General features: G+C 72.3%; 54 protein-coding genes and 3 tRNA genes (1 of these 57 only partly in view). 46 read left to right on the plus strand and 11 right to left on the minus strand.

Going from position 1 to position 56,502, the window contains the following annotated elements; all coding sequences use genetic code 11:
* Positions 1-163: 163 nt before the first annotated feature.
* The 6 genes from gltX (at position 164) to ACIPEQ_RS00030 (ending at position 3,891) form a co-directional block, all read left to right on the plus strand.
* Positions 164-1,651: a glutamate--tRNA ligase gene (gltX, locus tag ACIPEQ_RS00005; RefSeq protein WP_402713291.1), complete on the plus strand. Its 1,488-nt coding sequence runs from the start codon at positions 164-166 to the stop codon at positions 1,649-1,651.
* 10 nt (positions 1,652-1,661) lie between these two features.
* The gene (locus tag ACIPEQ_RS00010) at positions 1,662-2,624 is read left to right on the plus strand and encodes an NAD(P)/FAD-dependent oxidoreductase (protein ID WP_402713293.1); all 963 of its coding nucleotides are present in this window, start codon (positions 1,662-1,664) and stop codon (positions 2,622-2,624) included.
* 46 nt (positions 2,625-2,670) lie between these two features.
* Positions 2,671-2,742 (plus strand) — tRNA-Gln (locus ACIPEQ_RS00015).
* Between the two features lie 208 nt (positions 2,743-2,950).
* Entirely contained in the window at positions 2,951-3,583 is a 633-nt protein-coding gene (locus tag ACIPEQ_RS00020) for an MBL fold metallo-hydrolase (RefSeq protein ID WP_402713295.1), read from the plus strand.
* Positions 3,584-3,681: 98 nt separating this feature from the next.
* Positions 3,682-3,757, plus strand: a tRNA-Glu gene (locus ACIPEQ_RS00025).
* A 58-nt stretch (positions 3,758-3,815) separates the two neighbouring features.
* Positions 3,816-3,891, plus strand: a tRNA-Glu gene (locus tag ACIPEQ_RS00030).
* 59 nt (positions 3,892-3,950) lie between these two features.
* Here ACIPEQ_RS00030 and ACIPEQ_RS00035 read toward each other — a convergent pair.
* On the minus strand, positions 3,951-4,460 hold the full coding sequence (locus ACIPEQ_RS00035) for a MarR family winged helix-turn-helix transcriptional regulator (RefSeq protein ID WP_402713296.1): 510 nt from the start codon (positions 4,458-4,460) through the stop codon (positions 3,951-3,953).
* Between the two features lie 87 nt (positions 4,461-4,547).
* On the opposite strand from ACIPEQ_RS00035, the gene ACIPEQ_RS00040 reads away from it, so the two are divergent.
* Positions 4,548-5,753, plus strand: a complete 1,206-nt coding sequence (locus ACIPEQ_RS00040; RefSeq protein WP_402713298.1) for an FAD-dependent monooxygenase — start codon at positions 4,548-4,550, stop codon at positions 5,751-5,753.
* Between the two features lie 38 nt (positions 5,754-5,791).
* Here the strand turns inward: ACIPEQ_RS00040 and ACIPEQ_RS00045 are convergent, their stop codons facing one another.
* Complete coding sequence (locus tag ACIPEQ_RS00045) at positions 5,792-6,919, minus strand: NAD(P)-binding domain-containing protein (protein ID WP_402713300.1); 1,128 nt, start codon at positions 6,917-6,919, stop codon at positions 5,792-5,794.
* A gap of 101 nt (positions 6,920-7,020) precedes the next feature.
* Here ACIPEQ_RS00045 and ACIPEQ_RS00050 point away from each other — a divergent pair, with 101 nt between their 5' ends.
* The 7 genes from ACIPEQ_RS00050 (at position 7,021) to ACIPEQ_RS00080 (ending at position 14,287) form a co-directional block, all read left to right on the plus strand.
* Complete coding sequence (locus ACIPEQ_RS00050) at positions 7,021-8,514, plus strand: pyridoxal phosphate-dependent decarboxylase family protein (RefSeq protein WP_402713302.1); 1,494 nt, start codon at positions 7,021-7,023, stop codon at positions 8,512-8,514.
* Positions 8,511-9,989, plus strand: a complete 1,479-nt coding sequence (locus ACIPEQ_RS00055) for a lysine N(6)-hydroxylase/L-ornithine N(5)-oxygenase family protein (protein WP_402713304.1) — start codon at positions 8,511-8,513, stop codon at positions 9,987-9,989. Before ACIPEQ_RS00050 ends, ACIPEQ_RS00055 begins: the two co-directional genes overlap by 4 nt.
* Before the next feature lie 8 nt (positions 9,990-9,997).
* Positions 9,998-12,325 (plus strand): GNAT family N-acetyltransferase, encoded by a 2,328-nt coding sequence (locus ACIPEQ_RS00060; RefSeq protein WP_402713306.1) that lies wholly within the window; start codon positions 9,998-10,000, stop codon positions 12,323-12,325.
* Between the two features lie 84 nt (positions 12,326-12,409).
* Positions 12,410-12,817, plus strand: a complete 408-nt coding sequence (locus ACIPEQ_RS00065) for a RidA family protein (protein WP_402713307.1) — start codon at positions 12,410-12,412, stop codon at positions 12,815-12,817.
* A 5-nt stretch (positions 12,818-12,822) separates the two neighbouring features.
* Positions 12,823-13,299 (plus strand): fluoride efflux transporter FluC, encoded by a 477-nt coding sequence (locus ACIPEQ_RS00070; RefSeq protein ID WP_402713309.1) that lies wholly within the window; start codon positions 12,823-12,825, stop codon positions 13,297-13,299.
* Entirely contained in the window at positions 13,296-13,685 is a 390-nt protein-coding gene (gene crcB / locus ACIPEQ_RS00075; protein WP_402713311.1) for a fluoride efflux transporter CrcB, read from the plus strand. Before ACIPEQ_RS00070 ends, crcB begins: the two co-directional genes overlap by 4 nt.
* A complete protein-coding gene (locus tag ACIPEQ_RS00080; protein WP_349874604.1) occupies positions 13,682-14,287 on the plus strand; it encodes a histidine phosphatase family protein in 606 nt (201 codons plus the stop codon). Before crcB ends, ACIPEQ_RS00080 begins: the two co-directional genes overlap by 4 nt.
* Positions 14,288-14,734: 447 nt before the next feature.
* Here ACIPEQ_RS00080 and ACIPEQ_RS00085 read toward each other — a convergent pair whose 3' ends face one another.
* Positions 14,735-15,802: an FUSC family protein gene (locus ACIPEQ_RS00085; RefSeq protein WP_402713313.1), complete on the minus strand. Its 1,068-nt coding sequence runs from the start codon at positions 15,800-15,802 to the stop codon at positions 14,735-14,737.
* Positions 15,803-16,007: 205 nt separating this feature from the next.
* On the opposite strand from ACIPEQ_RS00085, the gene leuC reads away from it, so the two are divergent.
* The 6 genes from leuC to ACIPEQ_RS00115 all read left to right on the plus strand — a co-directional run bounded on the left by leuC (position 16,008) and on the right by ACIPEQ_RS00115 (position 22,534).
* Positions 16,008-17,477 (plus strand): 3-isopropylmalate dehydratase large subunit, encoded by a 1,470-nt coding sequence (gene leuC, locus ACIPEQ_RS00090; RefSeq protein WP_402713315.1) that lies wholly within the window; start codon positions 16,008-16,010, stop codon positions 17,475-17,477.
* Positions 17,477-18,073: a 3-isopropylmalate dehydratase small subunit gene (leuD, locus tag ACIPEQ_RS00095; RefSeq protein ID WP_402713317.1), complete on the plus strand. Its 597-nt coding sequence runs from the start codon at positions 17,477-17,479 to the stop codon at positions 18,071-18,073. Before leuC ends, leuD begins: the two co-directional genes overlap by 1 nt.
* Complete coding sequence (murA, locus tag ACIPEQ_RS00100) at positions 18,073-19,437, plus strand: UDP-N-acetylglucosamine 1-carboxyvinyltransferase (RefSeq protein WP_402713318.1); 1,365 nt, start codon at positions 18,073-18,075, stop codon at positions 19,435-19,437. Before leuD ends, murA begins: the two co-directional genes overlap by 1 nt.
* A gap of 4 nt (positions 19,438-19,441) precedes the next feature.
* Positions 19,442-20,299 (plus strand): lysophospholipid acyltransferase family protein, encoded by an 858-nt coding sequence (locus ACIPEQ_RS00105; protein WP_402713320.1) that lies wholly within the window; start codon positions 19,442-19,444, stop codon positions 20,297-20,299.
* Between the two features lie 91 nt (positions 20,300-20,390).
* A complete protein-coding gene (locus ACIPEQ_RS00110) occupies positions 20,391-21,404 on the plus strand; it encodes an NAD(P)H-dependent glycerol-3-phosphate dehydrogenase (protein WP_209677560.1) in 1,014 nt (337 codons plus the stop codon).
* 32 nt (positions 21,405-21,436) lie between these two features.
* Positions 21,437-22,534, plus strand: coding sequence for a D-alanine--D-alanine ligase family protein (locus tag ACIPEQ_RS00115; protein WP_402713322.1), 1,098 nt, complete (start codon positions 21,437-21,439; stop codon positions 22,532-22,534).
* Between the two features lie 31 nt (positions 22,535-22,565).
* On the opposite strand, the gene ACIPEQ_RS00120 is transcribed toward ACIPEQ_RS00115, so the two are convergent.
* Positions 22,566-23,051: a DUF3515 family protein gene (locus ACIPEQ_RS00120; protein ID WP_402713323.1), complete on the minus strand. Its 486-nt coding sequence runs from the start codon at positions 23,049-23,051 to the stop codon at positions 22,566-22,568.
* Positions 23,052-23,085: 34 nt separating this feature from the next.
* Between ACIPEQ_RS00120 and thiL the strand changes: the two genes are divergently transcribed.
* On the plus strand, positions 23,086-24,072 hold the full coding sequence (gene thiL, locus ACIPEQ_RS00125) for a thiamine-phosphate kinase (RefSeq protein WP_402714187.1): 987 nt from the start codon (positions 23,086-23,088) through the stop codon (positions 24,070-24,072).
* 251 nt (positions 24,073-24,323) lie between these two features.
* Here the strand turns inward: thiL and ACIPEQ_RS00130 are convergent, their stop codons facing one another.
* Positions 24,324-24,884, minus strand: a complete 561-nt coding sequence (locus ACIPEQ_RS00130) for an RsmD family RNA methyltransferase (RefSeq protein ID WP_209823431.1) — start codon at positions 24,882-24,884, stop codon at positions 24,324-24,326.
* A 123-nt stretch (positions 24,885-25,007) separates the two neighbouring features.
* Between ACIPEQ_RS00130 and ACIPEQ_RS00135 the strand changes: the two genes are divergently transcribed.
* The 7 genes from ACIPEQ_RS00135 to ACIPEQ_RS00165 all read left to right on the plus strand — a co-directional run bounded on the left by ACIPEQ_RS00135 (position 25,008) and on the right by ACIPEQ_RS00165 (position 34,191).
* Positions 25,008-27,200, plus strand: a complete 2,193-nt coding sequence (locus tag ACIPEQ_RS00135; protein WP_402714188.1) for an ATP-dependent DNA helicase RecG — start codon at positions 25,008-25,010, stop codon at positions 27,198-27,200.
* A gap of 26 nt (positions 27,201-27,226) precedes the next feature.
* Entirely contained in the window at positions 27,227-27,721 is a 495-nt protein-coding gene (coaD, locus tag ACIPEQ_RS00140; RefSeq protein ID WP_402713325.1) for a pantetheine-phosphate adenylyltransferase, read from the plus strand.
* A gap of 141 nt (positions 27,722-27,862) precedes the next feature.
* A complete protein-coding gene (locus ACIPEQ_RS00145) occupies positions 27,863-28,438 on the plus strand; it encodes a YceD family protein (RefSeq protein WP_402714189.1) in 576 nt (191 codons plus the stop codon).
* Between the two features lie 43 nt (positions 28,439-28,481).
* A complete protein-coding gene (gene rpmF / locus ACIPEQ_RS00150; RefSeq protein WP_058728177.1) occupies positions 28,482-28,685 on the plus strand; it encodes a 50S ribosomal protein L32 in 204 nt (67 codons plus the stop codon).
* Between the two features lie 13 nt (positions 28,686-28,698).
* On the plus strand, positions 28,699-29,424 hold the full coding sequence (gene rnc, locus ACIPEQ_RS00155) for a ribonuclease III (protein ID WP_402713327.1): 726 nt from the start codon (positions 28,699-28,701) through the stop codon (positions 29,422-29,424).
* 4 nt (positions 29,425-29,428) lie between these two features.
* Positions 29,429-30,400, plus strand: a complete 972-nt coding sequence (gene mutM, locus ACIPEQ_RS00160; protein ID WP_402713328.1) for a bifunctional DNA-formamidopyrimidine glycosylase/DNA-(apurinic or apyrimidinic site) lyase — start codon at positions 29,429-29,431, stop codon at positions 30,398-30,400.
* 32 nt (positions 30,401-30,432) lie between these two features.
* On the plus strand, positions 30,433-34,191 hold the full coding sequence (locus ACIPEQ_RS00165; protein WP_402713330.1) for a chromosome segregation SMC family protein: 3,759 nt from the start codon (positions 30,433-30,435) through the stop codon (positions 34,189-34,191).
* Between the two features lie 231 nt (positions 34,192-34,422).
* On the opposite strand, the gene ACIPEQ_RS00170 is transcribed toward ACIPEQ_RS00165, so the two are convergent.
* Entirely contained in the window at positions 34,423-35,451 is a 1,029-nt protein-coding gene (locus ACIPEQ_RS00170; protein ID WP_126892327.1) for a TerC family protein, read from the minus strand.
* A 214-nt stretch (positions 35,452-35,665) separates the two neighbouring features.
* On the opposite strand from ACIPEQ_RS00170, the gene ftsY reads away from it, so the two are divergent.
* Together ftsY and ACIPEQ_RS00180 are read left to right on the plus strand one after the other, a co-directional pair.
* Positions 35,666-36,535 (plus strand): signal recognition particle-docking protein FtsY, encoded by an 870-nt coding sequence (gene ftsY, locus ACIPEQ_RS00175; protein ID WP_137767578.1) that lies wholly within the window; start codon positions 35,666-35,668, stop codon positions 36,533-36,535.
* 111 nt (positions 36,536-36,646) lie between these two features.
* The gene (locus tag ACIPEQ_RS00180) at positions 36,647-36,805 is read left to right on the plus strand and encodes a DUF4175 domain-containing protein (protein ID WP_137767577.1); all 159 of its coding nucleotides are present in this window, start codon (positions 36,647-36,649) and stop codon (positions 36,803-36,805) included.
* Between the two features lie 154 nt (positions 36,806-36,959).
* On the opposite strand, the gene lipA is transcribed toward ACIPEQ_RS00180, so the two are convergent.
* Positions 36,960-37,943: a lipoyl synthase gene (gene lipA, locus ACIPEQ_RS00185; RefSeq protein ID WP_402713332.1), complete on the minus strand. Its 984-nt coding sequence runs from the start codon at positions 37,941-37,943 to the stop codon at positions 36,960-36,962.
* Positions 37,940-38,623: a lipoyl(octanoyl) transferase LipB gene (gene lipB, locus ACIPEQ_RS00190; protein WP_402713334.1), complete on the minus strand. Its 684-nt coding sequence runs from the start codon at positions 38,621-38,623 to the stop codon at positions 37,940-37,942. Before lipB ends, lipA begins: the two co-directional genes overlap by 4 nt.
* Before the next feature lie 95 nt (positions 38,624-38,718).
* Here lipB and ffh point away from each other — a divergent pair, with 95 nt between their 5' ends.
* Positions 38,719-40,275: a signal recognition particle protein gene (ffh, locus tag ACIPEQ_RS00195; protein ID WP_209823440.1), complete on the plus strand. Its 1,557-nt coding sequence runs from the start codon at positions 38,719-38,721 to the stop codon at positions 40,273-40,275.
* 72 nt (positions 40,276-40,347) lie between these two features.
* On the opposite strand, the gene ACIPEQ_RS00200 is transcribed toward ffh, so the two are convergent.
* Positions 40,348-41,478 carry a glutamate--cysteine ligase gene (locus ACIPEQ_RS00200; protein ID WP_402713336.1) on the minus strand — a complete coding sequence of 377 codons (1,131 nt, stop codon included), beginning with the start codon at positions 41,476-41,478 and terminating at the stop codon, positions 40,348-40,350.
* A 79-nt stretch (positions 41,479-41,557) separates the two neighbouring features.
* Here ACIPEQ_RS00200 and ACIPEQ_RS00205 point away from each other — a divergent pair, with 79 nt between their 5' ends.
* The 5 genes from ACIPEQ_RS00205 (at position 41,558) to trmD (ending at position 45,833) form a co-directional block, all read left to right on the plus strand.
* Entirely contained in the window at positions 41,558-43,717 is a 2,160-nt protein-coding gene (locus tag ACIPEQ_RS00205; RefSeq protein WP_402713338.1) for an FAD-dependent oxidoreductase, read from the plus strand.
* A gap of 183 nt (positions 43,718-43,900) precedes the next feature.
* Positions 43,901-44,317 carry a 30S ribosomal protein S16 gene (gene rpsP, locus ACIPEQ_RS00210; RefSeq protein WP_066654835.1) on the plus strand — a complete coding sequence of 139 codons (417 nt, stop codon included), beginning with the start codon at positions 43,901-43,903 and terminating at the stop codon, positions 44,315-44,317.
* Positions 44,318-44,321: 4 nt separating this feature from the next.
* Positions 44,322-44,558, plus strand: coding sequence for an RNA-binding protein (locus tag ACIPEQ_RS00215; RefSeq protein WP_058730104.1), 237 nt, complete (start codon positions 44,322-44,324; stop codon positions 44,556-44,558).
* A gap of 19 nt (positions 44,559-44,577) precedes the next feature.
* Positions 44,578-45,138 (plus strand): ribosome maturation factor RimM, encoded by a 561-nt coding sequence (rimM, locus tag ACIPEQ_RS00220; RefSeq protein ID WP_209823444.1) that lies wholly within the window; start codon positions 44,578-44,580, stop codon positions 45,136-45,138.
* Between the two features lie 2 nt (positions 45,139-45,140).
* Positions 45,141-45,833 carry a tRNA (guanosine(37)-N1)-methyltransferase TrmD gene (trmD, locus tag ACIPEQ_RS00225; RefSeq protein WP_402713340.1) on the plus strand — a complete coding sequence of 231 codons (693 nt, stop codon included), beginning with the start codon at positions 45,141-45,143 and terminating at the stop codon, positions 45,831-45,833.
* A 200-nt stretch (positions 45,834-46,033) separates the two neighbouring features.
* Here the strand turns inward: trmD and map are convergent, their stop codons facing one another.
* Complete coding sequence (map, locus tag ACIPEQ_RS00230; protein WP_402713342.1) at positions 46,034-46,825, minus strand: type I methionyl aminopeptidase; 792 nt, start codon at positions 46,823-46,825, stop codon at positions 46,034-46,036.
* A gap of 164 nt (positions 46,826-46,989) precedes the next feature.
* On the opposite strand from map, the gene rplS reads away from it, so the two are divergent.
* The 9 genes from rplS to ACIPEQ_RS00275 all read left to right on the plus strand — a co-directional run bounded on the left by rplS (position 46,990) and on the right by ACIPEQ_RS00275 (position 54,115).
* Positions 46,990-47,343, plus strand: coding sequence for a 50S ribosomal protein L19 (gene rplS, locus ACIPEQ_RS00235; RefSeq protein WP_058730094.1), 354 nt, complete (start codon positions 46,990-46,992; stop codon positions 47,341-47,343).
* A 183-nt stretch (positions 47,344-47,526) separates the two neighbouring features.
* The gene (gene lepB, locus ACIPEQ_RS00240; RefSeq protein WP_250368500.1) at positions 47,527-48,270 is read left to right on the plus strand and encodes a signal peptidase I; all 744 of its coding nucleotides are present in this window, start codon (positions 47,527-47,529) and stop codon (positions 48,268-48,270) included.
* Positions 48,267-48,971, plus strand: coding sequence for a ribonuclease HII (locus tag ACIPEQ_RS00245; protein ID WP_402713344.1), 705 nt, complete (start codon positions 48,267-48,269; stop codon positions 48,969-48,971). Before lepB ends, ACIPEQ_RS00245 begins: the two co-directional genes overlap by 4 nt.
* 47 nt (positions 48,972-49,018) lie before the next feature.
* Positions 49,019-49,342, plus strand: coding sequence for a DUF2469 family protein (locus tag ACIPEQ_RS00250; protein WP_058730091.1), 324 nt, complete (start codon positions 49,019-49,021; stop codon positions 49,340-49,342).
* A gap of 136 nt (positions 49,343-49,478) precedes the next feature.
* On the plus strand, positions 49,479-49,835 hold the full coding sequence (locus ACIPEQ_RS00255) for an Lsr2 family protein (protein WP_126892414.1): 357 nt from the start codon (positions 49,479-49,481) through the stop codon (positions 49,833-49,835).
* A 154-nt stretch (positions 49,836-49,989) separates the two neighbouring features.
* Complete coding sequence (locus tag ACIPEQ_RS00260; RefSeq protein ID WP_209677435.1) at positions 49,990-50,343, plus strand: YraN family protein; 354 nt, start codon at positions 49,990-49,992, stop codon at positions 50,341-50,343.
* The gene (locus ACIPEQ_RS00265; protein WP_402713346.1) at positions 50,340-51,860 is read left to right on the plus strand and encodes a YifB family Mg chelatase-like AAA ATPase; all 1,521 of its coding nucleotides are present in this window, start codon (positions 50,340-50,342) and stop codon (positions 51,858-51,860) included. The genes ACIPEQ_RS00260 and ACIPEQ_RS00265 overlap by 4 nt, the downstream gene beginning before the upstream one ends.
* On the plus strand, positions 51,857-53,113 hold the full coding sequence (gene dprA, locus ACIPEQ_RS00270; protein ID WP_402713348.1) for a DNA-processing protein DprA: 1,257 nt from the start codon (positions 51,857-51,859) through the stop codon (positions 53,111-53,113). The genes ACIPEQ_RS00265 and dprA overlap by 4 nt, the downstream gene beginning before the upstream one ends.
* Positions 53,114-53,140: 27 nt before the next feature.
* A complete protein-coding gene (locus tag ACIPEQ_RS00275) occupies positions 53,141-54,115 on the plus strand; it encodes a tyrosine recombinase XerC (protein WP_250368495.1) in 975 nt (324 codons plus the stop codon).
* Positions 54,116-54,215: 100 nt separating this feature from the next.
* On the opposite strand, the gene ACIPEQ_RS00280 is transcribed toward ACIPEQ_RS00275, so the two are convergent.
* Positions 54,216-54,809 (minus strand): M23 family metallopeptidase, encoded by a 594-nt coding sequence (locus tag ACIPEQ_RS00280; protein WP_402713351.1) that lies wholly within the window; start codon positions 54,807-54,809, stop codon positions 54,216-54,218.
* A 362-nt stretch (positions 54,810-55,171) separates the two neighbouring features.
* Between ACIPEQ_RS00280 and ACIPEQ_RS00285 the strand changes: the two genes are divergently transcribed.
* Positions 55,172-56,502, plus strand: partial view of a sugar porter family MFS transporter gene (locus tag ACIPEQ_RS00285; protein WP_209677432.1) — the 5' portion only. It continues 109 nt past the right edge of the window; 1,331 of the gene's 1,440 nt are visible here — the first part of the coding sequence; it begins with the start codon at positions 55,172-55,174; its stop codon lies off the right edge, out of view.

Below are 56,502 nucleotides of genomic sequence, written 5' to 3' on the forward strand. Positions count from 1 at the left end.
AAGGGGGACCTTGTGGGAGAGTAGGACGCCGCCGGACTCAACTTCAGCAACACCAGGAAACCCCTGACCGTGACCGGTCAGGGGTTTCCTGCGTTCCGGGGCCTGACGCCCCGTTCCACAGTCCAACTGCCGGACACTCCAGCGCCGGTAGGATCGTGGCGTCATGACTGCACCGTTCACCACAGCCACCGGCTCCGACGTCCGAGTCCGTTTCTGCCCGAGCCCGACCGGGACCCCGCACGTGGGGCTCATCCGGACGGCCCTGTTCAACTGGGCGTACGCGCGCCACACCGGCGGCAAGCTCGTGTTCCGCATCGAGGACACCGACGCCGCCCGCGACAGCGAGGAGTCGTACGAGCAGATCCTCGACGCGCTCCGGTGGCTCCGCCTCGACTGGGACGAGGGCGTCGAGGTGGGCGGACCGCACGGCCCGTACCGCCAGTCGGAACGCTCCGACGTGTACGAGGACGTCATCGCGAAGCTCCGGGCGTCCGGACACGTCTACGAGTCGTACGTGACGCCGGAGGAGATGGAGGCCCGGAACCGGGCCGCCGGCCGCGACCCGAAGCAGGGCTACGACAACCACGAGCGGGACCTGACCGAGGCCGAGCGCCAGGCGTTCCGCGACGAGGGCCGTCAGCCGGCGCTCCGGCTGCGCGTGCCCGATCGCGACCTCAGCTTCGACGACCTCGTGCGTGGGGAGATCACCTTCAAGCAGGGCACGTTCCCGGACTTCGTGGTGGTCCGACCGAACGGCAAGCCGCTGTACACGTTCACGAACCCGGTGGACGACGCCCTGATGGGCATCACGCACGTGCTCCGCGGTGAGGACCTGCTCTCGTCGACCCCGCGGCAGATCGCCCTGTACGAGGCGCTCGTCGAGGTCGGCATCACCGACTCCGTCCCGTTGTTCGGTCACCTGCCGTACGTGATGGGGGAGGGCAACAAGAAGCTGTCGAAGCGTGACCCCGAGTCGAACCTGTTCCACCACCGTGCTGCCGGCATGGTGCCCGAGGGACTCCTCAACTACCTGGCGCTGCTCGGGTGGTCCATCGGCCCGGACCGCGACGTGTTCTCGTCTGACGAGATGGTCGCGGCGTTCGATGTCGTCGACGTCAACCCGAACCCGGCGCGCTTCGACCACAAGAAGGCCGAGGCGATCAACGGCGACCACATCCGTCTGCTCGACGCCGACGACTTCCGTGAGCGGCTCCTGCCCTACCTGACGGACTTCGTCTCGGCACCCCCGACCGCGGAGCAGGAGCGGGTCCTCACGGCAGCCGCCCCGCTGGTGCAGGAGCGCATGCAGCTCCTCGGCGAGGCACCGGCGATGCTCGGCTTCCTCTTCACCGCGGACGACGCGCTCGTGGTCGAGGACGACGCCGTCGCGACGCTGAAGGGCGACGCCGGCGAGGTGCTCCGTGCGGGTGTCTCCGCGCTCGAGGGTGTCGAGGACTGGACGACCGAGGCGATCGAGGCAGCACTGCGCTCGTCCCTCATCGACGGCATGGGGCTCAAGCCACGCGTCGCGTTCAGTCCGCTCCGCGTCGCGGTGTCGGGGCGTCGGATCAGCCCGCCGCTGTTCGAGTCGATGGAGGTCCTCGGCAAGGACTCCACGCTGGCCCGACTCCGTCGGCTCGCGGACCGCTGACGTCGCCGTGGTGACGAACCCGGGCGGACAGGACGCGGTCGACGTCCTGTCCGTGGACGTCGCGGTGATCGGTGCCGGGCCGGCCGGGCTGAGTGCTGCGCTCAACCTGGTCCGCGCCCGACGCACGGTGCTGCTCGTCGACGCCAACCGGCCGCGCAACGCCGCCACCCTGCGGTCGCACGGCTTCGTCACGCGCGACGGGATCTCGCCGCTCGAGCTCCGGAAGCTCGGCAGGGTCGAGGTGGAGTCCTACCCGGAGGCGACCGTGGTGCAGTCGGTCGTCGACCGCGTGTCACCGGACGGCGACGGCTGGAGCGTGCACGGTTCCTCCCGCGGCACCGAGCTGCGCGCCCGCGCACGGGCCGTGGTGGTCGCGACGGGGCTCCGTGAGGAGTTCCCGGCGTTGCCGTCGCTGCGCGCCCTCTACGGCACCTCCGTGCACAGCTGTGTCGAGTGCGACGGGTACGAGCACGCGGGGGAACCCCTGGCGTTCCTCTGCGAGACGTCCGACGTGGTCGATCGCGCGCTGCTCGTCGGGTCGTGGACGGCCGATCTCGTCGTCTACACGAACGGTGCCGCGGTGCTCGACGACGCCGGCCGTGCGCGCCTGGCAGCGGCGGGCGTGACGGTCGACGAGCGGCCACTGGCCGACCTCGAGGGCGGCCGGGACGGCCTGACCGGCGTCCGTCTGGCGGACGGCGACGTACGGACGCACACGGGTGCGTTCGTGCGCCCGCTCTGGCACGCCGACCTCGACTGGCTCGAGGCGCCCGTGGACCGTGACGCCGAAGGGCTCGTCCGCGTGGACCGCCTCGGCCGCACCGGGGTCCCGGGGCTGTACGCCGTCGGCGACGTCACCCCACCGGGCCCCGAGCAGCTCGTCGTAGCGGCCGGTCACGGTGCCTCGACGGCCGCCGCGGTGCACCGGGACCTCGTGGGTGGTCTCGAGGACCTCCGGGATGCTGTACAGTAGTTGATCGTGCCCCGGACAACGGGGAACGGAAGGCCAGCAGGCCTTTTGGGGTATGGTGTAATTGGCAACACAGCGGTTTCTGGTACCGTCGTTCTTGGTTCGAGTCCAGGTACCCCAGCTCGAAGGAAAAGCCCCCGGGAGATCCCGGGGGCTTTTCCCGTTCCCGGGCACATGCCCCGTCCGAGCGAGGACACGCCCGACCTCCGCAGGAGATCGAGATCGAGTTCGCCGCGCCGCCGTTCCCTTCCGAGGCAGCGGCAGCGGCAGCGGTCGACCGTTGCGGGATCCGTGCCGTACGCCGCAACCGCGCGCGTAGGGTCACCGGCATGGAGGTCACGAAGCTCGAACACGCCTGCCAGGTCGTCGCGAAGGGCGCAGCGCGGCTCGTCATCGACCCCGGCGGCTTCACTCGCCCGGTCGACGTGGAGGGGGTCGTGGCCGTCGTGGTCACGCACGAACACCCGGACCACGGGACCCCGGACCAGCTGCGCGGGATCCTCGACCGCAACCCGGACGCGGTGGTCCTCGGGCCGTCGGGCGTGGGAGCGGCCCTCGCCGGCGCGGGGATCGCGGTCCAGGTGGTCGGTGACGGTGACCACCTGGAGGTCGGCCCCTTCACGCTCGACTTCCACGGGGTCCGGCACCAGCGCATCCACTCCTCGGTGCCCCTCGTCGACAACACCGGTGTGCTCGTGGACGGTCGTCTCTTCCACCCCGGCGACGCGTACACGGTGCCCGGGGTCCCCGTCGAGGTCCTCGCTGCGCCGGTCGGCGCACCGTGGCTCAAGGTCGGGGAGATGATGGACTGGATCGCCGCGGTGGCGCCCCGGCGCGCCTACCCGGTGCACGAGGCGACGCTGTCCGAGGTCGGCTTCGCCATGCACACCGACCGGCAGCGCGAGGCGCTCGGGGACGGGGAACTCGTGGTGCTCCGGCCCGGGGAGACACTCACGATCTGAGGCGCTGAACGCCGGGCTGGAGGCGCGGCACACCCGGGCGACACGCCCCGTTTTGGCAGTGCGCGAGCCGTGTGCCATACTTATCGGGTTGTCGGAACGGCCCCATCGTATAGCGGCCTAGTACGTCGCCCTCTCACGGCGGTAACGCGGGTTCGAATCCCGCTGGGGTCACCACAGGTGGCTAGCCTCCGAGTCCGACAACGAGTGTGTCCCGCTCCCGAGCGGGACGTGCGGCCCCATCGTATAGCGGCCTAGTACGTCGCCCTCTCACGGCGGTAACGCGGGTTCGAATCCCGCTGGGGTCACCACCGCAGAACCCCCTCCGAGCTTCGGCTCGGAGGGGGTTCGGTCGTTCCGGAGCACCCCGTCAGGCTCGCCCGCCGCGCTCGTGTCCGGCGAGCCGGCTGTTGGCGGCGGTCGCCGCCGTCGTCATGCGGTCGAGGAAGGCCAGTGCCGCGCGGACCTCGTCGGCGTCGGACGCCCGCAGCGCGCCGGCGACCTCTCGTCCGGCGAACCCGAGGAACGCCTCGTTCGCCGCCCGGGCGGTCTCGGTGCTCCGGAGGGCCACCCGGCGCCGGTCGACGCTCTCCCGGTGGCGTCTCACGTGGCCGGCAGCCTCCAACCGGTCGACGAGCACGGACGTCGCTCCGGACGTCATGCCGATCTGCCGCGCGAGCTGCGCGGGGGACAGCGGCGTGCCCGCTCGTTCTGCCCAGAGCACCTGCCCGAGGGCGTTGGCGTCGGTGGGCGACAGGCCCACCCACGTGCCGAGGTGCCGGTTCAGCTCGTCGAACGTGACCGCCCAGTCGCGGAGTCGGTGCATCACGGCGACCTCGTCCTCGCTCCAGGCGGTCTCGAGCGGGTCGACGTCGGACATACAGGTTCCTCCACAATCAAGTCGCTTTACTGTAAAGCACAAGCGGACGGCATCCCGGCCCTCCGCGCAGCACACGAGGAGCAGGACATGTCCGCACCACACGCAGTGATCTCGGGAGCGAGCATCGCAGGTCTGTCCGCCGCCTGGTGGCTGCGGCACACCGGTTGGGAGGTCACCGTCCTGGAACGCGCCCGGGCCTTCCGCGAGGGCGGTCAGAACGTCGACGTGCGCGGCGTCGCGAAGCAGGTGCTCGACCGGATGGGGCTGACCGTCGCCGTCCGTGCGGTGAACACCACCGAGACCGGGACCGTTCTCGTCGACACCGACGGGCGGGTCACCGCGACGCTGCCGGAGGGTCCGGACGGTGCCACGGCCGAGCTCGAGGTGCTCCGGGGTGACCTGGCCCGTACCGTCCGCGACGCACTGCCCGAGGGGGTGGCCTTCGTCTTCGGGGAGCGGATCACCGACGTCGACGACACCGCGCGCGCCCACGTCACCGTCACCACCGACCACGGCCGGTCGCTCCGGGCGGACCTGCTCGTCGTCGCCGAGGGCGTCCGGTCCACCACCCGCGCGCTGGTGTTCGACCACCCCGGTGACGTCTCCGAACGGAACCTCGGCGTCACGATGGCGTTCGGGACGATCCCGCGCAGGGACTCCGACGACCGACGGTGGCGCTGGTACAACGCGGTCGGTGGTCGTCAGGTGCACCTGCGTCCGGACCCGTACGACACCACCCGCGCGATCCTGGCCTGGGCCGGCGAGGACGGCGGGGTGACCGGTGCCGACCGTGCACGGGTGCAGGCCGGGCTCGAGGGACGCTTCGCCGACGCCGGCTGGCAGGCGCGTCGGGTGCTCGACGGCTTCGCGACCTCGGACGACGTCTACGTCGACCGGCTCACCCAGGTGCGGATGCCCGTCTGGCGGCGGGGCCGTGTCGCCGTCGTGGGCGACGCGGCGTGGTGCGTCACGCCCATGGGCGGGGGTGGCGCGTCGCTCGCCCTCACCAGCGGGTACGTGCTCGCTGCGTCCGTGGCGGGCCGTACCTCGAGCCGCGCGGACCTCGACGGGGCGCTCGCGGCGTTCGACGACTGGATGCGACCACTCGTCGACGACGTGCAGGGGATCCCACGCGGCATCGTCCGGTTCGCCTACCCGCGCACCCGGCTCGGCCTCGCCCTGCGCCACGTGGCGGACAAGGTGTTGCTCGAGGGGCCGCTGCAGGGCCTCGCGGCGAAGGCCACCCGCGTGGCCGAGACCGACCGCGAGCTGCCGCCGGTACCGACCACCTGAGGCTGCGAGGCAAGGTGTGGGGCGCCCGCCGTCCCTGGTCAGTCGTGCGCCGGTGCGCCCTCGTGGACGGCGAGCCAGCGGTCCAGGTCGCGGGCGGCGGCTCGTCCGGCCCGGTTCGCCCCGACCGTCGACTGCGAGGGGCCGTACCCGACGAGGTGCACGCGCGGCTCGCCCGCCACCTGCGTGCCCGACATCGGGACACCACCGAGCGGACCGTGCAGGTGCATCGGTCCCAGGTGGTCGAGGTCGGGGCGGTAGCCGGTCGCCCAGAGCAGGACGTCGATCGAGGTGTCGGTGCCGTCGGCCTCCACGGCGCCGTGCGGACGGACCTGCGTGAACATCGGCCGCCGTTCGAGCACGCCGCGCCGCGCGGCGGCACGGAGGGCGTCGGTCCAGATCAGTCCGGTGTAGGAGACGATGCTCGCCGGAGGACGCCCGGCCCGGACGTCGGCGGCGACCCGCCGCTCCACGTCGACACCGTCGACCTCGTGGACGAAGTCGCCCGGCAGGAACACCGGCTCACGGCGGGTGTACCAGACGGTCGAGGTGACGAGGCTGATCTCGTCGAGGAGCTGCACGGCGGAGATCCCGCCGCCGACGACCGCCACGCGCTTCCCGCGGAAGTGCTCGGCGCCGACGTACTCACGACCGTGGAGCTGCTCGCCGAGGAACGTCGCGGTGCCGGGGACGTCCGGCACCACCGGCGTGTTCCAAGTCCCCGTCGCGTTGACGATCGCCCGGACGCGCCACGAGCCGTGGTCGGTCCTCACCGTGAGCGGTCCGTCGGCGCGGTCGTCGAGGGGCGTCACCGACCCGACCCGCACCGGGCGCAGCACCGGGAGGTCCTCGTGTGCCTCGTACGAGGCGAAGTAGCGGGGGACCGCGGAGCGGGCCGCCTCGGCGGGGTCGACGGGTGGGAGCGGCATGCCCGGCAGGTCGTGGATGCCGTTCACCGTCGCCATCCGCAGCGACGCCCACCGGTGCTGCCACGCGCCTCCCGGCCGAGGGTTCGCGTCGAGGACGACCACGGAACGCTCGCCGGCCACGTCCTCGGCGTCCTGCAGGGCACGGAAGCCCCGGCGGCGCAGGTGGTGCGCGGCGGACAGGCCGGCCTGACCGGCGCCGATCACGGCGACGGTGGCGCTCCCCGCCGCGGTGCTGTCCACCCTGCGAGCGTACCGGCGGTGACGCTCCGACCGGGTGGAACGAGCGGTCTTCCCCCGTTCGAGGTTCCGATCGCGATCCGGTTAGGTTAGCCTCACCTAACGTGAACAGCGAAACACCACTGCTCGAGATCGTGACCTCCGCCGCCGCCGAGCGGTACCGCGACATCGTCCTCGGTGCCGTCGACCGCACGGCTGAGCGGCTCGCGGAGGTCGAGACGCCGACCACCGACACGCCCGCCTCGGCCCTGCGTGACCGGGTCGCAGCGATCGACCTCGCGCGACCCCTCGGATCGGCCCGGGCCGCCGTCGCCGAGGTCGACGACCTCTTCACCGCCGAGGCCGTCTGGTTCCACGACCCCGGCTACCTCGCCCACCTCAACTGCCCGGTCGCCGTTCCCGCGGTGGCCGCGGAGGCGGTCCTCGCGGCCGTGAACCCGTCGGTCGACACCTGGGACCAGTCGCGCATCGGCACCGAGATCGAACGCCGGGTCGTGACCTGGGTCACCGGGACGATCGGGTTCGCCGCCGGGGACGGTGTCTTCACGTCGGGCGGGACCCAGTCGAACCTGCACGCCCTCCTGCTGGCACGCCAGGCGGCGACGACAGCGCCACAGGGCCCCGCCGGACGCCTGCCGGCGCTCGACGACCTGGTCGTGTTCGCCACCGCGTCGAGCCACTTCAGCGTGCGGAAGTCGGCGATGGTGCTGGGCCTGCCGGAGCGCGCCGTCGTCGACGTCGCCGCCGACGCCGCGGGCCGGATGCGACCGGACGCCCTGGCGCACGCGATCGCCGACGCCCGGCGCGAGGGGCGGACCCCGATGGCCGTGGTCGCCACCGCGGGCACGACCGACCGGGGCTGCATCGACCCCCTCGAGGCGATCGCCGACGTGTGCGACCTCGAGGACGTCTGGCTGCACGTCGACGCCGCATACGGCTGCGGGCTGCTGGTGTCCCCGACCCGTCGGCACCTGCTCGACGGCATCGAACGTGCGCGGAGCGTCACGGCCGACTTCCACAAGTCGTTCTTCCAGCCGGTGTCGTCGAGCGCGTTGCTCGTCCGCGACCCGGAGGACCTGCGCCGGGCCTCGTGGCACGCGGACTACCTCAACCCGGAGGACGCCGACGAGCCGAACCAGGTCGACAAGTCCCTGCAGACGACCCGGCGCTTCGACGCCCTGAAGCTCTGGGCGACGCTCCGGGCGAGCGGCGCCGAGGCGATCGGGCAGGCGTTCGACACCGTGCTCGACGTCACCGAGCGGGTGCACGAGCACGTCACGGCACACCCGGACCTCGTGCTCGTCGCGCCGACGCAGCTGAGCACGGTGTTGTTCCGCTGGCAGCCGGACGGGGTGTCCGACGCCGAGGCCGACGCGCTCGTCGCCCCGCTGCGCGCGGCACTGCTCGCCGAGGGGCGGGTGCTCGTCGCGAAGACCGTGATCGACGGCCGTCCGTGCAGCAAGCTCACCCTGCTGAACCCCACCACGAGTGCAGAGCAGGTCGTGGCATCGCTCGACCACGTGGTCCGCACCGCGGCGCGGCTGCACACCGACCTCGTCGACGGTCACGTCGGCACGACGACGGGAGCGGCCCGATGACCACCGCCAGCACGAGCACCAGCACCAGCACCGGCACCGCCACCGACGTCGGTCGTGTCCACGACGTCGTCGGCATCGGCATCGGCCCCTTCAACCTCGGGCTCGCCTGCCTGACCGACCCGCTCGACGACCTCGACGCGGTCTTCCTCGACCAGGCCGACGGCTTCGCCTGGCACCACGGCATGATGCTCGACGACGCCACCATCCAGGTGCCGTTCCTCGCCGACCTCGTGACCATGGCGGACCCGACGTCGCCCTTCTCGTTCCTCGCCTGGCTCAAGGAGACCGGCCGGCTCTACCCCTTCTACATCCGCGAGGACTTCCACCCCCTGCGGGTGGAGTACGACGCGTACTGCCGGTGGGCCGCCGAACAGCTCGACACGCTGCGCTGGGGCCGTCGCGTCGTCGCCGTCGAGCACGACGAGGACGCCGACCTGTTCACCGTCCACGCCGAGACGCCGGACGGGCCCGAGCGGTACGTGGCGCGGCACGTCGTGCTCGGCATCGGCACCGAACCCGCGGTGCCCGAGGCGCTCCGGGACCTCGACGGTCCGGTCGTGCACTCCGCGGGCTACCTGCCGGCGCGCGACGCGCTCCGGGGTGCCGACTCGATCGCCGTCATCGGCAGCGGGCAGTCCGCCGCCGAGGTCTACCGCGACCTGCTCGAGGGCATCCGCGACGGCGGGTACCGCCTCGACTGGATCACCCGGTCACCGCGGTTCTTCCCGATGGAGGACACCAAGCTCACCCTCGAGATGACGAGCCCCGAGTACACCGACCACTTCCACGCCCTGCCGACCGACGTCCGCGATCGTCTCGGTCGCGAGCAGCGTGGGCTCTACAAGGGCATCAGCGCCGACCTGGTCGACGAGGTCTACGACACCCTCTACCGGATCAGCGCCCGGGGTCCGGTCCCGACGACGCTCCGGACGGACACGAGCGTCGTCGCCGCCGAGTGGCTGCCGGAGCAGGACCGCTTCCGCCTGACGCTCCGGCACGCGCAGCTCGGCACCGAGGCGGTGCACGAGGTCGCCCGGCTCGTCCTCGCGACCGGGTACCGGCCGAGGACGCCGCACTTCCTCGGGCCCGTCGAGCACCTGGTGGCGCGCGACGACCGCGGACGCTTCGCCGTCGCGCGCGACCTGCACGTCGACACCATCGGCGGTCGGATCTGGGTGCAGAACGCCGAGGAGCACACGCACGGCCTGACGGCGCCCGACCTCGGGATGGGCGCCTGGAGGAACGCATCCATCATCCGGTCCGTCACGGGGCGCGCGGTGTACGGCCTGGAGGAGCGGATCGCCTTCCAGGAGTTCGGTCTGCCCGGTGGGCGGTCGGCGCCGGACCCCGCTGCAGTGCCCGGCGCGGACGCTGCGGTCGGTGTCGAGCCTGCCGGCACGACCGGTCCCGTCGCCGACGCTGCGGCGAGCGCCCCGGCAGACCGCCGGGCCGCGACCGCCGGGGCCGCATCGTGAGCGCCCGGATGCCGGTCGCTGCGTCCGCGGACGCGACCACGAGCCTCCCGTCCGTCCGCCCGGTGGACCCGGACGGCGACGCCGCCGTCGTGCAGTCGTGGCTCGCCCACCCGGCGTCCTCGTGGTGGGCGATGCCCGACCACGACGTCGACGCCGTCCGGTCGTACCTGCGGTCCGTGCACGACGACACCGCGCAGGCGGGCTGGGTGCTGCGGCGGGACGGCGAGCCGATCGCGTACGCCGAGACGTACGACCCGGCGGTGGTGCTGCTCACCGACGTGTGGGACGCCCAGCCCGGCGACGTCGGCATGCACCTGCTCGTGGCACCACCGCCGGCGGCGGGTGGCCGCGTGCACGGACTGACGAGCGCCGTGATGCGGGCCGTGGTCGAGCACTGCCGCGACGCCCTCGGTGCGCGGCGGGTCGTCGTCGAACCGGACGTCCGCAACACGGCGGTGCAGCGGAAGAACGCCGAGGTGGGCTTCCGCGCGCTCCGCGTGGTCGACGTCGACGGCAAGCGCGCGCTGCTGTCGGTCCTCGACACCGCGCGGATCGGCACGGCCGACGACGACGGTCCTGCGGCACACCTGCGACCGGAGCACCTGGAACCGGCCGAGCGGCACCTCGTGGCCAAGGCGATCGCCGAGTTCACCCACGAGCGGTTGACCACCCCGCGATCCGACGGCCCCGGGTGGGTGCTCGACGCGGGGGACTCGACCTACCGGTTCCGTGCACGGGTGCACACGCTCGAGCACTGGGTCGTCGACGAGGCCTCGCTCACCCGCACCCGTGCAGGCCGTCCGGCGCCGCTCGACGCGCAGGACCTCGTCCTCGCGCTGCACGAGCAGCTCGGGATCCCGGACGCACTGCTCGGCACCTACCTGGAGGAGATCTCGTCGACGCTCGCCAGCGCCGCCGCGAAGCACCGGCGCGGCGGGCCGTCCGCTGCGCAGCTCGCCCGCGGCCGTTCGGACGGTGACGTCGTCGCGGGGCTCCAGGACGCCGAGGCCGCCATGACCGAGGGGCACCCGGCGTTCGTCGCGGCGAACGGGCGGATCGGGTTCGGGCTCGACGAGTACCACGCGTACGCACCCGAGTCGGGCGGGCGGTTCCGGTACCGGTGGCTCGCCGCCCGGCGGGAACACACCCACCTGGCGCTCGCCGCGGACCGGACCGAGGAGCAGCACTGGGACGCCGAACTCGACGAGGCGACGGTCTCCCGCTTCCACGAGGTGCTCGGCCGACGCGGCCTCGACCCGGCGGAGTACACGTGGTTCCCGGTGCACCCGTGGCAGTGGCAGCACCGGATCGCGGTCACGTTCGCTCCGGACCTCGGGCGGGAGGACCTCGTCGACCTCGGGGAGGGCCCCGACGACCACCAGCCGCAGCAGTCGATCCGCACCGCCTTCAACCGCTCGCACCCGCGGCGGTCGTACGTGAAGACGGCGCTCGCCGTGCAGAACATGGGGTTCCTGCGCGGGATGTCTCCCGCGTACATGCGGACCGCGCCCGCGGTGAACGACTGGGTCGCGGGACTCGTCGAGGCCGACCCGGTCCTGGCCGACGCCGGCTTCGGGGTGCTGCGCGAGCACGCGGCGATCGGGTTCACCGGGGACGTCTGGCACCGGATCGGGTCGGTGCCCGCGCAGCAGGGCGCACCGCAGCGGAAGATGCTCGCGGCGCTCTGGCGGGAGAGCCCGGTGCCGCGCCTGCAGCCGGGGGAGCGGCCGATCACCATGGCGGCGCTGCTCCACCGGGACGCGCGGGGGCGGTCGGTGGCTGCTGCGCTCGTCGCGGAGTCGGGGCTCGACGCCGCGTCGTGGGTCGAGCGGTACCTCGACGCGTACCTCCGCCCCGTCGTGCACTGCCTCACCGAGCACCAGCTGCTGTTCATGCCGCACGGCGAGAACCTCGTGCTCGTGCTGCGCGACGGTGCGGTGTCCCGCGTGTTCATGAAGGACATCGGGGAGGAGGTCGTGGTCGTCGGGGACGTCCCGGTGCCCGCCGGGATCGAGCGGATCGTGCACCCGGTCGACGACGACGAGGCGGCGCTCGGCGTCTTCACCGACGTGTTCGACGGGGTGCTCCGGTACCTCGCGGCGATCCTCGACGACGACGGGGTCCTGCCGAGCGGTGTGTTCTGGCGGCTCGTCGGCTCCTGCGTGGACGGCGCCGCGGCGGGACGAGCGCGACCGATCGACCTCCGGGCACCGGACTTCGAGCACTCGTGCCTCAACCGGCTGCAGCTGCGGAACACCCTGCAGATGGTCGACCTGTCGGCGCAGACCGACTCGCTCATCCGGGCCGGGCGCATGCCGAACCCGATCGCACGCTGAGGATCCGCTCACCCCGGCGCGCACGGACCGGCCCCGCGGGCGGCGGACGCGCTCCCGCGGGTCCGGTCGTGCCAGGCTGGCCGGGTGACCACCGCCGTGCAGCTCATCCGCTCCGACCGACTCAGCGACGTCGCCGAGTACGCGTACGCCGCTACCGCGCCTGCCGACGCCCGACTCGTGTTCCTCGCCGGGGCGTGCCCCCTCGACGAGCAGGGGCGCACCGTTGCGATCGGGGACCACCGCGCGCAGGCGGTGCGCTGCATGGCAAACCTCGAGACGGCGCTCGCCGCCGCCGGTGCCGGACTCACCGACCTCCTGCACACCCGCGTGCTCGTGGCATCCTCCGATCAGGACGACCTCATCGCCGTGTGGGAGGTCGTCCGGACCGCGATGGGGGACCACGACGTACCCAGCACCCTGATGGGCGTGACCGTCCTCGGCTACGACGACCAGCTCGTCGAGGTCGAGGGTGTCGCCGCGGTGCGGGGCTGAGCGCCGTGTCCGACGCGCCCTCCACCCGGCCCCCACACCTGCGCTGGCGGTACCTCGGACTCGTCGCACTCGGCGGGGCGATCGGTACCGGCGTGCGTGCGGCGCTCGCTGCCGCGCTCCCCGCCGTGGACGGCATCAGCTGGACGATCCTCGCCATCAACGTCGTCGGGGCGTTCTGCCTCGGGCTGCTCCTGGAGTCGCTGGCGCACGCGGGGCCGGACCTCGGTCGGCGTCGGGCGACCCGGCTGTTCGTCGGGACGGGGGTCCTCGGCGGCTTCACGACCTACTCGACCCTCGCCGACGACACGGCCCGCCTGCTCGACGTCGGCCGGTGGGGAGCCGGCAGCGGGTACGCGCTGCTCTCGGTCGTGCTCGGGCTCGTCGCCGCGGCGGCGGGAGCGTGGGTTGCCGGTGCCCGTCGTTCCCGGACCCTCCGTCGCTCCCGCACCGCCCGTCGCTCCTCGACCGGGGACTCGCGGTGAGCGCGCTCGACCTGCTGCTGGTCTCCCTCGGCGGGGGCGTCGGTGCGGCGCTGCGGTTCTGGCTCGACGGACTCGTGAAGGGCCGGATCCGCGGCACCGTGCTCGGCGGCTTCCCGCTCGGCACGCTCGTCATCAACGTCACCGGGTCGCTCGTCCTCGGACTCGTCACCGGTGCCGGTGAGTCGGGTGCGCTGCCGTTGCCGGTGGTCGCGGTGCTCGGGACGGGCATGATGGGCGGGTACACGACGTTCTCGACGGCGAGCGTCGAGACCGTGCAGCTCCTCCGATCCGGCAAGACCCGGACCGCCGTCCTGAACGGCCTCGGGATGCTCGTCGTCTCGGTCGGCGCAGCCGCGCTCGGCCTGCTCATCGGAAGGAACACATGACCTCGGAACGACCCGGCGAACTCGTCCTCGTCCGCCACGGAGAGACGGAGTGGTCGAAGAGCGGACAGCACACCGGCCGCACCGACATCCCACTCACCGAGAACGGCATCGAGCAGGCGAAGCGCGCCGGCCGGTACCTCGCCGACCGCACCTTCGCGCTCGCGCTCTCGAGCCCGCTGCAGCGTGCGCGGGACACCGCTGAACTCGTCGGCGTCGACCCCGAGCTCGACGAGGACCTGTACGAGTGGGACTACGGCGCCTACGAGGGCCTGACCACCCCGCAGATCAAGGTCAAGCGGCACGGGCCGTGGGACCTCTGGACCGACGGGGTCCCGGCGGGCGACACCCCGGGCGAGAACGCCGCCGAGGTCCGGGTCCGCGTCGAGCGCGTCCTGAACCGTGTCCGGCCGGTGCTCGCCGAGGGTGACGACGCGATCGTGGTCGCGCACGGACACGTGCTCCGCGCCCTCGGCGCCGCGTGGATCCGCCTGGCTCCGCAGGACGGCGCCGTGCTGAAGCTCGGCACCGCGACGGTGAGCTCGCTCGGCTACGAGCACGGCCGCCCGGTCATCGACTCCTGGAACGTGGCGCCGCGCGACTGACGCCCGCCGGTGCGGCGTGCTTCCGCACAACGCGGGGCACGTCGCGCCACGTGATCCCGCGGCGCGACGTGCTCGCAGTTGTGCGCGTTGCTGGCGACCCGGTTGCGGTCGGGAGGCACGGTGCGGGCTGGCGTCGCGCCTCCCGTCCGGCGGCTGCCCGCTGGTGCGGCGTGCTCGCGCACCACCCGGGGCACGTCGCGCCAGGCGGTTCCGTGGCGCGACGTGCTCGCGGTGGTGCGCGTTGCTGGCGACCCGGTTGCGGTCGGGAGGCGCGGTGCGGGCTGGCGTCGCGCCTCCCGTCCGGCGGCTGCCCGCTGGTGCGACGTTCTCCCGCACCACTGGGGGCACGTCGCGCCACGTGATCCCGCGGCGCGACGTGCTCGCGGTTGTGCGCGCGCCAGAGCGCGCCGCGCCCCGCGCTGCCCCGCCCGCGCCCCGTGGCCCGCGTCAGACGGTGCGGATCGCGCTCGTCGCGCCGAGCGCCCGGCCGCGCCGGCGCTCGATCGCCCGGCCGACCCCGAGCAGCCCGACGCTCACGAGCGCGCCGAGCAGCGTCTGCGCGATGCGGTCCACCGCCAGGAGCTCCGGGGCCTCGGGCACGCTCAGCCACGAGACCGCGAGCGCGAGGGGCGTGAGGAAGAGCAGCGTCACGGCGTAGTGCCGCGCGACGAAGATCTCCGCGAAGAACTGGCCGACCACGGCGATCACCACGATCCACCACACCGAGGGTTCGAGCAGCAGGATGCCGACGGCGACGACGGTGCCGCCGATCGTGCCCACGAACCGCTGCACCGCGCGGACCACGGTGTGCCGCTGTCGGATCGCCGGCAGCGTGGACACCAGTGCGATGACGGCCCAGTACGGGTGGCCGAGCCAGGGGATCGTCTCGGCGACGGCCCCGGCGACGACGGCACCCACCACGTTGAGCCCGACCGTCTCCCACAGCGCCGCACTGCGCAGGATCGCGAACGACCGGTGCTTCCGCGGTGCGATCGGGCGGAACACGTGGGGCGCTCGCGGGTGCAGGACGAGCCGGATCAGCGCGCCGGACATCGCGACGAGCCAGGCCCACGCTACCGAGCCGACGATGATCGTCGCGACGAGGGGCAGGTCGGCGGGACGGACGGGCACGAGCGCCGAGACGCAGAACGCGAACACCGGGAAGATCGGCTGGGCCGGGATCGTCTGCAGGGTGCTCAGCGTGCACACGGCGACCACCAGGACGACCACGAGCCCGACACCCTGCAGCCACAGCGGCGCCCCCGACAGCGAGACCGCGAGGCCGGCGAACATGCACGCTGCCTGCAGTGCGCCGGCGACACCGGTGGTCACCATCCGCTGCCGGTACGGCTCGGTCGCGCCGAAGATCGCGGTGAAGCCGGCGAACATCGCGAAGGCCGCGTAGCCGGGCATGCCCAGGGCGATGAGCAGCGCGAGCGGTGCGCCGCCTGCGATCGCGGCGCGGGCCGCGCCCTCGAGGTTGGTGGTCCGGGTCGAGTGCGCAGCTGTCGTCATGTCGTACCCATCCTCCCACCGCGACGGGTGTCGCGGAGACGGCTCACGTCGGGTGGGATGCACGCCGTGCCGGACGGGAGGCGCGTGGCGGCGCGGCCCCGCGCCTCCCGTCCGTCGCGACCCGCGTTGGTATACCAACCTGCTAGACTCGCCGGACCGAGCCGCGAGAGCGGTACCGCAACGTCGATGAGGAAGGGCCGGGCCGATGGGAAAGACGCTCGCCGAGAAGGTGTGGGACGACCACGTCGTGGTCAAGGGTGAGGACGGGACCCCGGACCTCCTCTACATCGACCTCCACCTCGTGCACGAGGTGACGAGCCCGCAGGCGTTCGACGGCCTCCGCCAGGCCGGCCGCCCGGTGCGTCGCCTCGACCTGACGATCGCGACCGAGGACCACAACACCCCGACCCTCGCGATCGACCGGCCCATCGCCGACCCGACGAGTCGCACCCAGATCGAGACCCTGCGCCGCAACTGCGCCGAGTTCGGGGTGCGCCTGCACTCGCTCGGCGACAAGGAGCAGGGCATCGTCCACGTGGTCGGCCCGCAGCTCGGCCTGACCATGCCGGGCATCACGGTCGTGTGCGGCGACTCGCACACGTCGACCCACGGCGCGTTCGGTGCGATGGCCTTCGGCATCGGCACGAGCGAGGTCGAGCACGTCCTCGCCACGCAGACACTGCCGCTGAAGCCCTTCAAGACGATGGCGATCACCGTCGAGGGCACGCTGCGCCCGGGCGTCACTGCGAAGGACATCATCCTGGCGGTGATCGCGAAGATCGGCACCGGCGGTGGGCAGGGCTACGTGCTCGAGTACCGCGGCTCCGCGATCCGCGCGCTCTCGATGGAGGGCCGCATGACCATCTGCAACATGTCGATCGAGGCCGGTGCGCGCGCCGGCATGGTGGCCCCCGACCAGACGACCTACGACTACGTGCAGGGCCGCGACCACGCTCCGACGGGCCAGGACTGGGACGACGCCGTCGCCTACTGGGACACGCTGGCGACCGACGACGACGCGGTCTTCGACGCCGAGGTCTTCATCGACGCCGACGAGCTCGAGCCCTTCGTCACCTGGGGGACCAACCCCGGTCAGGGCGTCTCGCTGTCCGAAACGGTCCCGGACCCCGCGAGCTACAGCGACCCCAACGACCAGGCCGCCGCGCAGCGTGCACTGGACTACATGGACCTCGAGGCCGGCACACCCATGAAGGACATCGCGGTCGACGCGGTCTTCATGGGGTCCTGCACGAACTCGCGCATCGAGGACCTGCGCGCCTTCGCCTCGGTCATCCGGGGGCGGAAGAAGGCCGACGGCGTCCGGGTCATGGTCGTGCCGGGGTCCGCCCGGGTCCGGCTCGAGGCCGAGGCCGAGGGGCTGGACCGGGTGTTCACCGACTTCGGTGCGGAGTGGCGGTTCGCCGGCTGCTCCATGTGCCTCGGCATGAACCCCGACCAGCTCGCACCGGGGGAGCGCTGCGCCAGCACCTCGAACCGCAACTTCGAGGGCCGTCAGGGCAAGGGTGGACGGACGCACCTGGTCTCGCCGCTCGTCGCCGCGGCCACCGCCGTGCGCGGGACACTGTCGAGCCCGTGGGACCTGGAGACCGACGATGCGATCGCATCGGTGACCGACGACGCCGCGACGGCAGCGACCGCTGAAGGAGCCAACTGATGGACGAGATCACCACCGTCACCGGGATCGCCGCGCCGCTCAAGCGCTCGAACGTCGACACCGACCAGATCATCCCCGCGGTCTACCTCAAGCGCGTCACGAAGACCGGCTTCGAGGACGCCCTGTTCGCCGGGTGGCGCCAGGACCCCGACTTCGTGCTCAACCAGCCCGCCTACCAGGGGGCGCAGGTGCTCGTCGCCGGACCGGACTTCGGCACCGGGTCGAGCCGTGAGCACGCGGTCTGGGCGCTCCGCGACTTCGGGTTCCGCGTCGTGGTGTCGAGTCGTTTCGCGGACATCTTCAAGGGCAACGCGGGCAAGCAGGGCCTGGTCACCGCGATCGTGACCGAACCGGAAGTCGAGGCGCTCTGGGCCGAGATCGAGCGGCAGCCGGGGGTGCAGGCGACCGTCGACCTGGTCACGCAGCGCGTGTCGCTCGGCGCGGTGGACGTGGCCTTCGAGATCGACGCCTACACTCGTTGGCGGTTGATGGAAGGGCTCGACGACATCGGGCTCACCCTCCGTGACGAGTCCTCGATCACGGAGTTCGAATCCCGCCGCTCCCGATGGCGGCCGAAGACATTGCCGGTGAAGTAGTGAACTCCCTCGTACAGGATGCAGCAGCAGGGGCCCGCGTCGGCCTCAAGTCGGACGAGATCGTCATCCGGGGCGGCAAGCCGCTCGTGGGACGCATCGAGGTCCGCGGCGCGAAGAACCTCGCGACCAAGGCGATGGTCGCCTCGCTGCTCGGCGACACCCCGTCGATCCTCAAGGACGTCCCCGACATCTCCGACGTGAAGGTCGTCCGCGGCCTGCTCGAGGTGCACGGCGTGCGGATCACGGACCCTGCACGAGGCGAGCTCATCCTCGACCCGTCGAACGTCGAGTCGGCACACTTCGCCGAGATCGACGCGCACGCCGGCTCGAGCCGCATCCCGATCCTGTTCTGCGGTCCGCTGCTGCACAAGCTCGGCGAGGCCTTCATCCCCGACCTCGGCGGCTGCCGCATCGGCGACCGTCCGATCGACTTCCACCTCGACGCCCTGCGCGCCATGGGGGCCGTGGTCGACAAGCAGCTCAACGGCATCCACCTGACGGCCCCGAACGGGCTCAAGGGTGCCGAGATCGAGCTGCCGTACCCGAGCGTCGGCGCGACCGAGCAGGTCCTGCTCTCGTCGGTGCTGGCCGAGGGCGTCACCGAGCTGCGCAACGCGGCGATCGAGCCCGAGATCATGGACCTCATCGCGATCCTGCAGAAGATGGGCGCGATCGTCACGGTCGAGCCGAGCCGCACCATCTTCATCGAGGGCGTCGAGTCGCTCCGTGGCTACACGCACCGCGCGATCAACGACCGCAACGAGGCCGCCAGCTGGGCCTCCGCCGCACTCGCCACCAACGGCGACATCTTCGTCGAGGGTGCGGACCAGCAGGACCTCATGACGTTCCTCAACGTCTTCCGCAAGGTCGGCGGCGGGTTCGACATCCAGGAGGACGGCATCCGCTTCTACCGCGAGCGCGAGACCCTGCGCCCGGTCGTCGTCGAGACCGACGTCCACCCCGGCTTCATGACGGACTGGCAGCAGCCGCTCGTCGTCGCCCTGACCCAGGCCGAGGGCACGAGCGTCGTGCACGAGACCGTCTACGAGAACCGGTTCGGCTTCACCGACGCCCTGAACGAGATGGGCGCCGACATCGTCGTGCACAAGGAGGGCCTGCCGGGTCACGACCGCCGTGTCGCCCGCCGGCCGTTCGAGCAGGCCGCGGTCATCACCGGCCCGACGACGCTGCACGCGGCGAACGTCCGCGTCCCCGACCTGCGCGGCGGCTTCAGCCACCTCATCGCGGCCCTGACGGCCGAGGGCGAGTCGCACATCACGAACGTCGGCATCATCAGCCGCGGCTACGAGCACTTCATCCCGAAGCTGCGCAAGCTCGGCGCCGACTTCGACTTCGCGGGCTAGGCGCGTGGCTGGCACGATGGGCGGCGGCGCGGCCGGCGGCGACGACGGCGGCACGGGCGACGGTCTGGAGGCGCGGCGCACGTCCGCCTCGGACGTCACCACGGGCCTCCCGAACCCGGGGCGGCGGTGGCGGCGCGGCGAGCTGAACACCGCCTTCCGCATCACCGCGTCCGTGGTGATCCCGGTCTTCCGGTTCACCGCCCGGTACCACTGGCACGGACCGAAGCGCCTGCCCGAGGGCGGCGCCTTCGTGCTCGCCCCGAACCACTTCACGAACATCGACCCGCTCGTGGTCGGCACGGCCGTCTGGCTGTCCCGCCGGGCGCCGCGGTTCCTCGCGAAGGCGTCGATCTTCAAGGTTCCCGTCGTGGGCAGGCTCATGGCCGGCATGGGGCAGATCCCCGTCGAGCGCTCCGGGCGGACGCGGCTGAACGACCCGCTCGGCGGCGGCAAGTCCGTCATCGAGCAGGGCGGCGCGATCATCGTCTACCCCGAGGGCACGCTCACCCGCGACCCCGACCTCTGGCCGATGCGCGGGAAGACCGGCGCGGTGCGGATCGCGCTCGAGAACGACGTCCCGCTCATCCCGATGGCCCACTGGGGCACCCAGCGGATCATGGCGCGGTACGCGAAGAAGCTGCGCCTGTTCCCGCCGTCGCGCGTCGACGTGATCGTCGGCGACCCCGTCGACCTGTCGGCGTTCCGCGGCAGGCCGCTCGACCAGAAGACCCTGGTCGAGGCGACCGACCTCCTCATGCAGCGCATCACCGAGCTGCTCGAGGAGCTCCGTGGTGAGCAGGCCCCCGCGACCCGGTGGGACCCCGCCGCGAACAACCAGAAGGAGACCGGCAAGTTTGAGTGACGAGCGCCCGGGCCTGCGCCCGCACGACGACCACCCGGACCCCGCCGTCGCCGCCCCCGGGGCCGTCGACACCGCGGCCATCCGCGTGGTGATGCAGTCCACCGACAAGCCGCGTGTCGCCGTGATCGGTGCCGGCAGCTGGGGCACCACCTTCGCGAAGGTGCTCGCCGAGGGCGGCGCCGACACGGTCGTCTGGGCCCGTCGGCCCGAGGTCGCGCGGGAGATCACCGAGACGAAGCGGAACTCCGACTACCTGCCCGGCATCAACCTGCCCCGCACGCTGACCGCGTCGACCTCGCTGTCCGCCGTGCTCGACGGCGCCGAGCAGGTCTACGTGTCGGTGCCGTCCCAGACGCTCCGCTCGAACCTCGCCGCGATCGCGCCGCTGCTGCCCGAGGGCGTCCCGGTCGTCAGCCTGATGAAGGGCGTCGAGAAGGCGACGGGCAAGCGGATGAGCGAGGTCCTGCACGAGGGTCTCGGCATCGACCGGGACCGGATCGCCGTCGCCAGCGGACCGAACCTGGCGCTCGAGATCGCCCGCCGACAGCCGACCGCCGCGGTCGTGTCGTCGACGTCGCTCGAGACCGCGACCGCCGTCGCCGCGGTCGCCACGAACCCGTACTTCCGATCGTTCACGAACACCGACGTCATCGGCACGGAGTTCGGCGGCGTGCTGAAGAACCTCATCGCGGTGGCGATCGGCATCGTCGACGGTGTCGGCTACGGCGAGAACACCAAGGCGTCGATCATCACCCGCGGCCTCGCCGAGATGACGGACTTCGCGGTGTCGCTCGGTGCGCAGCCGTCGACGCTGTCCGGGCTCGCCGGACTCGGCGACCTGATCGCGACGTGCCAGTCGCCGCTGTCGCGGAACAACACGGCGGGCCGGCTGCTCGGACAGGGGTACCGCTTCGACGAGGTGGTCCGCCAGATGAACCAGACCGCCGAGGGGCTGGCGTCGGTCGCCCCGATCCTCGAGCTGGCGGCGGCGAACGGCGTCGACATGCCCATCGTCGGCCAGGTGGCCGAGGTCCTCGCCGGTAGGCTCGACCCGCGCAACATCGCGCCGCACCTCACCGAGACCGACGAGCCCCAGGGCGAGTGACCGGTCCGCTCCCGACCCCCGAGGGGACTCCCATGCCCACGATCGCTCCCGCCCCCACGACCGTCGCCGTGCTGTTCGGTGGACGGTCCAGCGAGCACGAGATCAGCTGCGTGACGGCCGGCGGCATCATGGACGTCGTCGACCGGTCGGCCTACGCGGTCGTGCCGATCGGCATCACGAAGGAGGGCGCGTTCACCCTCCAGTCCGACGACCCCGCGCAGTGGGCGCTCCGCGACGGTGCACTGCCCGTCGTGCCGGACAACGGCACCCGAGTGGCGTTCCCGACCTCGCCCGCGACGAACGAGCTCGTCGTCTCGCACCCGGACGGGTCGGTCACGACGATCGCGGTCGACGTGGTGTTCCCGATCCTGCACGGCCCGTTCGGTGAGGACGGCACGGTGCAGGGACTCCTCGAGGTCGCCGGGTTGCCCTACGTGGGCGACGGCGTCCTGGCGAGCGCGCTGGCGATGGACAAGCACACCGCGAAGGCCGTGCTCGAGCACGCCGGGCTGCGGGTCGCACCCTGGACGACGGTCCTCCGTCGGCAGTGGACCGCCGACCCCGCCGCCGTCGCGGAGTCCGTCGCGGTGCACGGCTGGCCGCTCTTCGTGAAGCCCGCCCGCGCCGGGTCGAGCATGGGCGTCTCGCGTGTCGACGAGCCGGCGCAGCTCGCCGCCGCGATGGACCTGGCGTTCGAGCACGACGCGAAGGTGATCGTCGAGCCGCGCGTGGTCGGTCGCGAGGTCGAGGTCGCGGTGCTCGAGGGTCGGGACGGTGTCCCGCGCACGAGCCTGCCCGGTGAGATCGTCGTCGCCGAGGACGGCTTCTACGACTTCGCGTCGAAGTACCTGGGCGGCGACGAGGCGCTCCTCTGCCCCGCGCCCCTGACCGACGACGAGACCGCGGCGATCCGCTCCGTCGGTGCCCGTGCCTTCGAGGCGATCGGCGGCGCCGGGCTGGCGCGCGTCGACTGCTTCCTGACCGACGACGGCTTCGTCGTCAACGAAGTCAACACCATGCCGGGGTTCACCCCGCTGTCGATGTACCCGCGCTGCTGGGCGGCGTCCGGGGTCTCCTACGGCGAGCTGGTCACCGAGCTCATCGAGCTGGGACGCGTCGCCGTCCGCTGACACTCGGGGTCGTGCGTGGCACGCCGAGCGGTCAGCCCTGCACGTCGGAGGGGTCGAGACAGCGGTGTCCGTCCTTCGGCAGGATCGACACGACGTCCGACAGGTCCTGCACGACCTGGTTCGTCGTCTTCTTCGCGTCGATGACGACCTGCACCGCGGGGGAGCGGCCGAACGTCGTGTAGACGACCTGCTCGCCGCGGTCGTCGCGGATCCAGTCGACGCCGCCCTGGCTGAAGCACGGCAGGTCGGAGACGGTCGGCACCGCGACACCGCAGTGGTACAACGCAGCGGCCGGGTCGCCCCACGCGGCGGTCGACTGCGCGTTCGTCTCCCGCAAGGGCAGGTCGTTCCCGACGGTGGCGGGGAGCCGGACCTGCACGGCGGCGCACGCTGCGCTGTCCGCCGACGGCGCGGGAGCCATCGACACGGCGTTCGTGCACCCGGTCAGCCCGGCGGCGAGTGCCACGGCGACGCCCGCGATCGCGGTCCAGCGGAGGGGTCGGCGCACGGTGTCCATCGAGGTCCAGGCTACCGTTGCGGGCGTGGACGAGATGGACGACGCCTGGGCAGGACCGACCGTGGGACAGGTGGGGGAGCTCGCCGTCCTCGACCGGATCGTCCGCCGGCTGCCCGCGGGCGCGCCGGTGCTCGGCCCCGGTGACGACTGCGCGGTGGTCGCAGCGCCGGACGGCCGGTTCGTCGTCACGACGGACATGATGGTGCACGGGCCGGACTTCCGGTGGGCGTGGTCGTCGCCGGCGGACGTCGGGTGGAAGGCCGCAGCGACGAACCTGTCCGACGTCGCGGCGATGGGCGCAACGCCGAGCGGTCTCGTGATCGCCCTCGCCGCACCGCAGGACACCCCGGTCGCGGTGCTCGAGTCCTTCGCGGACGGGGTGCGTGCCGCGGTGGAGGCCCTCGCGCCGGGCTGCGGCGTGGTCGGCGGGGACCTGTCGACCTCGGCCACCTTCACGGTCTCGGTGACGGCGTTCGGCGATCTCGGCGGGCGAGCGCCGGTGGTGCGTTCGGGAGCCCGGGCCGGGGACGTCCTCGCGGTCTCGGGGGAGCTCGGCCGCGCCGCCCGGGGGCTCGCCCGGCTGTTCCGCGACGGGGTCGACGCGCACGGGGAGCCGTCGCGCTCGGCCGTGGTCGCGAGCGGGGCGGACGCGGACCCGGACGTCGACCGGCAGCGGCGCCCGGTCCCGCCGATCGCCGACGGCGTGCACGCTGCCGCCGCCGGTGCCACGGCGATGCTCGACCTGTCCGACGGTCTGGCGATCGACGCCGGACGGCTCGCCCGGGCCAGCGGGGTCACGCTCGACCTCGACCCGGAACCCCGGCTCGACGAGCTCGCCCTGCACGGCGGCGAGGACCACGGCCTGCTCGCGGCCTTCCCGCCCGACGTCGCGCTGCCCGGCGGCTTCCGGCGCATCGGCAGGGTCGTCGCCCGCGGCGACGTGGACCTGGTCCGCGGCGGCGAGCCGGTCCCGACGACGGGGTGGGACCCGTACGCCGACTGGGACGGTGCCGGGGGCTGACCGCCGGGGCTGCGCCGAGCCTCCCGGCCGGTCGTCGCGCGTCGTCGCGCGCGATCCGCGCGAGAGGGCGCGTACCGCGACATCCCCGCTGTCGTACGACGGCGGGGATGTCGCAGGAGCCGCGGCCAGGTGCGCAGGTACCGCCGACAACGACACTTCCGACGTCGTGCGACAGCGGTTGTGTCGCTGCAGTCCACCGCGCGCCGCGCGCGAACGCGCCATCCGGACGCGCCGTGCGTGCACGCCGCACCTCAGGCCGGGGTGACGGCCTCCCACGCCACGGTCTCGCCGTAGCTGCGTTTGCTGAACGGCTCGAGCCCCGCCGGCCACGTCGGCTCCGGTGACCGCTTGCTCCGCTCGACGACGACCACCGCGCCGGGGGTGAGCCGGGGCACGAGCGCCTCGAGCACGTCGGCGATCTCCTGCTCGGCGACGTCGTACGGCGGGTCGATGAAGACCAGGTCGAAGGTCCGCACCGTGCTCCGCAGGTACCCGAGTGCCGGCTGCGGCTGCACGTCGACGCGCACGCCAGGCACCCGCTGCTGCACGGCCTTCGCGTTCGCCCGGCACGCCTGTGCGGCGGCGGACGCTCGATCGACGAGCACGACCTCCGCGGCCCCGCGCGACGCCGCCTCGAGCCCGAGCGCGCCCGTCCCGGCGTAGAGGTCCGCGACCGAGGTGCCCTCCACGAGCCCGCGCGAGCCGAGCGACGAGAAGAGGGCCTCGCGCACGCGGTCGCTCGTCGGCCGCGTGCCGGACTTCGGCACCCGGAGCGTCGTGGAACCGGCGGCGCCGGCGATGATGCGGGTCATGCTGCCACCGTAGCGGCGTGCGTGCTCTCCACAGGTCGGCCGGGAGGCTCGCAGCGCGTCGGACCCGCCCGGTACCGTGGTGGCGTGGTCACCTCCGACACCCCCGACACCGCCGTGCCCCCGGTGCGGCCCGACCTCGGTCCCGCGCCGCTCGACGCCCGGCTGAGCGGGGTCCTCGGCGGCCGGACCGCGACGGCGATCGAGAAGGCGTTCGGGTACCGGACGGTCGGAGAGTTCCTCGAGCACGCACCCCGGCGGTACGCGGAGCGCGGGGCGCTGACGGCGCTCGACTCGCTCGCGATCGGCGAATCGGTGACGATCGTGGCCGAGGTCATCGACGTGCGCGAGCGGACCATGCGCGCGCGTCGCGGCTCGATCCTCGAAGCGAAGATCGGCGACGGCAAGGGCCTGCTCACGCTGACGTTCTTCAACCAGGGGTGGCGGACGAAGGACCTCGTGCCCGGTGCCCGCGGGATCTTCGCCGGCAAGGTCGGCGACTACCGGGGCGCCCGGCAGCTCGCCCACCCGGACTACGAGCTGTTCGACCGTGACGACCCCCGCGCGACCGCCGACCCCGAGGACGAAGAGGCCATCCGCTGGTCGCGGCAGCCGATCCCGATCTACCCGGCCACGGCGTCGCTGACCTCGTGGCAGATCGCGAAGGCGATCGCGGTCGTCCTCGACACCCTGCCGGACCTGCCGGACCCGATCCCGGCACCCGCACGGACGCGACTCGGCCTGGTGCCGTTCCGCCGTGCGCTCGAGCTCCTGCACCGTCCGGAGAAGGTCGCCGACTTCAAGCGGGCGCAGGACGCACTGCGCTACCGCGAGGCGTTCGTGCTGCAGACCGCCCTGGTGCAGCGACGCATCGCCGCGCGGGCGACCGCGGCCACCCCGCGTCTGGCCGCCCCCGACGGGATCCTCGAGCGCTTCGACGCGTCGCTGCCGTTCACCCTGACCGACGACCAGCAGGCCGTCGGTGCCGAGATCGCGCACGACCTGGCGGGGGACTGGCCGATGCACCGGCTGGTGCAGGGCGAGGTCGGTTCCGGCAAGACCCTGGTCGCGATCCGGGCGATGCTGACGGTCGCCGAGTCCGGCGGGCAGTCCGCCCTCATCGCCCCGACCGAGGTGCTCGCCGCGCAGCACCTCCGGTCGATCGTGAAGTTCCTCGGCCCTGACCTCGCGGCGGAGCTCCGACCGGTCATCCTGACGGGCTCGCAGTCGACCGACGAACGACGGCGTGCCCTGCTCGCGGCGGCGTCCGGCAGCTCGCGGCTCGTCGTCGGCACGCACGCACTCCTGGGCGACCGGGTCGACTTCGCGGAGCTCGGTCTGGTCGTGGTCGACGAGCAGCACCGGTTCGGCGTCGAGCAGCGCGAGGCCCTGCGGACCAAGGGCGCGACCCCGCCGCACGTGCTCGTGCTCACCGCGACCCCGATCCCGCGCACGGTCGCGATGACGGTGTTCGGCGACCTCGACGTCTCGACGATCACCGGGCTGCCGTCCGGCCGTGCCGGGGTCGAGACCTTCGCCGTCGGGCTGGCTGAGCACCCCGGGTGGGAAGGGCGCATCTGGACACGGATGGCCGAGGAGCTCGCCGAGGGGCGGCAGGCCTTCGTGGTCTGCCCGGCGATCGACGACGCCCACGCCGAGGACGACGGCGGCCCCGAGCCCGCCGAGGACGACACGCCGAAGCACGCCCCGGCGACGGTACTCGCGACGGTCGAGCGGATGCGCGCCATGCCCGTCCTGCAGGGTCGACGGATCGAGGTCCTGCACGGACGGATGACCGCGGACGAGAAGGACCGCGTCATGACGTCCTTCGCGGCCGGCGACGTCGACGTGCTCGTCGCGACGACCGTGATCGAGGTCGGCGTGGACGTGCCGAACGCGTCGATGATGGCGGTGCTCGACGCCGACCGCTTCGGCGTCTCCCAGCTCCACCAGCTGCGCGGACGCATCGGTCGCGGTCAGTACGCCGGGGTGTGCCTGCTCGTCACCACCGCCGAGCCAGAGACGACCGCACGCGAACGCGTCGACGCGGTGGCTGCGTCCGACGACGGCTTCGAGCTCGCGCGCGTCGACCTGGAGCTCCGGCGTGAGGGCGACGTGCTCGGCGAGCGGCAGTCCGGCGGCCGGTCCTCACTGAACCTGCTCCGGGTGGTCGAGCACGCGGACCTGATCGTCGACGCCCGGGGCGAGGCGGAGCGCGTGCTCGAGCCGGACCCCGAGCTGCGGGACCACCCCGCCGTCCGCGAGGCCCTGGCGCGGCGACTCGACGAGTCGGACGCCGCGTTCCTCGGGAAGAACTGACCCGGGCGGCCGGTAGCGTGACGGGCATGGCCCAGATCGCCGTCGTCCCCGGATCCTTCGACCCCGTGACCCTCGGGCACCTCGACGTCATCGGACGTGCCGCGCGGCTGTTCGACGAGGTGCACGTGCTCGTCGTGCACAACCCGGACAAGCAGCCGGCGATGTTCGCCGCCGCCGACCGCGTCCGGCTCATCGAGCAGTCCCTCGTCGAGACCGGCCTCCCGGACACCGTGCGGGTCGGGGAGTGGACCTCCGGGCTGCTCGTCGACTACTGCCGCCAGGTGGGAGCCGGGGTGCTCGTGAAGGGCGTCCGCTCCGGCGAGGACGTCGCGTACGAGACGCCCATGGCGATCATGAACCGGCACCTGGCCGACGTCGAGACGGTCTTCCTGCTTCCCGAGGCGTCGCGGGCGCACGTGTCGAGCTCGCTCATCCGCCAGGTCGCGACGCTCGGCGGCGACGTCATGCCGTACGTGCCGGGTGTCGTCGCGGACGCGCTGGCCGAGCACCTCGGGCGCTGACCGGCCGAGCGGTCCGAGCGCTGACCGGCCGAGCACAGCGGGCGCTGATCGGCCGAGCACCCGGGCGCTGACACGCCGCGCCCCCGGCCTCCTCGACGTGCGCACGACATCGCGGTAGACTCGTCGATCGTGTCTTCCCCCGTGAACAGCCCCTACGCCCTGCGCGTGCGCGACCTCGCGCACCGGCCGGGCGAGATGCGCGAGCACTCGCTCGACATCGAGGTGCCGGACCCGATGGGCGCTGGCGTCATCGCCGTTCGCGAGGGCACCACGCTCCAGCTCGACGTCAAGCTCGAGGGCCTGCACGAGGGCGTCCTGGTCTCCGGACACGCCTCGGCCGAGGCCACGGGGGAGTGCTCGCGCTGCCTCATCGACATCAGCGAACCGGTCGAAGTCGACTTCGCCGAGCTGTTCGCGTACGATGTCTCGGAGGATTTCGACTTCTTCGTTCACGATGACCACGTGGATTGTGAACCGGTCGTTCGAGATGCGGTGGTGCTGGCGCTGCCGTTCCAGCCGGTCTGCCGACCGGACTGCCCCGGCCTCGACCCCGTCACGGGCGAGCGGCTGGCCGACCTCGGCGAGGTCACCCCGCGCGAGGTCCTGGACCCGCGCTGGGCCGCGCTGAGCGGCTTCCAGGGCACCGACGCGGAACGCGGCGGCGCCGACGACAGCACTCCCACCCAGAGCCCCGAGGGCGACGGCCGCACGGCCTGACGCACCTCGACACCGACCACCGACCAACCGAAAGAGAACCACCATGGCCGTTCCCAAGCGCAAGCAGTCCCGTGCCAACACGCACGCCCGTCGTTCGCAGTGGAAGGCCGCGCCGGTCCAGCTCGTGAAGACGATCGAGAACGGCAAGGTCACCTACAGCCTCCCGCACCGCGCGAAGGTCGTCGAGGACTCGGCCGGCACCGCCCTGTACATGGAGTACAAGGGCCGCAAGGTCGCCGACGTCTGATCGGACTCGACCGATGACAGCGACGTCCGGCGCCACGGGGTCCCGCCCCGTGGGGCCGGACGTCGTTCGTCTGCAGGGCATCCTCGACGTCGAGATCGACGCCGAGCTCCTGCAGCTCGCCCTCACGCACCGCTCGTACGCGTACGAGCACGGGGGCATCAAGCACAACGAGCGCCTCGAGTTCCTCGGGGACTCCATCCTCGGCCAGGCCGTGACCGTGAAGCTCTTCCGGTCCTTCCCCGACCTCGACGAGGGCGAGCTCGCCAAGCGGCGTGCCAGCCTCGTCTCGACGGTCGCCCTGGCCGAGATCGCCCGGATGATCGGGCTCGGCTCGTACCTGCGCCTGGGCAAGGGCGAGGAGCAGACCGGCGGTCGCGGCAAGGCGTCCATCCTGGCCGACACGGTCGAGGCCGTCATCGGAGCGACCTACCTGTCCGCGGGCCCCGACGCAGCGACCGACCTGGTGCTGCGACTGGTCGAGCCGCTGCTCGTCGACCCGGACCGCTTCGGCGCCGCCATGGACCCGAAGACGAGCCTGCAGGAGCTCGCCGCCGGCCTGTCCCTCGGCAACCCGGCCTACCGGGTGACGGAAGAGGGCCCCGACCACGACAAGACCTTCCACGCGACGGTCGTGCTGCAGGGCGAGGACGTGTCGACGGGGTCCGGTACGAGCAAGAAGGCCGCCGAGATGGCCGCCGCGCTCGAGGCGTGGACGCGGCTCTCCGGCCGGGCGGCCTGACCGCGTGCCCGAACTCCCCGAGGTCGAGGTCGTCCGCGCCGGCCTCGAACCCGCCGTCAGCGGTGCCCGGGTGCTGCACGTCGACGTCGTCGACGACCGCGCCCTGACCCGGCACGACGGTCCGGCCGAGGACTTCGCCGAACGCCTGACGGGCCGCACGATCGCCGCCGCGGTGCGCCGGGGCAAGTTCATGTGGTTCCCCCTGGTGCCCGGACACGACGGCGACCGTCCCGAGGCGCTCGTCACGCACCTGGGGATGTCCGGCCAGGTCCTGCTCGGACGCGGTCGCCCGGCCGCGAAGCACCGCCGCATCCTGATCGACGTGCAGCCGACCGGTACCGGCCGCGACGGCCGTCCGGAGGCACCGGTCGAGCTCGAGTTCGTCGACCAGCGGACCTTCGGCTCGATGGCGATCGACGCCATGGTGCCGACGGTGGACGGCGCGCCTGCCGGGTCCGCCGGCGCGGTCGACGCCCGTGACCCGGACGCAGCGTGGCGGCGGAGCATCCCGACGCAGGTGTCGCACATCGCGCGGGACCCGCTCGACCCTGCCTTCGACGACGACCGCTTCGTCGCGATGGCCCGGAAGCGGTCGAGCGGCATCAAGCGCGTCCTGCTCGACCAGGGTGTCGTGAGCGGAATCGGCAACATCTACGCCGACGAGTCGCTGTGGGCCGCGAAGCTGTACTCCGACCGCCCTGCGGACCGGCTGCCCCGTTCCGACCTGCACCGGCTCCTGGCGGAGGTCCGGAGCGTCCTCGGCCGTGCGCTCGAGGACGGCGGCACGAGCTTCGACGCGCAGTACGTCAACGTGAACGGGCAGTCCGGGTACTTCTCGCAGCGCCTCGCGGTGTACGGGCAGGAGGGGAAGCCCTGCCCGCGGTGCGGCACGACGATCGTGCGCGAGGCGTTCATGAACCGGTCGAGCCACCGGTGCCCCGTGTGCCAACCCGCTCCGCGCCGACGCACGCGTTAGCCTGACGCGCAACCGAGCACCCGGAGACCCGCATGTACTTGAAGAGCCTCACCATCAAGGGGTTCAAGTCCTTCGCGCAGCCGACGACGTTCGCGTTCGAGCCCGGCGTCACCTGCATCGTCGGTCCGAACGGCTCCGGCAAGTCGAACGTCGTCGACGCCCTCGCCTGGGTGATGGGGGAGCAGGGTGCCAAGACCCTCCGCGGCGGCAAGATGGAGGACGTCATCTTCGCCGGCACCTCGACACGCGGACCGCTCGGTCGCGCGCAGGTGCTCCTGACGATCGACAACACGGACGGCCTGCTGCCGATCGAGTACTCCGAGGTGACGATCTCCCGCACGCTCTTCCGGAACGGCGGCAGCGAGTACGCCATCAACGGCGAGAACTGCCGCCTGCTCGACGTGCAGGAGCTCCTCAGCGACACGGGGCTCGGCCGTGAGATGCACGTCATCGTCGGGCAGGGGCAGCTCGACAAGGTGCTGCACGCCACCCCGGAGGACCGCCGCGGCTTCATCGAGGAGGCCGCCGGGATCCTCAAGCACCGGCGCCGCAAGGAGAAGACCCTCCGCAAGCTCGACGCCATGCAGACGAACCTGACGCGGCTCTCCGACCTCGCCGGCGAGATCCGACGGCAGCTGAAGCCGCTCGGTCGACAGGCCGAGGTGGCGCGCAAGGCGCAGTCCGTCGCCGCGGTGGCCCGCGACGCGAAGGCCCGGATCCTGGCCGACGACGTCGTCCGGCTGCGCCGCGAACTGCACGAGCACCAGGAGGTCGAGGCCGGACGGAAGTCCGAGCGCATCGTCCTGCAGGAGCGGCTCGACCAGACGCGTGCCCGGCAGCAGCAGGTCGAGCAGAGCATGGTCGGTGACGCCGTCGACCGTGCCCGGACCGTCGTGCACCGGTTGGAGAGCGTGCAGGAGCGGCTCCGCGGGCTGTCGAGCCTGGCCAACCAGCGCCTGATGTTCCTCGCCCAGCAGGCCGACGCGCCGCAGCAGGGCCCGACGATCACGCCGGAGCGTGTGCAGGGCGTCCGTGCCGAGGCCGAGCGGCTCGAGGCCCGTGCCGCCGAGATGGCGGCGGGCTCCGGTGCTGCGGCGGCCGCGGTCGAGCAGGCCCGGGGTCAGCTGGACGCGCTCGACGAGCAGATCGCCGCGCAGGCCGCACGCGTGTCGCAGCACGACCTCGACGCCCAGCGTCTCCGGAACGCCGTCGACGTGCAGCGGTCGCGCCGCACCGCGGTCGCCGCGGACCGTGACCGTCGGACCCGCGCACTCGCCGAGGCCGAGGACCGCGCGACCCGCGCCGCCGCGGCCCTGCGCGAGATCGGTGACGACCCGTCCGACGGCGTCGACGCGGACGCCCTGGCCACCGCGCACGACACCGCGCGCCAGCGGCTCGAGGCAGCGCAGACCGCGCGCGACGCCCTGCGCGACCGGCTCCACGCGCTCGAGCGCGAGCGGGACGCCCTCGACGCCCGGGTCGCCGCGCTCGGGATGTCGATCGACGTCCGCGACGGGTCCCAGGCGGTCATCGACGCGCGGCGAGCCGGCGTGCTCGGTCGGCTCGCCGACGCCCTGACCGTCGAGGCCGGCTTCGAGGCATCCGTCGCGACCGCGCTCGACGGGCTGGCCGACGCGGTGCTCGCCGCCGACCGCGACACGGCCCTCGCCACGGTGACGCACGCGCGCGACGCCGACCTCGGTCGCGTGGACGTCGTCGTCGCGGACGCCGAGCTCGACGGGCCGGGGCTGCCCGACTCGCTGCCACCGGGCGTGCGACCGGCCCTCGACGTGGTGCAGGGACCGCCCGCGATCACCGCGGTGCTCCGCACGACGCTGGTCGCCGTGGTGGACGACGTCGACCTGGAGGCCGTGCTCGCCGCCGCCCCGCACGCCACGGTCGTGACGCGGTCCGGTGACCTCGTCCGGACCGTCCGGGTCACCGGTGGCGGTGCCCGCACGGTGTCGCGCATCGAGCTCGTGGCGGAGCGGGACGACGCACAGGGCCGGCGCGACGCGGTCGCGGCCGACGCGGCGGACGCAGCCACGGGCCTCCAGACCGCGCGTCAGGAGGTCGACGAGGCGCGCCGCGGTGCGGACGAGGCCGACCGTGCACTGCGTGCGCACACCGCGGCGGTCGCCGAGTACGACCGCTCGAGTGCCGCAGTCCGGGCCGGCGCCGAGAACGCCGCGGCCGAGGTGGAGCGCCTGCGCGCCGCCCTGGCCGAGACGGACGGCGCGGTCGAGGCCGCCGACGCTGCGCTGGCGGAGGCCGAGGGCGCCCTGCGGGTGTTCGAGGAGCGACCGCGACCCGTCGTGGACGCGTCCGGGCGCCCGGCGCTGCAGGACGCCGTCGAGGCTGCGCGGGCCGCGGAGATCGAGCAGCGCATCCAGGTCGAGACCGTGCGGGAGCGCGCTCGGTCGGAGCGGAACCGGGCGGCCGGCCTGCAGCGGCAGCTCGAGGCGGAGCGGACGGCTGCGGAGGAGGCAGCGCGGCAGGCGGTGGTCCGCCGCGGGCAGATCGCCGTGGCCGAGGGTGTCCTCGCGGACCTGCCGGGCGTGCTCGGGGCGGTCGACCGGTCGCTCGCCGAGGCCCGCGTGCTGCTCGCGACCGAGGAGGCCGAGCGCACGAAGCGCAACACCGAGCTGCAGGTCGTCCGGAACGAGGAGCGCGAGCTCCGTGAGCGGCTGCAGACCATCACCGACGGCGTGCACTCGCTCGAGATGGAGATCTACGAGAAGAAGCTGCACGTGTCCGGCGTGCTCGACCGTGCGCAGAGCGACCTCGGCCTGAACGAGGCCGTGCTCGTCGCGGAGTACGGGCCCGACGTCCCGGTGCCGGTCGACGTCCTGGTCGACCCGCGGGTGCTCGCGCGGCGACACCGCGAGGCGGAGCGGGCGCGGGCGGCGGCCGACGGCGCGGACTCCTCCGCCCCGTCACCGGACGACGCCGACGGCTCCGACGACGCCGACGCGCTGGGTGCGGGCGCCGCCGACGTCGACCCCGACGTGCCCGAGCTCGTCGACCCCGAGTCGACCCTTCCCGGCGGTCCGGCGCTGCCCGAGCTCGACACGACCGACGAGGTCGACCCGGCCGACGTCGCGACGGTGCCGTACGTCCGGGCCGAGCAGGAGCAGCGGCTCGCGGCGGCGGAGCGGGACCTCGGTCGGCTCGGCAAGGTGAACCCCCTCGCGCTCGAGGAGTTCCAGGCGCTCGAGCAGCGGCACGCGTTCCTCGCCGAGCAGCTCGACGACCTGCAGAAGACCCGCGCCGACCTCCTCACTATCATCGAGGAGCTCGACACGAAGATGCAGACGATCTTCGAAGCGGCGTACGACGACACGAAGGCCGCGTTCGACGTGATCTTCCCGATCCTGTTCCCGGGCGGGACAGGCTCGCTCACGCTGACGAACCCGGACGACATGCTCACGACGGGCCTCGACGTGCAGGTGAAGCCCGCGGGCAAGAAGATCGACCGTCTCACGCTGCTGTCGGGCGGGGAACGGTCGCTCGCGGCGGTCGCCCTGCTCGTGGCGATCTTCACCGCCCGACCGTCGCCGTTCTACATCATGGACGAGGTCGAAGCAGCGCTCGACGACGCGAACCTCGGGCGGCTGCTCACCGTGTTCGAGCGGCTGCGGGAGTCGTCGCAGCTCATCGTGATCACGCACCAGAAGCGCACGATGGAGATCGCCGACGCGCTGTACGGCGTCTCGATGCGCCAGGACGGTGTGTCCGCCGTGGTCGGCCAGCGCGTGCAGCGGCGCGAGCCCGCCGACGCGGTCGCGTAGCGCCGGGCTCGCCCGGCTCGCCCGGCCCCACGCTCCCGGTGCCCAGCGTCGGTGTGTTCCGCGAAAGCGACAGCGTGCCGCCAACGGTTGGCGGCGGCCTGTCGCTTTCGCGGAACGGAAGGATCGCGAGTGGCAGCGAGAGAGTGTGGGGCGGCGACAGAAACCGAACGCCGGACGGACGGGAGGCGCGGTGTCAGCTGGCACCGCGCCTCCCGTCGTCAGACCTCGCGACTACTTCGCGTCGGCCTCCACGGCCTCCTTCGGCTGTCCCGTCGGGGTCAGGCCGCGCTCCTGGCGCTTCTTCGACACGATGAGCGACGCGGCGGTGGCCACGGCGATCGTCAGCGCGATGAAGCTCAGCGAGAACCAGATCGGGATCTCCGGGGCCCACTCGATGTGCTCGCCGCCGTTGATGAAGGGCAGCTCGTTGACGTGCATCGCGTGGAAGACGAGCTTCACACCGATGAAGGCGAGGATGACCGCCAGGCCCTGACCGAGGTAGATGAGCCGCTCGAGCAGCCCCGCGATGAGGAAGTACAGCTGACGCAGACCGAGGAGCGAGAACGCGTTCGCGGTGAACACGATGAACGCGTCCTGCGTGAGACCGAAGATCGCGGGGATCGAGTCGAGGGCGAACAGCACGTCCGTCAGGCCGATCGCGACCATGACGAGCAGCATCGGGGTGAACAGGCGCTTGCCGTCGACCTTCGCGGTGAGCTTGTCGCCGTGGTAGTCGTCGGTGGTCGGGATCACGCGACGCAGGACACGGATGAGCCGGGAGTCGCCCTCCTCGGCGCCGTGGTCGTTCCCACTGCGCGCCTGCGACCAGGCGAGCCAGAACAGCAGCGCGCCGAACAGGTAGAAGACCCACGAGAAGTTCTCGATGATCGTGACACCCAGGGCGATGAAGACACCGCGGGCGACGAGGGCGATCGCGACGCCGACCAGCAGGACCTTCTGCTGGAACTCCTTCGGCACCGCGAAGCTCGACATGATGATGAGGAAGACGAAGAGGTTGTCGACCGACAGGGCCTTCTCGGTCAACCAGCCGGCGAAGTACTCGCCACCGGCCTGGCCGCCGCCGAAGACCAGGATCCCGACACCGAACAGGATCGCCAGGCCGACGTAGAACGCCGACCAGAACGCGGACTCCTTGATGTGCGGCACGTGCGGGGTGCGCACGTGCGAGTAGAAGTCGAACACCAGCAGCGCGAGGATGCCCGCGATGGTGAGGAGCCAGACGAAGAGGGGAACGTCCAATGGATGTCCTTCAGGTTCGGGGCGTCCCGCCGAGCGGGTACGCCGATGCCTGAAGGTCTCCTCCGCCGTGTCGACCGACTGGTCCGACACGACCGGCGTCCCGGGTCTGGATCGTCCCAGACCGTACTGACGGGTGCGCCGCGCGGGAGTACTCCCCTTCAGGAACCGAGGATACCGGGCGCGGGTGCTGCTCGTCGCGCCCTAAGCTGGGAGCATGGCGAGTTCCTGGTCACTGTCCTCCCGTCTCCGCGGCCTGTTCCAGCGGAAGACCATCGACGAGACCACGTGGGACGACCTCGAGACCGCGTTGATCGGTGCGGATTTCGGCCCCGACATCGCGGACGAGATCATCGAGGACCTGCACGCCCGGGTCGACCGGTACGGCACGACGGACCCCGCCGACCTGCAGCGCATGCTTCGCGAGGTGCTCGAGGAGCGCCTGTCGAAGCTGGACACGACGCTCAAGCTCAGCAACCGCCCGGCGGTCGTGCTCGTCGTCGGCGTGAACGGCGTCGGCAAGACCACGACGATCGGCAAGTTCGCGAAGTTCCTGAAGACCTACGACCGCACGGTCGTGGTCGGCGCGGCGGACACCTTCCGCGCGGCAGCGGTCGAGCAGGTCGCGACGTGGGCGCAGCGCGCCGGGGTCGAGGTCGTCCGTCCGGCGCAGCCCGGCCAGGACCCGGCGTCGGTGGCGTACCAGACGGTCGAGAAGGCCATGCGCGACGGCACCGAGATCGTCGTCATCGACACCGCCGGCCGCCTGCACACCAAGGCCGGCCTGATGGACGAGCTCGGCAAGATCAAGCGCGTCGTCGAGAAGCAGACCGAGATCGCCGAGGTGCTGCTCGTCCTCGACGCCACGACCGGGCAGAACGGTCTCGCGCAGGCGCAGGCCTTCATCGAGGGCGCCGGGGTCACCGGGCTCGTCATCACGAAGCTCGACGGCTCGGCGAAGGCCGGGTTCGTGCTCAGCGTGCAGGAGAAGACCGGCATCCCGATCAAGCTCATCGGCCAGGGCGAGGGCATCAACGACCTCACCGGCTTCACGCCGCACGTCTTCGTCCAGAACCTCGTCGGCTGACCGTCGCGGCGCCTCCGTCACGCTCCCAGCGAACGCGTCCACGCCGCGGGGAGTAGCGTCCCTGACGGCCCGGGCATCCGCTCGGTCTCGTTCCAGGGATTGGAGACCCTCATGCCCGCACTGCTGATCATCGCGATCATCGTCGGCCTCGTCCTGCTCTTCAGCGGCATCTTCGTCGGTGCCCTGAAGTTCCTGCTCTGGGTGGGCATCGTGCTCATCCTGCTGGCGGTCATCGGCTGGCTCCTCCGGAGCATCCGCGGTCGCGCGTAGCGACGGCCGGTCACGTCGGACGTGACCACGCGAGGACGGGAGGCCCGGTACCAGCTGGTACCGGGCCTCCCGTCCGTCCGTCGGTCGCCGGAGCTGCGCTACACGGCCTGGTGCCCCGGGACTGCGCTGTACGGCCTGGCGGCCCGGAGCTGCGCTACACGGCCTGGCGCCCCGGTGACGCCTCGAGCAGGTGGGCGAGGTGCGGCGGTACCGTGCCCCCGCGCGCGATTGTCGCGCGCGCCCACAGCCGGCCCGCCCGGTAGGAGGAGCGCACCAGCGGGCCCGCGAGCACGCCGGAGAAGCCGATGTCCTCGGCGATCTCGCGCAGGTCGACGAACTCCTCCGGCCGCACCCAGCGTGCGACGGGCAGGTGTCGCGGCGACGGCCGGAGGTACTGCGTCAAGGTGATGATGTCGGTGCCGGCCTCGTACAGCTGCTCGAGCGCGTCGACGACCTCGTCCCGTTCCTCGCCCATGCCGAGGATGAGGTTCGACTTCGTCACGAGTCCGGCGTCACGGCCCTGGGTGATGACGTCGAGCGAGCGCTCGAAGCGGAACGCGGGGCGGATGCGCTTGAAGATCCGGGGGACCGTCTCGACGTTGTGCGCGAAGACCTGCGGGCGGGCGTCGAACACCTGACCGAGCTGGTCGGGGCGGCCGTTGAAGTCCGGCACGAGGATCTCGACGCCGGTGCCGGGGGAGTGCTCGTGGATCTGCCGGATCGTCTCCGCGTAGAGCCAGGCACCGCCGTCGTCGAGGTCGTCGCGCGCGACCCCGGTCACGGTCGCGTACTGCAGGCCCATCGACACGACGGAGTCCGCCACGCGCCGGGGTTCGCCGCGATCGAGCGGGCTCGGCTTGCCGGTGTCGATCTGGCAGAAGTCGCAGCGCCGGGTGCACTGCGAGCCGCCGATCAGGAAGGTGGCCTCGCGGTCCTCCCAGCACTCGAAGATGTTCGGGCAGCCGGCCTCCTGGCAGACGGTGTGCAGCTGCTTGTCCCGGACCAGTGCGGAGAGGTCCCGGAACTCCGGGCCCTGCGTCGCGCGGGTCTTGATCCAGGCGGGCTTCGTCTCGATGGGTGTCGCGGCGTTGCGGGCCTCGACCCGGAGCATGCGGCGGCCGTCGGGGGCGAGGGTCATGCGGCGACCTCCTGTCGCGTGGTGCTGCTGATGCGGTGACCGGCGTGCATGCCGTCGACCGCCTGCTGGATCCGCGGCCCGACGAGGGCGGCGACCTCGTCCACCGTGACGTCGCGCGCCGCCGCGGCGCTCAGCGTGGTGACCCCGGCGTCGGCGATGCCGCACGGGACGATGGCGCCGTAGGCGTCGAGTGCGTTCGAGCAGTTGAGCGCGATGCCGTGGCTCGTCACGCCCTCGGCCACGTGCAGGCCGATCGCGCCGACCTTCGCGTGCGGCGCGCCGGCGGGACCGGGGACCCAGGCGCCGCTCCGGCCGTCGACCCGTTCGGCACGGACACCGACGGCAGCGGCGGCGTCGACGAGGACCTGCTCGAGGTCGCGGACCCACGCGACGACGTCGAGGGGCTCGGCGAGCCGGATGATCGGGTAGGCCACGAGCTGTCCGGGTCCGTGCCAGGTGATCCGCCCGCCCCGATCGACCTCGACCACCGCGGACCCGTCCCGCGGAAGGTCCGACGGCTCGGTGCGGCGCCCGGCGGTGTAGACCGGCGGGTGCTCGCAGAGCACGACGACGCCGGGGGAGTCGCCGGCGACGACGTCGGCGTGGAACGACCGCTGAACGGCGAGGCCCTCCTCGTAGTCGAGGAGCCCGGGCCAGCGGATGATCTCGAGCTGGGGCACGTCGAGCACGCTACCCCGGTTCCTGGACGCAGTCCAACAACCGGTCCGCAGGCGGTCCGGGGCGGTCGGGGGTCGCCCTGTAGAATCGTCAGACCATGGCACAATTCGGCTCACTCTCCGATCGGCTGACCGAGACCTTCCGCAACCTGCGGAGCAAGGGTCGTCTGTCCCCGTCCGACGTCGACGGCACCGTCCGCGAGATCCGCCGGGCCCTGCTCGACGCGGACGTCGCGCTCGAGGTCGTCAAGGCCTTCACCGCCTCGGTGCGCGAACGCGCGCTCTCGGACGAGGTCAACAAGGCGCTCAACCCCGCGCAGCAGGTCGTCCAGATCGTCAACGAGGAACTCGTGGGCATCCTCGGCGGGCAGCAGCGCCGGCTCGAGTTCGCGAAGCGGCCGCCGACGGTGATCATGCTCGCCGGCCTCCAGGGTGCGGGTAAGACCACCCTCGCGGGCAAGCTCGGCAAGTGGCTCAAGAAGGACGGCCACACCCCGATGCTCGTCGCGGCGGACCTCCAGCGTCCGAACGCCGTGCAGCAGCTCCAGGTCGTGGGCGAGCAGGCCGGCGTGCACGTGTTCGCTCCCGAGCCCGGCAACGGCGTCGGCGACCCGGTCAAGGTCGCGAAGAACGCGATCAAGGCCGCGGTCGACCAGCAGTACGACACGGTCATCGTGGACACCGCCGGTCGACTCGGTGTCGACGCCGAGCTCATGAAGCAGGCGGCGAACATCCGCAAGGCCGTCGACCCGGACGAGGTCCTCTTCGTCATCGACGCGATGATCGGTCAGGACGCCGTCGCGACCGCCCGCGCGTTCCAGGAGGGCGTCGACTTCACCGGCGTCGTCCTGTCGAAGCTCGACGGCGACGCCCGCGGTGGTGCGGCCCTGTCGGTCGCCAGCGTCACCGGTCGTCCGATCATGTTCGCGTCCACGGGCGAGGGGCTCGACGACTTCGAGCCGTTCCACCCGGACCGCATGGCGAGCCGCATCCTCGACCTCGGTGACATCCTGTCGCTCATCGAGCAGGCGCAGTCCGCGTTCGACGAGGACGAGGCGCGCAAGGTCGCCGAGAAGATCGCGACCGACTCGTTCACGCTGAACGACTTCCTCGCGCAGATGCAGCAGCTCCGCAAGGCCGGCTCGATCAAGGGCATGCTCGGCATGCTCCCGGGCGCGAAGGGCATGCGCGAGGCGCTCGACAACTTCGACGAGAGCGAGATCGTCCGGACCGAGGCGATCATCCAGTCGATGACGAAGCAGGAGCGCGAGCTCCCGAAGCTCCTCAACGGCTCTCGTCGACTCCGCATCGCGAAGGGTTCCGGCACCACGGTGACCGAGGTCAACGCCCTCGTGAACCGCTTCGAGCAGGCCGCGAAGATGATGAAGACGGTCGCGCGCGGTGGCGTCCCGCAGATGCCCGGCATGGGTCCGATCCCCGGCATGCACGGCGGCAAGAAGAAGCAGCAGCAGGGCGGCGCCAAGAAGAAGAAGGTCGGCAACCCCGCCAAGCGCGCGGCCCTCGCGTCGGGTGCGGCGGCGCAGCCCCAGCAGCAGGCACCCACCGGTTCCGGTCTCGGGCTCGGCGGTCCGAAGGGTGGCAAGGCGCCCACCGAGGAAGAGCTGGCCAGCCTGCAGAAGTTCCTGGGTCGCTAGCCGCGACCGGATGACGGACGGGAGGCCCGGTGCCAGCTGGCACCGGGCCTCCCGTCCGTCCGTGGGTCGCGTCTAGAGCGACTCCCGCAGCTCCGTGACCAGGTGGCGCACCACCGCGCGGAGGTCGCCGCCGTTCTCCTGCGCCACCCGCAGCTGCCGCTGGTACGACGCGCCCTCGGCGATCATCGTGTCGAGGTGGTGCAGCTCCTGCTGGCAGCCGAGACGCTCCGCGACGGGAGCGAGCCGTGCGACCAGGTCGTGCACCTCGTCGGTGACCAGGCGCTCGTCGCCGGCGGCGTTCGTGATGATCTCCGCCTCCATGCCGTAGCGGGCGGCACGCCACTTGTTCTCGCGGATGAACCACGGCTGCATCGACGGCAGGGTCTCGCCGCGGTCCAGCCGGTCCGACAGCGCTGTGACGAGGCACTGCACGAACGCCGTGACCGCGCCGACCTCGTGCAGCGTCGAGACCCCGTCGGACACGCGGTTCTCGAGCGTGCCCCAGCCCGGCGAGGGGCGGATGTCCCACCGGAGGTCCTTGAAGCCGTCGATCACACCGGTCTTCGTCAGGTCGTCGACGACGGTCTCGAAGCCGCGCCAGTCGTCGATCCCCGGCGGGAGGCCGCCGGTCGGGAGCTGCTGGAACATGAGCGCACGGTTCGACGCGTAGCCGGTGTCGGTCCCGCCCCAGAACGGACTCGACGCGGTGAACGCCTGCAGGTGCGGCACGTACGCGAGCATCGCGTTCATGATCGGCACCGCCTTGTCGCGGTCGTCGATGCCGACGTGCACGTGGACGCCCCAGATGAGCATCTGCCGGCCCCACCACCGCGTGCGGTCGATCAGGGTCGTGTAGTGCTCGCTGTCCGCGGTGATCTCCTGCTGGTCCCACAGCGCGAACGGGTGGGTGCCGGAGCACATCACCTGCGCGTCGAGCGGTTCGGCGGCGTCGATCACCTCGCCGATGATGCCCGCGAGCTCGCTCGTCGCCCCACCGACGGTCTCGTGCACGCCCGTGACCACCTCGACGGTGTTCGTCAGGAGCTCCTCGGTCACCCGGTCGTGGTCGCCGAGACGCTCCTGCACGGCGGCGATCACGGCGGGGGCGCGGGGCGCGAGGTCGCCGGTGCCGCGGTCGACCAGCGGGAGCTCCCACTCGACGCCGATGGTCGACGGGCGGGACTCGGTGAAGCGGATGTCCATGGGGCCATCCTGCCCGTCGGGTTGGAGGGTCGGCACAAGGAACTCCGTCCCGGGCACGTCGTCCGGCAGAGTGGTGGCCATGAGCAGCGTTGCCGTGTCCGACCTCGCCGTCCTCTCGTCGCCGTGGGCCCTCGGTCCGCTGCACCTGCGGAACCGCGTGGTGATGGGGTCGATGCACACCGGGCTCGAGGTCCTCGACGACGGCGGCGCCGCGATGGCCGCGTTCTACCGGGAGCGGGCCGCCGGTGGGGTCGGGTGCATCGTCACCGGCGGGATCGCGGTCAGCGACGAGGCGCGTGGCGGCCCCGACTTCGCGGTGTTCGGCGTCGGGGGAGCGGACGAGCGGTTCCGGGTCGCGGTCGACGCGGTGCACGACGAGGGCGGGGCGGTGCTCGCGCAGCTCTTCCACGCCGGCCGGTACGCCCTCGCGAACGGCATGGTCGACCGGCACGGGCGACCCCAGCGCGTCGTGGCTCCCTCGGCGCTGCCGTGGGCCGCTGCACGCGGGGTGCAGCCCGTCGCGCTCACCGACGCCGAGGTGCGCGCCACGATCGAGGACTTCGCCACGGCTGCACGGTCCGCTGCCGCGATCGGCTTCGACGGCGTGGAGATCATGGCGTCCGAGGGGTACCTGGTCAACCAGTTCCAGTCGCCGCTGACGAACCTCCGCGACGACGAGTGGGGCGGGGACGCGGTCCGACGCCGTCGGTTCGCGATCGAGGTCGTCCGAGCCGTCCGTGCCGCCGTCCCCGACCTCGCGGTGACGATCCGGTTGTCCGGCGCCGACCTCATGCCCGGGTCGACCACCGACGACGAGATCGACGCGCTCGTGCACGACCTGCTGCCGCTCGGCCTCGACGCGGTGTCGGTCGGCATCGGCTGGCACGAGTCGCGCACGCCCACCGTCCAGGCCTCGGTGCCGCACGGGGCCTGGCTCGCCTACGCCGAGCGCATCGCTCGTGTGGTCCGCGCATCTGCGCACCCCGAGGTGCAGGTGATCGCGTCGAACCGGATGACCGACCTGCGCGACGGCGAGGCGGTGCTCCGGGACGGGCAGGTCGACGCCGTGGCCCTCGCCCGTCCGTTCCTCGCCGACCCGGACATCGTCCGCCGGTCGCTCGACGGCCGCTTCGACCTCGTGAACACGTGCATCGGCTGCAACCAGGCCTGCCTCGACCGCTCGATCGTCGGGCAGCCGGTGTCGTGCCTCGTGAACCCGCGCGCCGGCCGCGAGCTCGCCCTGCCGCTGCGTCCGACGACCGACCCCAAGCGCGTCGACGTCGTCGGTGGTGGCCCCGCCGGGCTCGCTGCCGCGGTGGACGCTGCGCGGCGGGGTCACGCCGTGACGCTCTGGGAGGCGTCGGACACACTCGGCGGGCAGTTCGCGCTGGCGGCGGCCGTCCCCGGCAAGGAGGACTACGCCGCGACGGTCGAGGCAGCCCGCGCCGAGCTCCACGAGCGCGGGGCCACGGTGCTCCTCGGTCGGACGGCCACCTCCGCGGACCTGCTCGACAGCGACGCCGTGGTCCTCGCGCCCGGCGTGGTCCCGCGACGCCTCGCCGTGCCGGGCGCCGAGCTGCCGCACGTGGTGTCCTACGAGGACGCCCTGCGCGACGGGGTGCCCCCGGGCACCGTGGCGGTGATCGGCGGCGGTGGCATCGGCGTCGACACCGCGGCCTTCCTGGTCGAGTCGCCCGACGAGGCCGTGCGTGCGGCGGAGTTCGCCGCGCGGTGGGACGTCACCGTCGCCGACGACCTGGTCGGCGACGTCCCGCAACGGCTGCCCGCGGTGGGACGGACGCTCCGGCCCGGTGCCGACGTGACGGTGCTCCGACGGTCCGGGAAGTTCGGCCAGGGGATCGGCATCACGTCCCGCTGGGTGGCCGTCGGGCGGCTGCGTGACGCGGGGGTGCGGATGATCGGCGGGGTGCAGGAGTACCTGCGCATCGAGCCCGGCACGCTGTGGATCCGCGACGAGGACGGTCGGGAGACCGCGGTGCCCGCCGACCACGTCGTCGTGTGCGCCGGACAGGAACGCTCGCCCGCGGTCGAGGGTGTCACCGAGGGCGTCACCGAAGGCGTCGTCGCCGAGGGCATCGCCGGAGCGGGGCTCGCACCGGGCCTGGCCGCCGCCGGGGTGCCGTACGCCGTCGTCGGTGGTGCCCGCGACGCCAGGAGCGTCGACGCGGTCCGCGCCACGAGCGAGGCGATCGACGCCGTCCGTACCCTTGCGCCGTGACACCACGGCGACCACGGCGCGTCCCGGCTCGCTTCTGCGGCGGAAACCTGCAAGAATGAACGGTCGAATCGCGTCTGCTCGACCCTCTATCCAGCAGGTCGCGACTTCCTTCGAGCTTCCACCGCGCGTGCCCCCACGCCCGCGGTTCCGGTTCAACCACAACAACACGCAACAGGAGTAATTGTGGCTGTCAAGATCCGTCTCAAGCGTCTCGGCAAGATCCGTGCGCCCTACTACCGCATCGTCGTCGCCGACTCGCGCACCAAGCGCGACGGTCGTGTGATCGAGGAGATCGGTCAGTACCACCCGACCGAGGAGCCCTCGGTCATCAAGATCGAGTCCGAGCGTGCGCTCTACTGGCTCGGCGTCGGCGCGCAGCCGACCGAGCAGGTCGCGGCGCTCCTCAAGCTCACCGGCGACTGGGGCAAGTTCAAGGGCGAGGGCAACACCGAGTCCACCGTCAAGGTCGCCGAGCCGAAGCAGGCCTTCGTCGCGGACACCGCCAAGAAGGCCGTCCTGAAGCCGAAGTCGGAGAAGACGGCCCCCGCCGCCGCTCCGGCCGAGTCGGCCGACGACGCCGCCGAGACGACCGAGGCCTGATTCCTTGCTCGACTCTGCGCTGACGCACCTCGTCAAGGGGATCGTCGATCACCCGGACGACGTCCGCGTCGCCAGTTCCACCTCTGCGCGTGGCGAGGTCCTCGAGGTGCGTGTGCACCCCGAGGACCTCGGTCGCGTGATCGGTCGCGCCGGACGGACCGCAAAGGCGCTCCGCACCCTCGTGTCGGCTCTCGCCGACGGCAAGCGGGTGCGGGTCGACGTGGTCGACACCGATTCCTAGGGAGACGACCCAACTCCGGGTGGGTCGCATCACGAAGGCGCACGGGCTCAAGGGCGGCATCAAGCTCGAGCTCTACACCGACGACCCGGATCGTCGGTTCACGCCGGGGGCGGAGTTCACGCTCCAGGTCCCCTCGGACTCGCCGTGGTCGGGCAAGACCCTGACCATCGACGAGCTCCGCTGGTACAACGGCCACCCGGTCGCCTTCTTCGAGGGCGTCGCGGACCGCACCGCTGCTGAGTCCCTCGCGCGGGCGATCCTCTGGGTGGAGCAGGACGCCGACGCCGAGACCGGCGAGGACGACGCCTGGTACGACCACCAGCTGGTCGGCCTGCGCGTGCTCCGCGACGGCGTCGAGGTCGGGACGGTCGCACGGGTGGACCACCTGCCCGCACAGGACCTGCTCGCGATCGACACCCCGTCGCGCGGCGAGGTCCTGGTGCCGTTCGTCTCGGCGATCGTGCCGACGGTCGACATCGCAGCGGGCACCGTCACGGTGACGCCGCCGACGGGACTGTTCGAGGACCCCGAGGACACCTCGCGGCCCGAGACGGTCACCCCGACCGACCCGCAGGGCTGATCGTGCGGATCGACATCGTCACGATCTTCCCGGAGTTCTTCTCCGTCCTCGACGTCTCGCTCCTCGGCAAGGCCCGCGTCGACGGGTTGCTCGACGTGCACGTGCACGACCTGCGGCACTGGACGACCGACCGACACCGCACGGTCGACGACACGCCGTACGGCGGCGGGGCCGGCATGGTCATGAAGCCCGAGCCGTGGGCGCAGGCGCTGTCGTCGATCCTCCGCGAGGACGGGTCGTCGACGCTCGTCGTCCCCACCCCCGCCGGGACCCCCTTCCGCCAGTCGATCGCCCGGTCACTGGCCGCCGAGCACGACCACCTCGTCTTCGCCTGCGGGCGGTACGAGGGCATCGACGCGCGCGTGTTCGCGTGGGCGGCCGAACGGTGCTCGGTCGTCGAGCTCTCGCTGGGCGACTACGTGCTGAACGGCGGCGAGGTCGCTGCGATGGCGATGATCGAGGCGGTCGGCCGACTGGTCCCCGGCGTCGTCGGCAACCCGGAGTCGCTCGTCGAGGAGTCGCACGAGGGCGGCCTGCTCGAGTACCCCTCGTACACGAAGCCCTCGGTCTGGCGGGACCTCGAGGTGCCGGACGTCCTGCTCAGCGGGCACCACGCCCACGTCGCCGCGTGGCGGCACGAGCAGCAGGTGGAGCGGACCCGTCGGGTCCGTCCGGACCTGCTGCCCGACGCGTAGCGCCGGGCCGCTGCCCGCTGCCCGCTGCCCGCTGCCCGCTGCCCGCTGCCCGCTGCCGAGCCTGTCTGTCTGGCTGCCCGGCTGTCGGTCCGTACCGCGAGGGCGACAGGCTGCCGCCGACTGTTCGGTGTGATCCATCGCTCCCACGGACGTGTCCGGACGGGAGGCGCGGGGCGGGGCCGCACCGCGCCTCCCGTCCGTCAGGCGGTCGCCTCGGCGCGCTGGGCGCGACGCAGGGTGAGGACCTCGGGGCCGGCCTCGGTGACCGCGACCGTGTGCTCGACGTGCGCCGCTCGCGAGCCGTCGACGCTCTTCAGCGTCCAGCCGTCCTCGTCCTGCACCAGCTCGTCGGTGCCCTGCATCAGCCACGGCTCGATCGCGACCACGAGACCGGGGCGGAGCTTCAGACCGCGTCCCGGGCGCCCGTCGTTCGGGACGTGCGGGTCACCGTGCATGGTGCGCCCGACGCCGTGTCCGCCGAACTGCGTGTTGACGGTGAAGCCGGCGTCCTTCGCGACCCGGCCGATGGCGTACGAGACGTCGCCGAGCTTGTTGCCCGGCCGGAACTGCTCGATGCCGGCGGCCAGTGCTCGCTCGACCGTCTCGACGAGTCGCTGGTCCTCGTCGCGGGGCGTGCCCACCTGCACCGTGACGGCGGAGTCCGCGACCCATCCGTCGACACTCGCGGCGAAGTCGAGGCTGACGAGGTCGCCGTCGACGAGCACGCGGTCGTGCGGCAGGCCGTGGAGCGCTGCGTCGTTCACCGACGTGCACAGGTTGCGGCCGAAGGGGGAGTTGCCGAACGAGGGGTGGTAGTCGACGTAGCAGCTCACCGCGCCGCGGTCGGCGATCATCCCCGCGGCGACGCGGTCGAGGTCGAGCAGGTTCACGCCCACGTCGACGGTCTCGAGCAGCTCGTCGAGGACGTCGGCGACGAACCGGCCGGCGGCGCGCAGGCCCTCCAGCTCGGCGGGGGTGCGAAGTTCGATCATGCGTCCATCCTGGTCGTTTTGCGTGCGGGCGTCCCTGTGGCATGATGGACCGCTGTGCCCTGGCTGGACTCTGCCACGGGGGAGTCGCCGATTCCGGGCACGCACACTTCTTTCCACACACCGATCCGCGGCGACCCGTGCGCGTCCGCAGAGAGTGAACGAACATGCAGCTCCTCGACCACGTCGACGCAGCGTCCCTGCGCACCGACGTCCCGGACTTCCGCCCCGGCGACACCATCAAGGTGCACGTCAACATCATCGAGGGCACGCGTTCGCGTGTCCAGGTGTTCCAGGGTGTCGTCATCGCCCGTCAGGGCCACGGCCTCGGCGAGACCTTCAAGGTCCGCAAGGTGAGCTTCCAGGTCGGCGTCGAGCGCTGGTTCCCGGTGCACTCGCCGATCATCGACCACATCGAGGTCGTCACCCGCGGTGACGTCCGTCGCGCGAAGCTGTACTACCTGCGCGAGCTCCGCGGCAAGGCGGCCCGCCGCAAGATCAAGGAGAAGCGCGACGCCTGATCGCCTTCACAGTGAGGGCCCGCGAGCCGGGTTCCACTGGACGCCCCCCGCCGATGTACGGTTGTGCATCGACGGGGGGCTTTCCCGTTGAGCGCGCCCCACGGGGCGCCGGGTCTTCCACGCCCGACGAGTACGGGCGTGGGTCGGCACGCTGCTCGAGCGTGCTCGTGAACGAGAGCGGACATGACGGACACCACGCAAGGATCGGGGCGCCGCCCACGGGCCGAGAAGCAGGGCAACGGCGTCCTGACGTTCCTGCGGGACCTCGTGATCATCTTCCTCGCGGCACTGCTCGTCTCGTTCCTCGTGAAGACGTTCCTGATCCGGTCGTTCTACATCCCGTCGGAGTCGATGGAGAACACGCTGCAGGTCAACGACCGGGTGATCGTCAACGAGCTCGTGCCGGACGTGGTCTCGCTCAAGCGGGGCGACGTCGTGGTCTTCAAGGACCCGGGCGGGTGGTTGACCGGCGCGGACGTGCCGAGTGTCGCGCCCACGACGCAGCCGGCGAAGGCGATCGACTGGCTCCTCACCCAGGTCGGCCTGGGGACCGGTGACAGCGACGACCACCTGATCAAGCGGGTGATCGGCCTGCCCGGTGACAAGGTGACGTGCTGCAACGACCTCGGGCAGATGTCGGTGAACGGCGTCCCGCTCAAGGAGCCGTACACACTGCTGCCCAGCGGCGCGCCGGCCTCGGCGGACCCGTTCTCCGTCACCGTGCCCGAGGGCACGATCTGGGTGATGGGCGACAACCGGAACGACTCGAAGGACTCCCGGTACAACCGGGACACCCCGTCCAAGGGCTTCGTACCGCTGTCCGACGTGACCGGCAGGGCCTTCGTCATCTCCTGGCCCACCAGCCGCTGGACCTGGCTCGACGACTACCCCGACGTGTTCGCGGGCGTGGAGGAGAAGGACCGGTGACCCCGGTCCGGCCCTCGCTGCGGGTCGAGAAGAAGCTGCTCGGCTCCGGTCGGGTGACGGTGATCGGCATGGACGAGGTCGGCCGCGGCGCCATCGCCGGTCCGGTGGCCGTCGGGGTTGCGGCGGTGACCCTCGACATCGGGCGCGTGCCGCAGGGGCTCGCCGACTCGAAGCTGCTGTCCGCTGCCCGCCGCACCGAACTCGTGCCGGTCGTCCGACGGTGGGCGCGCACCGCCGTGGGGATGGCGTCGGCGGACGTGGTGGACCAGCAGGGGATCGTGCCCGCGCTCGGGCAGGCCGGCGCGGCGGCACTCGGCGCGCTCGTCAGCGACGGGCTGGGCCTCGACGACGCCGTCGTGGTGCTGGACGGGTCGTTCGACTGGTTGTCGCGGGCCGTCCCGACCGACCTCGTCGCCACCGGTGGTCCGCTCGACGTCGTGGTGCGCGTCAAGGCGGACCGGGACTGTGCCTCGGTCGCTGCCGCGTCGGTCGTGGCGAAGGTCGAACGGGACGCCCTGATGATCGCCGCGCACGAGGACGCGCCGCACTACGGCTGGGCGTCCAACAAGGGGTACGGGTCCACCGCGCACTACGACGGCATCCGGTCCGTCGGCGCGCACCCGCTGCACCGGAAGAGCTGGCTGCACCAGGCGTCGAGCGTCGCGCTCGACGGCTTCGACGAGCTCTCCGTCCCAGGCTGATCGGGCGGCGTCCACGGCTGCTCGACTCGCCGTAGACTGTGCGGGCGATGGATGACGACGAATTCGACGACTACGACCGCGAGGTCGAACTTGCCCTGTACCGCGAGTACCGCGACGTCGTGTCGCAGTTCCGGTACGTGGTCGAGACCGAGCGCCGGTTCTACCTGGCGAACGAGGTCGACCTCGTCCGCCGTGACACCGAGCACGACTTCTACTTCGAACTCACGATGAACGACGTGTGGGTCTGGGACGTCTACCGTTCGGACCGCTTCGTGAAGTCCGTCCGCGTGCTCACGTTCAAGGACGTGAACGTCGAGGAACTCACGTCTCGTGAACTCGAACTGCCGAAGGAACTCGCACTCGACGAGTGATCCACAGTTTCTTCGGAATTGCGACTCGGGTGCCTTTCCGAACACATTCCTGCAATTGTCGCGCTACGGTGGTGGAGAAGCTTTCCCCGTGACTCGTCGTCGCGGGGGCCACAATCCCCCTGAACAGGAGCACGACATGGCACAGAAGGTCACCGTCCAGCTCGTCGACGACCTCGACGACTCGCCCATCGCAGCCGGAGAAGGCCGCACCGTCGAGTTCGCGTTCGACGGTTCGAACTACGAGATCGACCTGTCGGACGACAACGTCGACAAGTTCCGCGAAGCGATCTCCGACTACGTCGCGGCGGCGCGGAAGGTCTCCGGTCGTCGTTCCGGTAGCAGCAACGGTTCTGCACCGAAGTCCGCGCCGAAGCGTGGGAACTCCGAGGAACTCGCGAAGATCCGCGAATGGGCCAAGGAGAACGGTTACGAGGTCTCGAGCCGCGGCCGTATCTCGACCCAGGTGCAGGAAGCGTACGCAGCCGCGCACTGACGCACGACCGCACGAGACCCCGGATGCCCTGACAGCGTCCGGGGTCTCGTCATTCCTGCACAGCATTCCCTGCACAAGTGCTCGTCCACAGTTCTGGTGTGCGGCCGATGGCGCGGGGACGCATTGCCGCATCGTCGTCGGTGGAGGCGACGACATGGAACGACGAACACTCGGTGCGTACGGCGAGGACCGCGCGGTGGAATGGCTCACGGCGCGCGGGTACCGGTTGGTGGAGCGGAACTGGCGGTGCGCCCGGGGCGAGGTCGACGTCGTCGCCTGGCACGGGCGGACCCTGGTCTTCGTCGAGGTCAAGACGCGAGCGGGCACGGCTACGGGGCACCCCTTCGAGGCGATCACCGCGGGGAAGACCGCGCGGCTCCGACGGCTGGTGCCGATGTGGTTCGCCGCGCACCCGGACACGCACGCCCCCGCCGTCCGACTCGACGCGGTGGCGGTGCACGTCGCCGGGGACGTGTTCGGGATCGAGCACCTGGAGGGGATCCTGTGACCGGCATCGGCCGGTCCGCGGCGGTCGCCCTGCTCGGTGTCACCGGGCGACGGATCGAGGTCGAGGCGCACCTGACGAGTCAGCTGCCCGCGTTCAGCATCATCGGGCTGCCGGACACCTCGTTGGGCGAGGCCCGGGAGCGGGTGCGGGCAGCAGCGGCGAACGCCGGTGCGCCCCTCCCGGCCCGACGGATCACGGTGAACCTGACGCCGGCGGCGATCCCGAAGCGCGGGTCGGGGTTCGACCTCGCGATCGCGATGGCCGTGCTCGCCGGGGCCGAGGTCGCACCCCGCGTCAGCGAACGGGTCGTGTACATCGGGGAACTGGGGCTCGACGGCCGGGTCCGACCCGTCCCCGGGGTGGTCCCGATGCTGCTCGCGGCACGGGACGCCGGAGCCGAGCAGGTCGTGCTGCCCGCGGGCAACCTCGACGAGGCGCGGTTCGTGCGTGGCGTGGAGGTGCGTGCCGTGGATTCGCTCCGTGCCGCGGCGATCGACGCCGGGGCGCTCCTGCCGCCGGTCGAGGTCGATCCGGTCACCGCTCCGCCGGTGCTCCCGGAACGCTCGCCCGTCGCCGAACTGGCCGACGTCGTGGGCAACCCCACCGGCGTCCGGGCGGTCGTGGCGGCTGCCGCCGGGGGCCACCACGCCCTGCTCGTCGGACCGCCGGGTGCCGGCAAGACGATGCTCGCCGAACGGCTGCCCGGGCTGCTCCCGGACCTCGACGACGACGCGGCCCTCGAGGTCGCGGCCGTCCGGTCCGTCGCCGGGCACGGTGTCGCGTCGTGGACGACCAGGCCGCCGTGGGAGGCCCCGCACCACTCGGCGTCGGCGGTGTCCCTGATCGGTGGGGGCTCCGGGACGGTCCGGCCGGGAGCCGTGTCGCGTGCGACGCAGGGCGTCCTGTTCCTCGACGAGGCACCCGAGTTCCCGCGCGCGGTGCTGGACGCTCTGCGACAGCCGCTGGAGTCCGGTCGGATCACCGTCCACCGCGCCGCCGGGGCCGCCGAGTTCCCCGCACGCTGCCAGGTCGTGCTCGCGGCGAACCCGTGCCCGTGCGGCAACGCCGGATCGGTGCAGCAGCCGTGCGAGTGCCCGCCGGCGACCGTCCGTCGGTACCTCGGTCGCATGTCCGGGCCGCTGCTCGACCGCATGGACATCCGGGTGCGCGTCCCGCGGGTGACGACCGGGCTGATCCGCGGTGAGGACGGGACGACCCCCACCACGGCTGCGGCACGGGCGATGGTCGAAGCGGCACGCGGCGCGATGCGGACCCGGCTCGCCGGCACGGGGTGGACCCGGAACGCCGAGGTGTCCGGTGCCTGGCTCCGCGGCCCAGGGCGTCCGGAGCGGGGCGCCACGGAGCCACTCGACCGGGCGCTCGACCTCGGCACGCTGACGATGCGCGGCTGGGACCGGACCATGCGGCTCGCCTGGACCCTCGCCGACCTGCAGGGCGACGACCGTCCGGGTGCACGGCACGTGCGCGAGGCGCTCGCGCTGCGGAGTGCGCTGTGAACGAGGCGCAGGACCTGCTCGGCACGGTCGCGGCAGCCCTCGGTCCGGGCGGTGCCGACGCGGTCGACCCGGTCGAGGCAGCGGCACGGGTGGCGTGGTCGACCGTCGTCGAGCCCGGTGATGCCGTGGCCGGGCTGCTCGTGCAGGAGCTCGGAGCAGAGCGTTCGTTCGCGCTGGTGCGCGCTGCCGTCGACGACGGGCCGAGGAACCTGCTCGACGCGTGCGCCGATCGGCAGGTGCCCGGAGCGGAGTCCCCGGGGTCCTTCGCCGAGGCGCTGCAGGTCGCCCTCGAACGGTGGGGCCCGCGGCTCGGACGGGTCGACGTCCTCACGACGCTGGCCGCCGCGGGCGCGGTCGGCGCGCGACTCGTCGTCCCGGGCACGGCAGCGTGGCCGGTCGGCGTCGACGACCTGGGCCCGCACGCGCCCGTCGTGCTCTGGACCCGCTCGGGTCGGCGCGCCTCCGGGCCGGGCCTGGCCGTGGTCGGGTCGCGCGCGAACACCGCCGCCGGGGCGGAGGCGACGGCGGAGATCGCCTCGGTCGCTGCCGATGCGGGATGCACGGTGGTGAGCGGTGGCGCGTACGGCATCGACGCCACCGCCCACCGGGTCGCCGTCGCCGCAGGTACCCCGACGGTCGCGGTCCTGGCGGGCGGGATCGACCAGCTCTACCCGACGGGCAACGTCGAGCTGCTCCGGAACGTGGCTCGGCAGGGGACGCTGCTGGCGGAGTCACCGCCGGGAACCCGACCGACGCGCTGGCGGTTCCTTGCACGCAACCGGCTGATCGCGGCGATCAGCACAGCGACCGTCGTGGTCGAGGCCGGCGCCCGGTCCGGAGCCCTGAACACCGCGCACCACGCCGCGCAGCTCGGACGGCCCGTGTTCGCCGTCCCGGGTGCGTTCTCGTCGCCCGCATCGGTGGGGTGCCACCGGCTGGTCGCCGAAGGACGTGCGCAGATCGTCGTGGGTCCGGGCGATCCCGTCGACGCCGTCGTCGGTCCGCGCGGCCGGTCCGTCCGAGGCCGCTGGACACGTCGGGGCGGTGCGCCCCGGAGCGACGAGCCGCTCGGCGGTGGGCGGCAGGACCCCGAGGTGGTCCGGGTGCTCGACGCGCTGGGACGGCGCGCGCTCGGCGAGCAGGAGATCGCCGTCCGGTCGGGCATGTCGACCGGAGCGGTGGCGGACGCCCTCGCGCTGGCCGAGCTGCAGGGACTCGTCCGGCACACCGGCGGCGGGTGGGCCAGGTCGTGACGACGGTGGGCGCTTACCCTTGGGGCCGTGGCGGAGCAGACGGACGCGCGACTCGTGGCGGCGGTGGAGTCGTTCCTCGACCACGTCCGCAGTGCCCGTGGCCTCAGCGAGCAGACCGTCCGCGCGTACGCGAACGACCTCGACCAGCTGGTGGAGTTCGCCGCGCAGCGGGGGATCGGCACCACCACCGGCCTCGGGCTCGAGGCGCTCCGCGACTGGCTCTGGGACGCCGACCAGCGCGGACTGGCGCGGTCGACGATCGCGCGCCGGTCGTCCTCGGTCCGTGCCTTCACCCGGTGGGCGAGCGAGACCGGTGTGCTCGACACCGACCCGGCCGCTCGGCTCCGCGCGCCGAAGGGGTCCGCACACCTGCCTCGCGTCGTGTCGACGGACCAGGTCCGGTCGGTGCTCCACGGGCTCGCCGCCCGTGCCGGGACGGACGACCCGGGTGCACTCCGGGACCTGGCGGTCGTCGAACTGCTCTACGCCGCGGCGATCCGGGTGAGCGAGCTCGTCGGCATCGACGTCGAGGACGTCGACCGTTCCCGACTGACCGTCCGCGTGCTCGGCAAGGGCGGGAAGGAGCGCGTGGTGCCGTTCGGTGTCCCCGCCAGGGACGCGCTCGACGCATGGCTCGAACGGGGGCGTCCGGTCCTGGCCGCCCGGGCTGCGGCGCAGACGCCGGACCGGTCCCCGGGGCAGGTGCGGGCGCAGCGCTCCGGAGGCGACGCGCTGTTCCTCGGCGACCGGGGCGGCCGGCTCGGGGTCCGGAGCGTGTACCGGGTCGTCGCGCGGGCCCTCGAGGACCTGCCCGGTGCCGGGCCGAGCGGGCCGCACACGTTCCGGCACACGGCGGCCACGCACCTGCTCGACGGGGGAGCGGACCTCCGGGCCGTGCAGGAGCTCCTCGGGCACGCGAGCCTCGGCACGACGCAGATCTACACGCACGTGTCGTCCGCACGCCTCCGCGAGGTCTACCGGACGGCGCACCCCCGCGCCTGACCCCGGACGCCGGGCGAGACCCGGTGAGGCGAGGGAGGCCGGGACGCAGCCCGGCCAGGCGGGGGTCCCGATACCGTCCCGCCGCACCGCCTGCGTCACGTCACCCCGGCCACGCCGACTCGGGGAGCAGCACGGGCCAGGCTGCCGGTGACAGGAACCCCAGCGGATCGACGTAGTGACCGTCGACCCGGGCACCGAGGTGCACGCACGGATCCGGGGCCGGGCAGTGCCCGACCGAGACGACACCGACCAGCGTCCCCTGCCGGACCGTGTCACCCGTCGTCACCGAGGGGTCGACGGAGTCCAGCGTGCTCACGAGGCCCTCCCCGTGGTCGATCGTCACGACGGCCCTGCCGGCGACCTGTCCGGCGAACGACACCGTCCCGTCCGCGACGGCCACGGCGGAGGCCCCGAGTGGGGACGCCAGGTCGATGCCGCGGTGACCGGCCGAGTAGTCGTCCGCGGGCGCCTCGAACGGTCGGACGACCTTGCGCGTGCCTGTCGGCCAGACCCACGGCGGCGGGGCCTCGTCCTCGCCCGCCACGATCGTCGCAGTCGACCGGCCTGCCTCGTCGGAGGTCGCCGGACGCCCCGGCAGACGCGGACCCACGAGCGCGACCACGAGCGCGACCGCGAGGACGAGGAGTCCGAACGGCCGCCCGGGCCGGGGGAGGAGGAACGGTGACCGTCTCATGTGACGAGGGTCGTCGAGCCGGACCGGGCCACCGGCGGCGGCGAGCCGACCTGGGGACGGTGCCCGCTGCCTCCAGGGCTGTGCAGGGACGGCGGCGGAGCAGCGCGTCAGGTGCCCGCTGCGACACGGCGGGTGTCGATCGACGCGCGCACCGTCGGAGAACCCGCGCGATCCACGACGAACCCAGAACCCGCACGTCCCACGGCCCCGCCGCGCCATCGCCGCACGTCGATGTGCCCCACGAGCCGCCAGCGAGTACAGTCGGGGCCGCTCCGGAACACGCAACGCCGCTCGGACGGCGAACCAGCCGACCGCCGGGGCACCGTGCGCCACCCAGCACGGCGGCAAGAACCTGGAGCACCGTGTCGAACACGTCCACCCAGCACGGCGAGGACCGTGCGTTCAAGGGGAAGGTCACCCTGTTCGCCATCGCGGCGGCAGTCGGCGGCTTCCTCTTCGGATTCGACTCCTCCGTCATCAACGGAGCCGTCGACGCGATCAAGGGCGAGTTCGGCCTGTCCGAGGCCGCGAGCGGCTTCGCGGTCGCCTCCGCGCTCATCGGCTGCGCGTTCGGCGCCTACTTCGCCGGCCGCCTGGCCGACCGCTGGGGCCGCACCCGCGTCATGTTCTGGGCAGCGGTGCTGTTCTTCGTCAGCTCGATCGGCTCGGCGTTCGCGTTCGCGACCTGGGACCTGGTCGTCTGGCGTCTCGTCGGCGGCCTCGGCATCGGGACCGCGTCGGTCATCGCCCCCGCGTACATCTCCGAGGTCTCCCCGAAGGCGATCCGCGGCCGTCTGGCGTCCTTCCAGCAGCTCGCCATCACGCTCGGCATCTTCGCCGCGCTGCTCTCCGACCAGATCTTCGCGGTGACCGCCGGCGGTGCCTCGGAGCAGGTCCTCGGCCTCGCCGCCTGGCGCTGGATGTTCCTCGTCGGCGTGGTCCCGTCGGTCGTGTACGGCGTGCTCGCGATCACGCTGCCGGAGTCCCCGCGCTTCCTGCTCTCGAAGGGCCGTGCCGACGACGCCCGCGAGGTCATGGGCAAGATCGTCCCGCGTGACACCGTGAACACGAGCCTGGAGGAGATCCAGGACGGCATCAAGAAGGAAGCCAACGAGAAGAAGGGCTCCATCCGGGGCAACCGCTTCGGCCTGCAGCCCATCGTCTGGGTCGGCATCATCCTCGCCGTGCTGCAGCAGTTCGTCGGCATCAACGTGATCTTCTACTACTCGACCACCCTCTGGCAGGCGGTCGGGTTCAAGGAGGAGCAGTCGTTCCTCATCTCGACGATCACCTCCGTCGTGAACGTCGCCGTCACCTTCATCGCGATCTTCACGGTCGACAAGCTCGGCCGGAAGCCGCTGCTCATCGCCGGTTCCTCCGGGATGTTCGTGTCGCTCACGATGGTCGCCATCGCCTTCTCCCAGGCCACGATCGTCGACGGCGAGCCGAAGCTGCCGGGCGCCTGGGGCCTCATCGCGCTCGTCTTCGCCAACCTCTTCGTCGTCTCGTTCGGCGCGACCTGGGGTCCGCTCATGTGGGTGCTGCTCGGCGAGATGTTCCCGAACCGCATCCGCGCGACCGCGCTGGGTGTCGGCTCGGCGGCCAACTGGATCGCGAACTTCCTCGTCACGATCTCCTTCCCGGTGCTGTCCGGCTTCAACCTGACGGTCACCTACGGCATCTACGCGCTGTT

Origin of the sequence: Curtobacterium sp. NPDC087080, from assembly GCF_044745105.1 — a bacterium.
In the GTDB taxonomy this organism is placed as follows: domain Bacteria; phylum Actinomycetota; class Actinomycetes; order Actinomycetales; family Microbacteriaceae; genus Curtobacterium.

Bases quoted from the DNA above. Each gene is read 5' to 3' on its own strand.
- map (WP_402713342.1), bottom strand. From the start codon at position 46,825: ATGATCGAACTTCGCACCCCCGCCGAGCTGGAGGGCCTGCGCGCCGCC.
- ACIPEQ_RS00205 (WP_402713338.1), top strand. From the start codon at position 41,558: ATGAGCAGCGTTGCCGTGTCCGACCTCGCCGTCCTCTCGTCGCCGTGG.
- gltX (WP_402713291.1), top strand. From the start codon at position 164: ATGACTGCACCGTTCACCACAGCCACCGGCTCCGACGTCCGAGTCCGT.
- ACIPEQ_RS00020 (WP_402713295.1), top strand. From the start codon at position 2,951: ATGGAGGTCACGAAGCTCGAACACGCCTGCCAGGTCGTCGCGAAGGGC.
- ACIPEQ_RS00255 (WP_126892414.1), top strand. From the start codon at position 49,479: ATGGCACAGAAGGTCACCGTCCAGCTCGTCGACGACCTCGACGACTCG.
- ACIPEQ_RS00060 (WP_402713306.1), top strand. From the start codon at position 9,998: ATGCCGGTCGCTGCGTCCGCGGACGCGACCACGAGCCTCCCGTCCGTC.
- rpmF (WP_058728177.1), top strand. From the start codon at position 28,482: ATGGCCGTTCCCAAGCGCAAGCAGTCCCGTGCCAACACGCACGCCCGT.
- lipA (WP_402713332.1), bottom strand. From the start codon at position 37,943: ATGACCCTCGCCCCCGACGGCCGCCGCATGCTCCGGGTCGAGGCCCGC.
- rnc (WP_402713327.1), top strand. From the start codon at position 28,699: ATGACAGCGACGTCCGGCGCCACGGGGTCCCGCCCCGTGGGGCCGGAC.
- ACIPEQ_RS00035 (WP_402713296.1), bottom strand. From the start codon at position 4,460: ATGTCCGACGTCGACCCGCTCGAGACCGCCTGGAGCGAGGACGAGGTC.
- ACIPEQ_RS00250 (WP_058730091.1), top strand. From the start codon at position 49,019: ATGGATGACGACGAATTCGACGACTACGACCGCGAGGTCGAACTTGCC.
- ACIPEQ_RS00120 (WP_402713323.1), bottom strand. From the start codon at position 23,051: ATGGACACCGTGCGCCGACCCCTCCGCTGGACCGCGATCGCGGGCGTC.
- ACIPEQ_RS00110 (WP_209677560.1), top strand. From the start codon at position 20,391: ATGCAGTCCACCGACAAGCCGCGTGTCGCCGTGATCGGTGCCGGCAGC.
- ACIPEQ_RS00055 (WP_402713304.1), top strand. From the start codon at position 8,511: ATGACCACCGCCAGCACGAGCACCAGCACCAGCACCGGCACCGCCACC.
- ACIPEQ_RS00165 (WP_402713330.1), top strand. From the start codon at position 30,433: ATGTACTTGAAGAGCCTCACCATCAAGGGGTTCAAGTCCTTCGCGCAG.
- leuC (WP_402713315.1), top strand. From the start codon at position 16,008: ATGGGAAAGACGCTCGCCGAGAAGGTGTGGGACGACCACGTCGTGGTC.
- lepB (WP_250368500.1), top strand. From the start codon at position 47,527: ATGACGGACACCACGCAAGGATCGGGGCGCCGCCCACGGGCCGAGAAG.
- leuD (WP_402713317.1), top strand. From the start codon at position 17,477: ATGGACGAGATCACCACCGTCACCGGGATCGCCGCGCCGCTCAAGCGC.
- ACIPEQ_RS00260 (WP_209677435.1), top strand. From the start codon at position 49,990: ATGGAACGACGAACACTCGGTGCGTACGGCGAGGACCGCGCGGTGGAA.
- rplS (WP_058730094.1), top strand. From the start codon at position 46,990: ATGCAGCTCCTCGACCACGTCGACGCAGCGTCCCTGCGCACCGACGTC.
- ACIPEQ_RS00180 (WP_137767577.1), top strand. From the start codon at position 36,647: ATGCCCGCACTGCTGATCATCGCGATCATCGTCGGCCTCGTCCTGCTC.
- ftsY (WP_137767578.1), top strand. From the start codon at position 35,666: ATGGCGAGTTCCTGGTCACTGTCCTCCCGTCTCCGCGGCCTGTTCCAG.
- thiL (WP_402714187.1), top strand. From the start codon at position 23,086: ATGGACGACGCCTGGGCAGGACCGACCGTGGGACAGGTGGGGGAGCTC.
- ffh (WP_209823440.1), top strand. From the start codon at position 38,719: ATGGCACAATTCGGCTCACTCTCCGATCGGCTGACCGAGACCTTCCGC.
- ACIPEQ_RS00280 (WP_402713351.1), bottom strand. From the start codon at position 54,809: ATGAGACGGTCACCGTTCCTCCTCCCCCGGCCCGGGCGGCCGTTCGGA.
- ACIPEQ_RS00040 (WP_402713298.1), top strand. From the start codon at position 4,548: ATGTCCGCACCACACGCAGTGATCTCGGGAGCGAGCATCGCAGGTCTG.
- ACIPEQ_RS00200 (WP_402713336.1), bottom strand. From the start codon at position 41,478: ATGGACATCCGCTTCACCGAGTCCCGCCCGTCGACCATCGGCGTCGAG.
- coaD (WP_402713325.1), top strand. From the start codon at position 27,227: ATGGCCCAGATCGCCGTCGTCCCCGGATCCTTCGACCCCGTGACCCTC.
- ACIPEQ_RS00085 (WP_402713313.1), bottom strand. From the start codon at position 15,802: ATGACGACAGCTGCGCACTCGACCCGGACCACCAACCTCGAGGGCGCG.
- ACIPEQ_RS00080 (WP_349874604.1), top strand. From the start codon at position 13,682: ATGACCTCGGAACGACCCGGCGAACTCGTCCTCGTCCGCCACGGAGAG.
- ACIPEQ_RS00130 (WP_209823431.1), bottom strand. From the start codon at position 24,884: ATGACCCGCATCATCGCCGGCGCCGCCGGTTCCACGACGCTCCGGGTG.
- ACIPEQ_RS00115 (WP_402713322.1), top strand. From the start codon at position 21,437: ATGCCCACGATCGCTCCCGCCCCCACGACCGTCGCCGTGCTGTTCGGT.